Raw genomic sequence first — 51,989 nt, 5'->3', positions numbered from 1 at the left:
TGGGGAAAGTGATTAAATGGAAAAATAAGTGTGGTGTGTGGATGGAAGTGCTAGCGCTCATATCAGAACACACATTCCCATTTAGAATGTAAAATAACCCCCTCTATCTTCCCTATAATTCAGGTTATATACACCTTAATTTGCCTTAGTGCAACTTATGCAGTTATTCACACTAACCAGGTAATTTCCAATTTAATTTAAAAAAATCACCATTCACCTATATCCTAATTATTTACAATTTAAAATCGATAATAACATGCAGTAAAAACTACATCTCTTTATATTCCTATTTAAGCATATACTTAATTAAGTGTTTAATTAAATGTTCTAATCATAATCAATACTTATCACACTACATAGTCTTACCTTATCAACTCTTATTACTCACTATTTACCTTTTCCACTTAATCACCAGGTAAGTAATCCACACACAAAAACTACACAAATAAACTTAATATATTTTACATAATCCATTGACCACTCACATATAATATAGTATAATAAAGATAAGTTAATAAATGAATAAAACAAAACTCACATAAAGGGGAAATTAAAATGATGAATGTAAACCAACTAACAACAGAGGAATTGTTAATGGAGAAGTCACACATGGAGCAACTTGGATATCCAGGAGAAGTAATGTTACTTGAAATAACAGAAGAGATTCAAAAGCGTTACGCACAAATGAAAGCTGAACAAACTAAGCAAGAAGAATCTAAGCCAGCACAATCAATCCAAGAAGAACAAACAGTTATCAATGTATTCTATGAAGAAGGTTACAAGTGGACTGTTAACATCAATGGCGAAGAATCAATTGATTGTAGCTTAACTAAAAAAGATGCCATGGTCTTAGCTAGAACATTAAAAAAACAATATAACAATGCAGTAATTAACGAACAGAAACTATCTAAGAAAGAACGCAAGCGCAACTTGTCTTGGTTACATGAAAACTCATTCGCATACGATAGATCAATGTAGTATAACAAGACTCCACTGTAATGCCAAGGGGAGTGAGCAAGAGGCTTCCCTTTTAAATGAATTAAACATATAACACAACTTGTAAAATATCACTGTACAAATTCTATATAACAGGTTTACTATAACAGAACGGGCTTTATAAATTAACTAAAGGAGACTGATACCATGATCACATTCACCGAATACATATTAGATAAAATTGAATCAGCAATTCTATGTGACGACAAAGATACGTACACAATCCAAGATATTCACAACTTAGTTAACTCATCAATTGAAGACTATGAACACGAATACAATACAACCATTTCCAATCTATCCAACATTCCATTTACTAAAATCAAGCAGCTACTCAATCAAATGAATATCAAATTAGTTTAATCTATATTCCTGTCATAAGCGACGGGTTATTTCTTTTCATAAACAAATTTAATATATATACACTTTCCTATATACAATCAATCCTATTCATGATACAATAGAAGTAACTCTTCAAAGGGTTGCTTTATTTCACTATATAAACAAACTTATCTAATAGAAAGGAGATTATAAAAAATGTCTTATTGTGATAATTGTGTAGATGGAGGGAACGAACTTTCTTGGCTAGATGATAAAGGGAATATTCAAACTCAATATGCTGTATGCGAAACGTGCAAGGGTACCAGATGGATAGAATTAATAAAGGAGGACAGCACACATGCAATCAACTAATCAAGATAAATTTTTCTTTTGCTACAATCCATCATTAGCTAAGTATTTAAAGTTAAAAGGGTTTGACTACGTAACGAGGGCAAAACACTACAAGTCAAATAAGGAATTCACGCTTTACACTATCAATGATAGCTTAGAAAATTGTATTCAAGAATGGAATAAAAGAAATAAATTTAATTGGAGGTAGTCAGATGAACATATCAAACTTACAACTTAATCATACATACAAGAATTATAAACAACTATGTGAAGTATTAGAGATGCCAATGAAAGGAGGGAACGCAAAGAAAGCACAGTTAAAAGAATTAGAAAGATATTTTAAATATAATAAAGAAGGCAATAAGTTTATTATCACTCATATTTACAAAGTGCCTTTGCCTAAGAATAATAATAAAACTCAATACATATCTGAAATAGCTAAGCTAATACTAGACAAAGCTGTTCATCAAAATAATAGAGGTAAACTATTCATATCTAAAAGTAAATTAATGTCTGAATTAAGAATGGTAAATGAGAATTACGCATACGCAAAATATAAACAATTAAGACTTGCTAAACATATGAATATTACTATTGAGGAAGTAGAAGAGTTTTATTTGACTTCAGATGATTTATTGAAAAGAAACATTGAAGCAGCTCTAAACAGTTTACGCAGTCAATCATTAATATTCTGGTCACATGCTATGACTTTATGTGTAATTGAAACAGAAGCAGAAACTAATATGAATTTTGATATTAAAGTCAATAAGTATGAACATGTTAACGAATTCCAGGAAGAAAGTACAGTATTTGAGGCCTCGCAACCTGTAAGCTATAGAACATACAGAAAGGCTACAGACGAGGAGATAGAGTTAGTTTTACAAGTTGAAAGAGATGTATTATTAAAATACAAATGTGATACTGTAAATGATATTTATAAACGTAAATTAAATAAGAAATTCTACAAAGATGTAAATGATATTCTTATGGAACATTCCAACATTCATAGATACTATAATTCATATGAAATTATCTGCAATGAGAAATATATTTATTCTAAATGGGAAGAGTTGCAGGACTTACAATTGGGAATAGAAGAACGTGAAACGTCAATGAACAATCTTAATAAAGGTGTAATGGATAGAATTAATACAAATGTAGAGAATAGGCATAATAAAGCAATAGACATGATAAATAATGATGATGTTGATAATAAACAAAGAGTAGAAAGAAGATCAAATAAAAAATATAAGACAAATGGATTTCAATTAACTGATACACTTATAAATAAAGATGCTTTATCATTGGAAGAACCATTTGAGAAAATGCTAATTAAGAAATAAAAATAAATTTAATAAAAGTTGACCACTTCTTCCAATAAGGTTTATATATACTAAATACATATTGGAGGATACGGTCAACTTTTAAAACTATACATACACAACTAAATAACCTTTTCAAGCCTTTCATCCTAAACAAGTGGAAGGCCTTTTATTTTACTCACACTTCACATTCAAAACCTTGGGGAAAGCGACAGTTTCTAAAGAAACTTTACGCATTGCATTTCCCCAAACCCCATTGCACATAGTCTTTTTTCTCCTTATTGTAACAAATGTTCAACTTTCCATCCTATAAACTTTTTACAAATAAACTTAATATATTTTAATAAAAACTATTGAATTCTTTCTCATCATCCTGTATAATGTAATTAAAGGTAAGGTAATCAAAAATACATATTCACAAAGGGGATAATAAAATGAAAAAATTTCAATGTGACAAATGCGAAAACGGTAAAATTACAAAATACTTACACATTGACAATGGGTTTTGTTATAAATGCAAAGGAACTGGAAAACTAAATTATGATCCTGATACAAAAGGACACAACGCACAAGAAAATATTAATCCTGAAATTGAATGGTTGGAAATCCAATCAGAACAAGAAATGATTGCTCAAGCAGAACTTGAAAACTGGATGCACGCCAATAATATTGAATACGATTACCATTAAAAAGGGAAGGAGATAGCACTCCTTTCTTACCTTTCTTAAATTAAATCTATTCACAAAGGAGCCAACCAAAATGTTAAACATGACTATTGAAAATTTACAAGTTGAAAAAGTATTTAATTCAACACTTGACGAAAATGTATTTAGACTGATCGCAACTATTGACGGATCTAAAAGAATTGTCGGAGATTATGAGACAATAAAAGAAGCTAACACGGCCAAAAGAACAATTGAAAGACTGTACGAATTACAAACAGTTGCTAATTTATTTAAATAAACTTATCAAACTATAATTAAATTAACTGGAGGTTTTACCATGAAAAAAGTAACTTTATCAATCCCATTAAGAGATACTGAACCAGTAGAAGTAAAAGGGTATGAGTTCACACTTCCTAATGGTCATCAAGTAGTAGTTCACAAATCAATTAATGGTTATGGTTGGAGCGTATCAACTAAAGTTAAAGGTTTATTAATGGTATATGGGAAGAAGACGAAAAAAGAAGCTGTTCAAGCTTCAATTGAAATATCCGAAAAGCATGTAGATGGGCATTATTGGAATAAATTAAAGGAGGTAAACTAGTCATGACTAAATTAATCAAACTTTTATCAATCATTTCATTAATCCTAACTATTACAGCATGCTCAAACAATCAAACTGTATCTAATCCTGGATCACCTGCAAGCGAATCACAACAAACAGAAACACCTCAACAAAAAGAATTAGTCAAATTCACATACACAGTCACACAAATAAACGGTTCGGAATACTACGGAGAAGCATCAGACGGCACGGGAATCTATTTCACATCTGAAAACATACAATCATCTGAAATCAACGTAAATGATCAAATTATAGCTTTCTTTGAGCCTGAAAATATTGTAGATGGATTAGTGAAAGTTGAAAAGGGTATTAAAGTAGAAGACGGTTCAATTGTTCCTGAATCATTTTATAAATAAATTAATCAATTTTTATAAATTTATTATTGATTATCATTGTATTATATGGTAGAATTTAAATATAGAAACGGCAAACAAATTAACTAAATGATAGGAGTGTTACTCATGATCACGATTAAAAATTGTAAGCAATATCTTTCACAAAACTACTTCACTAATATTCAATTCACACACCAAAAAGAAGATAATCTATATTTCACCGCATATGACACCGAAGAGGAGCAGAACGCACAATTAGAATTTGAATTAGAAGAAGGCACACTGTATATAAATGTTAAATATGAATCTGATGAAGATTGGTTAATCTTAGAACGTTTATCACTAGAAGACTGGAGGCTTTCACAATGATTAATTTTCTAATTGGTGTAATTGTGTACGCAATTCTAGTATATATAATTATCGGATTTATTCACGTTGGAAACAGAAAACAATATAAATCATAAAGGAGCTGTTACAGTGTTAACTTTAAAAACCTATGCACTACTCATACGAAAATGGATGGACGACTTACAAACTGGTGCTTATGAAGGTTCAAGCGAGTATTTCACCAACTATGATTTGAAACAGCAGGAATACACTAACAATATGAACAAATTATATAAACGTCTTCAAAGAGAGTACAATTTTACCAAGGAAAAGTTTTACGCTCTCCAAGATCAAGCAGTAATGTTTTAGGTCAACTATGCAGCCTTTTTATTTAATCAAAATTAGCTTATAATAGTATTAATATCAATTGTTAGGAGTTGATACAATTGGCCATGTTAGAAGAAAAGAGAAAATTGTTACATGATCTTATTAAATCGGCACCAGATAATAAACTATCTGAAATTGAAAAATTGATTAAATTTGCACTTATTCCAGAAGTAGAGCCAAGCGAAGAAGAAAAAAGGATCATTGAACAAGCTGAAAAAGAATTTAAGAACGGAGAAACAAAAAGATACACCATTGAAGAATTAAGGAAGGAATTTTTAGGGGATGAGTAGTTCTAGGCTTCTTCATTCTTGGTGTACTTATGTATCATAAAATGGGTAGTGGTAAAGATCCATACACAGAATTATTAAAAATATTGATAGTTATCCTTATTGCTGTGCCAGCAGCATTTGTTGTTAGAGATGCTTTACACGATGATAAACCTGAAGAAAATATACAAGACATTGTTAAAGAAGAATCCCAAATAGAACTTTAATTTTAAAAAGTTTTATAAATAAATTAATCAATTATAAGATACTTATTGCATATAATAAACCATAAGAAAGAAACAAAAAATAAAATCAAATTATAAAGGAGAAATGTAAAATGAGTTATTTTAAATCAATTCGCACAGGGAGATATCTTAAGGCAGAAACGGATTTACACTTTGATGACGATTCTTTTATCAAAGCAGGAACTATGGTGGAAGTTGTAACGCCTAATAGGCAGTATGAGGGCTTTGTGAGTGTATTGTTCAACGGAAATGTGGAGTACTATAGTCATGGAACATTCGCTGAAGTTTGATTAAAATCGTTATTTTAATTAAATAAATTAAATACGAATTAGACGTAAAAAGCGTCGTAAGGGAGGAAATAAAAATGTTAAAACAAGAACATTATGAAGTTATGAAAGCTGTGAAAGATGGTGCAACAATTTATGGTTATGTTGATGCAAAGAGATTAAGAGAAGTTCAAAAATTTGATTCAGAATTGATTGAAATTATTGGTTTGAAAGACTTAGAAGAAATAACTGGAGAGGAATATAACGGTGCAGAACAGCTACCATATTTCGGAGCGATCCTTACTGGAAAAGGAAAAGAAGTATTGAACAATTCTAATTCCGAGTTTGGCCAGTAGGAATTAAACTTTGCTGAACAATACGCTTAAAATGTGACTTAACTAATATTGCAATGTTATAACATTTATGTTAATATGATTGGTAATCTACCGAATACAGGTAGACCCAATTAGTTATAAATTGAGGCTGAGATACTATTATCTTGGCTTCTTTTTATTTTTTAAAAAAATTCAAAAAAAGTATTGCAGTGTTATACTTTTTGTTATAACATAGAAAACGTGGTAAAGATAACCACAAAAAAATAACTAATTGGGGAGTGTTGTAAAATGGGTTTATTTACTTCAAAGATCGCTGTAGGTGTATTAGCTGGTGGGTTTACATTAGCAGGAGCCGGACTACTCTTTTCTGGAACTGAGACATTGCAGAAGGCTACCGACTTTGTGAACGGTGCAGGAGAAAGATTAACTCAGTATGAGCAAAACGAAGGTAGCTTACTAGAGAAAATTGGATTAATTAAAGAAGATGCTACTAGCAAACTAGCGAGCGCAAATTCAACTATTACAGATTTAGAAGGTCAAATTGTTACTTTAAATGGGGAAATTACAACTTTAACAAACGAAAAAGCAGAACTACAATCAACTGTAGATGAATTAAATACACAAATTGAAGGACTACAAGCAGACATTTCTGGATTACAAGCAAGCTTAGATACAGAACAGGCTAATCACGCAGAAACTCAAGCACAATTAGAAGCTAAAACGGCAGCATATGATGCAAAAGTGGCAGAACTTGAAACTGCTCAAGCTAATTTAACTGCTGCTAATCAAAAAATTGAAGACTTAGAAGGTACGATTAGATGGGCAGAAGAAAAAATGGCTGAGGCAGACGGACATGTAGCTCAATTAGAATTAGAGCTAGAACGTGCAAATCAAGAAGTTGAAGCTCACGGTGAAGTAGTCGAAACTGTAGAAGCTGAAACAGAAGATGCTCAACCGATGACTCAAGAGGAAATTGATGCTGTAGAAACTACTGTTGAATAAAAAAGAGATGCCGTAAACATCCCTTTTCACAATAAACCTTTTTCTTTAAGATATTGATCAATGACCCTTTTTATCACTTGCTCAAGGTGATTATCATTAAGGGTCATTGATTTATTTTTTATTTTAATCATATTTAAGGCTTTGTCAAACTCCATATCAATAATGTCATTATAAGTAACACCTAAATCCTCAAGGTATTTAGATGGAATAATAACGCCTAAACTGTTACCAATCTTAACAATTTTGCGATCCAATTAAATCACCTACCCTTAATATAATTGTATCACACTCTAAGGATGATTATGAGTAAGGTATTAATTCACAATAAAGTATCCATATCATTGACCCTTATTATATCTACATGCTACACTTAAATTGCTATCGCAAAGTGAGCGATTGGCTTTATGAGGTTTTCTCTAAAGAGTAGCCAACACCCAACGTCGCCAAACAGCCGGGTGAGCTACTCTTTAAATTTTTATAAATAAATTTAACACTCATTGTTTTTAAAAAAGTTGGATTATTTTTCATTTAGGTATTTACACAAGTAAATTAATAATTTATAATATAGTTATAAGTTAAGTGATTACATAAAACTAATTGGAGAGTGAATGAAATGCATCCTTTAAAATATTTGGCTGAAGTAAATGATCTATCTATGAATCAAATTGCTAAGAGTTTGGGTATTACTAGGCAAACAGTTAATGAATGGGTGGGAAAGCGAAATAAACCTGTTCCAGATAAGCAAGTTAAAAAGTTATCTCAATTGTACAATGTTAAAGAAGGATTTATCAAGGGAGATATTGAATTTACAGATGAAATGATTTTGAACATGTATGAAACCAGGATTTCAAAGAAGTTAGGAAGAAAAGTAAAAATAACTTTTAAATAAAACAACTCATTTATCCAAAAATGGAGGGAAATAATATGAACCAAAAAGAAAGAGTAGAGGCATTTTTAAAAGATTTAAATACATTAACAGATAAATACGGTTTAGAAATAACAGCAGAAGGTACTTCACCATTACTGCTTGATATTGAAGAAGGTGGATATGCAGGAGAGTTCGGAAGATCATTTTTTGGTGGCGATTATAAGATTTACGAAGATTAGATAAATGAAGTAATTTATTGAAAAATGCATGATGAAAAGAAGAGGAAATTGAAGTATTAAGTAGAAAAAACGGAGGATGGAATATTGATTGTATTAGAATATTTAATTAAACAGAAAAAAATGAAGAAAAAAGAGGTTGCTGAAATAGCCGGTGCTTTTCCTCAAGCATTGAATGATTGGCTAAAACAGAAAAGACCTATTCCGAAAGATAAATTGTATATTCTTTCAAAATATTTCAATGTACCACCTCAATACATGGAATTAGAGCTTACGTCTATTGTTAGAGATCAGATAGAAGAATATTTAACTGATGTAGTTGATGAACCTGATTTTATAGATGAATTTACAGATGACTATGCTTTGTTAGCTAAATGGAAAAACACTCTGCATGTATTAGAAAATATAGGAGTTGATCCAGATAAAGCAATTAAACTATTAAAACTTGCTAATGAAATAAATCAAATAAAATGACAATCCTATCTATACTTTAAACCTTCCCAATGTTCATTAACTTTTCTCACATCATACATAAAAAAGGTTAGTGGGCATTATGGAACGTTTAAAATAAATTAAATACTAGGAGGAACTTCATGAAGGAATTAATTGTGAAAAATGAATTCTCTTACATTGAAGACAATCGAGAATGGTTTGTAAAAAAAGGAAGTAAGGTTCAAATCTTAGAAGAGCATGAAAATCATCAAGTACTAAGAATGCCTGAAGGACATGAATTATCTGTTGGTTGGTGGGATTGTGGCGAAGAAACGTTATTCGAATATGAAAATGACAATGAAAAGGATGATTATCATGAAAATATTGACGATTTCAAAACTCTACCGGAAGCAATTGCATATTATGCTAGATTAGTAAATGAAAATTTTAATAGCAACAAACATACGAAACAAGAATTGTTAAAGGTTAAAAAACAATTAGGCGACAGAATTAAAAAGGAATATATTGAAAACAAATAAAATAAAAGGAGAGGTTTAAAAATGGATATATTTTTCGGACTTGTTGGATTTGTTGGCATGGTTGTTTATGGGATTATTGCGATTGTAGGGGCGATTAGGAAGTCAGATAAAATGAAAAAGAATTTTATTATTTCCTTTGTATGCTTCATCTTCTTTGTAATTGGATTATCATTACCTTCATCACAAACTACAACTGAGACTGATGCAGAACCTATTGAACAAGTAGAAAATGTAACAGAAGAAGTAATAGAAGAACCGGAAGAAACTGTAGAAGAGCCGACACAAGAGGAAATAGATGCAGAGGAACAAGCAAAGATAGAAGCAGAAGCACAGGCTAAAAAAGAGGCTGAAGAGCAAGCGAAGTTAGAAGAGGAAAGGGCTAAATTAGAAGCAGAACAGAAAGCAAAAGAGGAAGCCGAAGCTAAGAAAAAATCAGAAGAGCCAGAATTATCAGCCTCACAACAAAACGCTATTCGCCATGCTGAAAACTATGTTTCAACAATGCCATTCTCAAAATCTGGACTGATTAAACAATTGGAATATGAAGGGTACTCAACAGAAGAAGCTACTTTTGCTGTTAACAATATCGAAGTTGATTGGAGAGAACAGGCAGTAAAACATGCCGTGAACTACAATGATACAATGCCTATGTCTAGACAAGGTTTAATTGACCAACTAATGTATGAAGGACATAGTAAAGAGGATTCAGCATATGCCGTTGATGAACTAGGACTTTAATACAAGCTAACAATTCAAAGGTGTAGTAAGTAAATCTTATTGCACCTTATACATAAAAGCTAAGGGGGAATTGAAATGTATTTTATCGAATGGTTTGATCATGAGGGGAATAGGAAATCAATAGTCGCTGAATCTTGGATTGAGCGTGATTCAATTGTCGATGAACTTTTAATGTATAAAATGGATCATAAAGTTACGGTTCTATAAAAGACGAATTTTATTCAAAAAAATAGGTTTAAAAGTAAATTAATCATATACAAACAATAATAAATTTGGTATAATTAGATTATAAAGAAGAGAGGGAGATGATGAAATGTGCTATGCAAGCAAACACCTAAAAGAATTGAAGAAAAACTTAGAGAACATACAAAATCTTAAAGAAGAATTAAGTAAAAAGCAAAGCCAATATGATCAACTCTTATCAGAAAAGTATCATGAGCTAGAAGTGAAAAACTTTAATGCTGCTGAGGGATATTATCTGGCGAAAGGTTTACAAGCAATTGTTCAAGAGAGAAGAATTATAAAGAATGAGCTTGCTAAATTAAACTCATTAAGTAATACATTAAACATTGATCAACTTTTAACCAAAGTGGAAAAGTCAGATAAGAATATATGCAGACTAAGAAATAGAAATACTACATATATTAAGAATTTCAGCAAAGAGTCATTGTCTCTTGTACAATAAAATCTAAGGAAGTATTTTTCATTAAATGGAGAGAAGAAGAATGATAATTACACAATAGATTTTTCAGAAGAAATTTTTGAAGTAGTACATTAAATAAGGAGTGTAGAAAATGGAACAAAAATTTGAGGTGGGTCAGATTGTTTACGGAAAACCAGGAACCAATAAGTCGAGATACAGTAAAGAAATAAAAGAAGGTAGGATTGAAAAAGTAGGAAGAAAATATATACAAGTAAGCTTCGGAGGGTTTCAAACTTATAAATATTATAAAGACAGTTTAGAGCAAGTTAGCGATTATGCAGCAGATTTTTACTTGTATTTATCTAAACAAGAAATATTAGATGAGCAAGAAATTTCTAATTTAGTTTCTGAAATTAGAAGTAAGTTTGATAGATGGGGTTCTGTGAATTTAACTTTAGATCAACTAAGAAGAATCAGCAAAATTATTTCTGAGTAAAAAAAATATCTTTTAAGGAGTTTTACTATAATGATGGGATTAGAATATTTAATATTTTTAAGAGGAATGAGCAGACAGGATTTTTCAAAAAAACTAGGAATAACTAGGCAACAATTAAATTCTTGGCTAAATAAAGGTAAAGCAGCTAGACCTATACCATATAAGCATATTAAATCATGTTCTGAATTCTTCAATGTCCCAGGCGTGTTTATAAGTAAATTACTCACAAATGAAGATAAAGTTAAGATTCTTAATTTGGAAATACAGAGATTAGAGGCTATATAAATACTATATTGTATCTAGTTCTTAAAAGAAAGGAGAAGTGACTATTGAAAATCTGTTCAATAGAAGGATGTAATGAAAAACACGAGGCTAAGGGCTACTGTAAAAGACATTACAGAAGTTTTCATAAATACGGAGATCCGTTACAAGTTGAAAAGAACAAACAAAAGGAAACTAGACCTTACAATTTAAAAGCAGTAAAAATTCCCTATGAGGAAAATCATAAAACTATAGACGGTATAGAACATAAACTTTGTAGGCATTGCGAAGAATGGATTCCTATGAACGAAGAGTATTTTTATAAAAAGAAAGCAAATAAAACTGATGGATTTGATAGCTACTGTAAAGAATGTGTTAAAGAAAAATCTTCAAAATGGGTTGACGAGAATAGAGATAGACATAATGAAAATCAGTTAAAGTATTTTATGACAGATAAAGGGAGGGAAGCTAAAAACAGAGAGCTTGCTACGTGGAGGGCAAACGGTGGACAAAAAAGATATTATAAAAAGAATAAAGTAAAACTAAGGAAAAATGCTGAATTAAGGAAAATGAATAAAGAGCATACTATTTCTAAAAATGAGTGGGAAAATTGTAAAAATTACTTTCACTACCGATGTGCATATTGTAATTTACCAATCGAAGATCATTTTATTAAACAGAATGAAAACATTATGATTGGTGACTTTCATAAAGAACACGTTAATCATAATGGAGCAAATGACTTATCTAATTGTGTTCCAAGTTGTAAGGTTTGCAATACTACAAAACATGATACAGAATTTGAAGAGTGGTATAATGAAGACAACAAGAATTTCTCTCAGGGTAGATTAGATAAGATTATAAAATGGCTGCACGAGGATCACAAGCAATACATAGAACCACAAAAACCAAAAAGAAAGTACACAAAAAGGTCTGAAAAGTGGTTCAGTGTAAATTAAAAGTAAATTTAACTTAATGTAAAATGCACGATTTAATTAAATTGAAAAGGAGTGAGATATAATGAATCCAGAATATAAAAAAATCAGTCGATCTTATAAGTGGAAAATTACACATCAAATAACTAAAGAAAAAGTAGAAAATGTAGATACTTTGCTCGATGAATACAATGATTATATGACGCTATTCAAAAATTTTGGAGACATGGAGTATAAAACAAAAGCTGAAAAATTAATGCTGAAAATAAAGATAATGGCAATTGTCTAGTTTAAATAAATTCTAGGTTTTATTTAAAAAATTAATTAAATACGAATTAGAAGAAAAAAGCGAAATAACAAGGAGGATTTTTAAAATGAGTAAATTAAGTGAAGTACTAAACAGATTAAAGCGTCAGTACCACGCCTATGAAAAAGAGAGAAACAATGAAAACGAGGATGGGATTATTGATATTTCATTAGCTTGTAGTCTAGCTGACTCAATCCCTTACCTTATTAAGCAAGCTGAAAAGATAGATAAAATTAATCAACTTTCTAATGCGGATGAATTAACACTTTCAGACTTTGCAAAAGAAACTTTACTGATAATCGAGGAAAGAGAAAATATGACTAGAAAAGCAAGTAGTTAATGCGTAATTCGCGTAAAATCTAAATCAAATTAAAGTTTTAAAATAAATTAAATAATAATATTTGCATCCTATACATAAAATATAGGAGGTGTCATATTTCCCCATTACAAATAATACAGAATTGTAACAATTAATTGACACAAACGTAGAAAATTGTGGTAAAATCCAAAATGGAACTAAAATACTAGGAGGAATTATTCATGAAAAAACTATTAATCTTATTATCTGCTTTACTACTATTAATTCTTGGTGCGTGTGGATCGTCTGATGTTTCAACTGGAGGAGAAGGAAATTCAACTGAGGCTAAAAAAGAGGGACAAAAGGAAGAAAAGAAAGTTGAAGAAGGAACGAAAACAATTGATGCTACATCTCAAACTGTAGAAGCTGCTGGAATGAAAGTTGGATTAGGAGAAATCAAAATTTCAAAGGATAAAATTGAAGTTGGAGTAAACTTAGAAAATACAAGTGATGGAGTTTTACATTTCTATCCTGACCAAGGAAGTGCTGTTATTGGAGACATGCAAATTGATTCTAATATGTTCATGACTGACGGTGATCTAGGTGGAGAAGTTCAGCCATCTGTAAAACAAGACGGTGTACTCCAATATCTCGCTCCTGACGGTAAAGAAATTGATGTTAATGCCATTTCAGAAATTAAATTAATTTTTGGTGAAGTAAACACAGATGACTACATGACAAATGAAAAAGTTGAATTCACAGTTCCGGTGAAATAACATGAAAAGAACAACTGAGTTTGTACTAGGTCTGATTGGTGGCATCTTTGGTCTTATAGGTGCAGTTATGGCAATTTTAATCGGTGCCGTAGATGAAGCATTTACAGGTAGTATGGAAATTAGTGGGCTAGGTTGGTCAGCAGTATTGTTTTCTATAGTAGGAATAATTGGTTCAATTGTTGTGAAAAGAAAACCTAAGCTTGGTGGTACATTTATGACAGTAGCAGGGCTTGGTGGCACAATATCAATTTTCATTTTCTACATTCTACCTGGAGTCCTGTTAATTATCGGTGGGCTGATGGGATTGATTAAAAAAGAGAAAATAAAAAGTATCGAAGTGTAGAAATATTCAAAGGTAACTGGTATAATAAAGTTACCTTTGAAATACATATAAAAATAAATTAATCATTTTACTTAGAAAGGATGTGAAGATTTTGGTTATTTATAGAGTATATAGTGACTTTTCAGATGCTTACAATCAAGCATTTAAAGAATATGATTATTATTTAGATAAAGATAAAGCTCTAATTGCATTAGAAAAAGTAATTAGAGTAGAAATAAAGAGTGTCGATGAGGAACAAATTAGTAAATTATCAGAAGAATGGATTTATGAAATAGAATACGTGGGGTATTATGGGGTTGGTGAAATTGAAGTAATTGAATAAAAGAAATGTCTTATACAGAAAGGTGGTTTATATGTTTAGCATTGTGATTCGTTTTAAAGATAAAAACTGGATTGATTTAGACGGTGTTCCTGATACAATTCTTATTGAAGCATTGAATATTTGGTCAAGTGCCAAAGAGGAATCCATTAAAATAAACGGAATGACATTTGATGTGGCACAAATTAGAGATATTGTAATTTCTAAATAAAGTCTTAATTTCATCTATATTAATAAACCTCAAAAGGAGAGAAGTGATTCCAATTGTCTAATAAAAGCAAGCGAAAGTCAGAACTTCTAAAATTGCATACGAACAATGAATTAAATTCTGAGGATTTAATTGATAAAATTGTTGAATTAGAAGAAAAAGTTGATCAATATGAGGCAATTCTAGAGAAAATTAACAATGATGCTAAAAAGTCAAAAAGCATTATTGCTGAGAGATTTTTTGAAGTAGCTAAGCATAATGCTCTCCCAAAGATGATAGAAGAGCATAGAAAAAGCAAATCTTCTGGATAAACTTTTAGTTCGAAGCAGAATAGAGGTGTTAAATTTGGTAGACATTGAGTTTTCTAAAGTTTTGAAGAAGTATAATAAACATATTTGTCCAAATTGTAAAAGGGGTATTGATCGTGGAGATGTACAATGGAATAATGCTACAACTGAATATGGAACAGGTTATAGTGTACTAGAAATTATATGTGAGAAATGCTACACGGAAATTGTTTATCTGCATTCATGGTATCCAACCATTGACACATTCGATGAATTTGTTGAAGTATTGGACAATGAATTAAAATAAAAGTTTGCATTTATTTAAACTGGAGGAATTAATGGCTAAGAAGTTAATTACATTTTTATTATTACTATCCGTTATGGGTTGTGGTCAACTTGTAGAACCAGTATCAGAGACAACTATCTCACCAACTAATATACTAAAAGAAGATTATGATGCCATACTTAATTTCCCTTCTGAAAAATATCCAGAAACAGCCCAACATATTGAGCATGCCATGGAAAAACAACTTTCAAATATCTGTACGATTGATCGTGATGGGGCAGATCAGAGAAGAGAAGAATCATTAGAGGGCATCCCTACGAAACCGGGGTATGACCGTGATGAATGGCCGATGGCGATGTGTGAAGAAGGAGGCGCAGGAGCATCTGTAAGATATGTAACTCCTTCTGACAATCGCGGTGCGGGAGCATGGGTAGGCAATCAGGTGGAGGATTATCCAGACGGTACACGGGTATTGTTTATTGTAGAATAAATGATTGAATTTATTGAGAGGCGAATTAAATGAAATTAGATTATAAAGCTGACTATATTAAAGTTTATGCAGATTGGCATAGTAGTGGTGTTCCAGGTAAAACATTCTACGAAAAAGCTCTTTATGAAGTTAATAAGGGTTATGCAGAAATTATAGCACCGGATGCTATTAAGCTTACAAAAAAATTACCTCCTTTAAAAGAAAGAGTGCTTAAACGAGATAAAAATGTATGTCAATATTGTGGTGAATATGGCAACACAATTGACCATATTATTCCTCAATCAGAGTATAAAATATTTACAACTGAAGAAATGACGGTTTGTGCTTGTAGAAGATGTAATCAATTAAAGTCCAATAAACCTATGCACGTATTCATTAAAGAGTTGATGAAAGAACAAATGATTAAATTTATTAATGAAAAACTATAGAAAAGTCTAATTTTAAGGAGTTTTAAAATGAAAAAGAAAGAAAGCCCTCTAAGAGTTGGGAAAGAAACATATGGAACTATGAAGATTGAGGAAGCTTTCAAAAAAGCTCTGGAGCCTTATTTTAAAGGAGAATTAAAAGTTTCTGTCAAAGATTCTAAGGAGTTAGGTAAATGAAAAAATTGATCGAATTGAAAGAGCATATTCAAGGAGTGCTATTAATTGATCATTTTAATGGCGCGAAATTTCTTGTCACGAAAGAAACTCCAGTAGATGATAAGTTGCTATGGATTGATTGTGAGCCAGAAAATTATTTTCAGGATCATATAATAAACAGATTAAAAGTAGAAAAGAGTATCTTGCTTTAAAAGGAACTGCTGTATACAATTAATACTCATAAGTTTTTGAAGGAGATTTAAAATTGACTCATTTAGAGAAACTGGGTAAGCGTCTGAGAGAAATTAGAATAAAAAGAGGTTTGACTTTGCGAGAGGTCGCAGATGTATTATTATGTGATGTTAGCAATCTATCAAAGGTAGAACGAGGACTTTTTGACATATCAACTGAGAATTTAGTTATACTTAGCAAATTCTATAATGTGTCTCCATCTTATCTACTTGGGATGACAGAAAAAGAAACCAATATTGATGATAAACTCAATGAATTTGATAAATGGAGACTATTCATTAACTATTGTAAAAGAAATCGATTAGATCCAGAAGAAGCGTTAAGAATCTTGAATAATAACAAGTGAAGTGGATTTCTAACTTTCTTTAAAACACGGATTTTAATCAAAAATTTCATAAATAAATTTATTAAAAATACTTGTATTTAAAATACATGTATAGTATACTAAAAATATACCAAGTGGGAGGAAAAACAAATGGGACTGCATACGATAGCAGGATCGATTCCATTTAAAACAATTAAAGAAACTGGTCAAATTATCCAAAAGTTAAAAAAGGATTTTGAAAATAGAGTAAAGATTGATATTCTACAAGAGCAAAATATTGTTTATTATCAGAGTACATTTAAAGTAGAAAATGATTTTTCATAAATAAATAAATCAAAAAGGTATTTACATACATATGGAAATAGTGTTAAAATAAGAATAAAATAACAAGGAGGTTGTACTCAATGTCAGATTTAAAACAAATGCTAAAAAACAAATTTGATGAAAACAGAGGCTTGCTTAAAGAAGTATCAATTGAAGCTGGACTAAGTAGTTCATCAGCTTTGACAAAATTCTTAGATAAGCCCGAAAAAGAATTAGAAGATTTCAGTGTACTGGTTTTCATTGTAAAGCGTTTGTTTCCTGACAGAGAGTATCAACTAATTACAGAGTATAGCTTAACACTTGATCCAAAAAAACAGTGTTCCAGACAGGCATTAGAATATGCAGATGTGAATAATTTGAACGATTTAACAGATGAACTTATTATTAAATTAGCTAAGAGTAAAAATAGTACAAGTAACGAATGGGCAGCCGTTTATAAGTTACATAGACAAATGACAAAAGGTGAAATAAGTGTCCTTCAAGCAAATGATAGTCTTTCTGATATTTCAATTAAGTCTGCTGAAATGAAAATATTTAGCAAAGTAATGTTCCTATATCAATATTTAAACAAAAGAGAGTTTAAAAGACATGAAGAAACTATAAACTATATTGATACGGAATTAATTAATAACTTTTCAAGTTCATTTATTAAAAATTCATTCAATTGTAGAATATTAATAATGAAAGGCAATGCCAGATTATTTGAAAATGATGTAATTGAAACAAGAGATTGTATTGAAAAATGCCTAAAAATTACTAATACAGTTAGATTTATTGCATTAGGATACATGAACTTGGGCAATACTTATATGTTTGAAAATTATGATAAGGCTAGAAGTTATTTTCTTAAAGGAGTTGATGCTTGCGAATATAACCCTATATACAAGCCACTGTTGGAGAGAAGTTTATCATTTTTGGCGAACTATTGGTCAAAAGAAAACAGCTATCTAGTAGAAGAATCAGAGGATATTGACGACATTCAAGAAATTATATTTCATAAAATTAGCATAGGTCAATCTGAGGAAGCACTGGAAATGTTAAATAGCTTAAACAAACACGAACTTACAGATTATGATCTAGCTTATGATAATTACTTTAGAGGATTAATTAGCAAAGAAAAATCTTATTTATATGAATCAATTAAGTATTTTAAATTAACCGGTGATAAATTCTATAGGAATGCACCGTTAATTGAATTAAAAAAACTAGGGGAGAGTGATCATATATTAGAATTATTTGCCCTATGATTATTCACTTCCTTTTGAAAGGAGGTGAAACACATGAAAAAATTAGTTGTATTATTAGTTGCTTTAGGTTTAGTTGCTGCTCTAGGAGCTGGCGCATTCGTTGTCTCTAACGAAAAATCTGATATCGAAATGGCTTATAAGCCAGGTATTGGAGGTTAATAAAACAAATTATACATAATTTATGAATGGCGTTTGACCCTCTGGGTTAAGCGTCATTTGTATTTTATAGAAAAAATTCCAAGATTTCAAAAATAAAAAATTGGAATAAATGGCGAAGGGATGAGAGAGTATGAAAAAGAAAAGTGTATTAGTTACATTACAAATGGCTTATTTAGAGTCCAGTTTAAATAAAGAGAAAAATGATCAAGATATCTGCATGTACTGTTGGAAATCAAACTGTGGCTGTAGTTCAGGAGGAAGTGTAAAGAATGATGTGTTTATAAACAACACTTACGCTTCAGAGTTTGCCGTTTGATGTGTAGGCAAGAACATAATACTGCTTAGGATTAGTACAATACTCCCAAAAGAGTGTCGAAATCTAATCCTATTTGTCTATGATTTTTTAAATAAATTTATTAAAAAGTGTTGTGTTTTTTATAAATGAATTATATAATAAGGATGTGAAATGAAATAAATGAAATGAGGTAGAGGATTATGGGATTGCAACAAGTAGCAATTAACGAACAGGTAACACACATCTTTGAGGCAAAGTACAAGAATTATAATGGAGTAAATTTACAGCAAGATACAGTACATACGAAAAGACCACCTAAAAGAGATATACGTAAAGAAATGATTAGGAGTTATATGAAGTTGTTGAGTAAATAAAAATAACATAATCCTTATCTATGATTATATTTCATTTATCAACAAAATGAAAGGGGTGAACAAGGATGAGTACAGTTTATTGTGAGTATCAAGAAGAGGATTTATGGGAAGTTGCAACACTGCTTGATTTAGAGAACCAGTCAGAAGAAGTGTTATTTGACACAATGAAAGAACATAAGAATATTGAGCTACAGAACATGAAGAAAGTCTTACATAATAATTTACATAATTTGAGCAATGAGGATATTGAATATTATTTACATACTGCGATGGGAAGAATAGATGAGGAAATAAATGAATTAGAGTTCGATGGTAGAATGATAGAAAATAGTTACCATGAAAATAAATATATTATATATTTAAATGAGTATAAAGATAGGGTCAAGGGAATGTTTGATGAGTTTATTTAAAATTAGGAGGAATAGTAATTGAAAAAATTTAATGAAGTTATTAATAATTGGGAATCACACAACAATCAAAAAGGCGTATATGTTTTTAATATCCAGATTGATAAAGATGATTTTAATGAAATGATCAGAGAAATTAAAGAATTACAGCAAGAAAATAAGGATTATAAAGAATGTACAGATTGGCTATTAAAAATTCGTGAAGATCTATCTGACGTTGACTTCCAACCAGGAACACCTGAATTAGCAATTGCTAGTCCAGAAGGTATTTATCAAATGGTTATGGAGTTAAAGCAGTTACTGAAAGAGACTGAGGCTAATCTAATAACTAGTTATAATCAATTATCGCTACTTTGTCCAATTGGAGATTTACCAGTAATTGAGACATTGAAAGATGAGAAGCTAATGTACATGGAGCATGTAAGTGAACTAGAAATGGAAAACCAAAAACTAAAAGAAACCCAAGATAAACTTATTGAACAACTGAAAAAGGCTGACGAATATTCTGATAAAATTGAATGGAAGTTATTTTGGGAAACAAAGGATAAGATAGTTAATGATATTATTAAAAGAAAATAAAATAAAACTATGTAAAACAGAAATTTTAAAGAGAGGGGAGACAAATAATGAATATAGAAGCGTCTAACTACGGTTATTGGGGATTCATTGTAGCCCTAGCTCAGTTTACCCTAATATTCTTGATTATCGCACGTATCGACATATGGCTTATGAAACATGAAGCCCGAAAGGATAAAAAGCATTGAAACTTGAGTTTTAAATAAAAAGATCAGTTCCAAACAGACTTTGAGGTGAGGTAGTGGAAACTTATTACATTGATAATGTACATAGATGTTGTATAAAGGTTGAAGTATCCAGTTACACATGGATTAGTGCAGAAGTTAGAGAAGTTCGTGAAAATGGAAGAAGTGTTTATAGGACTTCTACATCTAAAATAATATATAAGCCAAATTTTTTAGAGGGGTTATTCGGTATTACATATGAAAAGAAAATAAATAACGGTGTCCAAAATATCAAGGAGCAGATTGAGAAAGATCTTGTCAAGGTATTACAGTACAAAGAAATTGAATCAAAGTTTCAATGAAACATATATTTTATTACCTATGAGGAGGAGAAACATATGGCGCACTGGGTTGATACGTATCCACATGAAGTATATGCAAGTGTTTTATTGTTGGATAATAAAATTTATAACTATAAGATTGGCCAACATTATTGGGAATATCCATTTCAAGTTAAAATGAGATATAGTGATTTTGATAAATTAGACAAAATGGAAGCAAAGTATACTAGTTTTACAGTTGAAAATGATGAAGAACATGAAAATGCTTTTAGAATACACGCAAGAGAATGGTTTAAACAATGGGAAATTCACAAGGAAAACATAGGAAGTAAGCCATATTAAGTTAAAATGAAGTTTTTATTCGAAAAAAAGGAGTGATATCAATGAAAGATATTATTGACAGTATTCAATTTAAAGACAAGGAAGCACAATTTATTTCTGATTTTTATCGTAAGAGTATGGAGGGGTTGTCAAATAAGAGTGAATACGAAATATTAATAGAAACATCTAACGCTCATCATAACGCATTTTATGATTACTTAGAGAAGTATGGAATGGATAATAAATTAGAAGTGTGTTTGGTTGGAAAGTATAGATTGCTTAAAATGATTGCTGAAAAACATGGTATAGAATTATAAGTCAATGAAATGGAATTTTTATCGAGAAGGAGAGATATTATGAATATAAAGTGTCCAGTATGTAGTTCACACGACATAGGAAAGTGTAAAAATTTAACGATCCCTAATACTATTTACAACCGCGAATTAGGGAAACATGAGAGAACGTTTGAAATAAAGAAGTGTAATAATTGCAACTACATGATGTTTTTCAATTTATTAACTAACAAATAAATTATACATATCGGGAGTTGATATAAATGTATATAATCAAAACAGAAAAAGGATATATCAAAGGTAGTGTTAGAAGTGGATTTTCATTCACTACAATAGCTCACGCAAGACATTTCGACCGTATTGAATTATTGAGTAAGTTTGATTCTATTGCTGTGGATTTAAAGGATCATTATGGATGTGAGGATGTTGAAGCAGTGAAACATGGGGAAGAGGTGAGAGTGTAATGACCAATTTAGAAAAAATGAATGAGCTAGTTGGTACAATAAACTCAGCCAAAGAACAGGTTATAAATTGGGCTTATATGAATAGGATTCCATTATGCTGCCTATGTGACGAGCAAGAATTTGAGGAAATGGAAAATTCAGTAGAGGCTTTTATGGACACAGTTTTTTATATGAATAGTGATGATGAAAATGAGATTTGGGATAAATTCTTAGATGCTAATTACATTGACTGAATAAAAAACTAAATAAAAGCACAATTTTAAATTGATAAGGAGGAAATTAATGATGGCGGCTAAATATCATGTAGGTGAATTTGTAAAACTTACTCATGAATATCTTACCTTTAAAAAAGGGGAAATTGTTGTAATAGCTGAAATTCGGAATCAGGGTAATTATGACTATAAAGTGAATAAAACAAATGTAGACAGTTATGGATATTTAAATGAAGGAGCATTGGAAATCGCATCTGATGAAGAAATACTTAAAGCACTTAAGGATCTTAGAGAGATGCAAAAGGCAAAAGCTATAAGGCAAAATAAAAAAGGATTTAATACTCATGTAGCGAGAAGTGTTGGGCAATATGAAGGAAATAGAAATGTTTCAAATGTTAGTAGGAGCCATAATAATAGCAACAATTTATTTGAAACTGCAATTCAATTAGGGAGCATTACAAATTTTAGCGAATAAAACTCACATTTTACGTAAAATTTTCAGAAAGCTATCCCCATAAAATCCCATAAATGGACGAATTTTATCATAGACAGAAAATTCGCAAATCACTTATTATTAAGTTATCTATGTGAATTGGGAGTGATGCTTAATGGGGAGATGTAAGTTAGACAAAGTATTGGATTGTAAGGATATTGAATTAGAAGAGTTATCATCATTAACAGGAATCTCAGTATACAATTTAAAACAATACATAAATAATGATACAAAGATGTCTTTAAAAACTGCTAAAAGAATTGCCTATGTTTTAGACGTTCATATTGAAGAATTGTATGAAAAGTACAAATAGGAATTAATTTAATAAAAATGAATTATATATAAAAATACAGATGGAGACACTTACTTTAAAGAGGTAGGTGTCTTTTTTATTGAGTTGGAATACTTTAAGTAGTAAATGACTATATATAAAATAGGAAAAAGGTTTTAAAATTAAATAAAAAGCTTTACAAATAAATTAAATTAATATATAATAAATATATATAAAGATGAATAAGTATATAATGGCGAGTATTCTTTATGAAAGGAGTGACTTTATCTATGTTGCAAGATATCCTGGGCTATTTTAAGAGAAACAAATCCACTATGAAACCTTATCAAATAAAGAAAATGATCAAAGAGCTTGAGATGACAATTGAATTTTTAGCGAAATAGAGTATAAGGGGATGAGGAGTATGAAAACAACGGTTGAATATTTAAAAATGCCAAAAGAACTATTAAGCGACTTGAGCTTGGTTGATCAATCAGAAATTTGCAACGAAGTGATCATGGTTAATAATAAAATCGGATGTCTAGTCGGTGTAAGCGACTCATGGTATACCTGGTGTAGCACTTGGGATGAATTTGATAAATACCTATTGAATAAAATTATCAATAGTGGGGATGATGAGAATGTTAGCGAATAATGTTGTTAGGTTAAATAATAATAACTATATCTATGAACACATTCAGATGTTTCTAAGGAAAAAGGGGTTAAAAAGTGACAAAACAAGTACTTCCTATTCCAAAGGAATCAAAGACTTTTTTAGTGTAATTAAGCCAAATAAGAGTATTGAACATTTGACCATTGAAGACATGGAATTGGACTTAGATGACTTCGATAAGTTTATTCTAGAATCTGTGGATTCTGAAAAATACTCTAACAAAACAATTAATGCGAAAGTAATGGCAGTTAAAAGTTTGCTTAATTATCTTCATGCCAAGAAAATCGATGGAAAAAATATTGTTTCAGATATTAGTTATTTTTCTGCGATTGAAAAGCTACCTGAAAATAATGATGGATGGGGAATTCTCACTATTGAGGAAGTTTTAGAAATGGCGAGGATAGCTAGAGTAACGGAATATCGTTCACAAGAAATTAAGTATTACTTCATTCTTTTTGCACTTGACACATGCTTAAGAAAATCTGCAATTTTAAAATTAAATTGGAGCGACTTTGAAGAAAAAGATACTTATGTACTTGTTAAAGCTGTAGATAAAGGAAATAAAGAATTTAGACCCAAGATATCAAAAGAATTTTATAATAAATTATTATCACTTAAAAATGGAAATGAAAAAGTATTTCAACTCACTGGCAAGTCAATTAATGCAATGATGTTTAGACTCCGTGAAAAAATGAATTTTCCAAAAGAAAGAAGAATTGTGTTTCATAGTATAAGAAAAGCGGGCATAACATTCCATTATCGAGTTACATCAGACCCCTTGTCTACAATGAAGGCAGCAAATCACAAAGACTTTAACACAACAGTTCGTTACTTGGATAATAACGATTATGGGGCAATTGGTGCAGTTTCATCTAGTAATGAATTAGACTTGGAATTATATAAAAATGTCCCTCATGAAGTTTTATTGGATGTTATAGGTAAAATGAAAAAAGATTATTTGATTATATTGAATATGGAATTAAATAAAATACAAAAATAAATTTAGTATCAGTTTTCATCTTTACTTAAACGTGAAAACTTGTTAATATTAATACTAACAATGGATAATTGTGAGATAGGAGTGTAAATAATGGCTACCGTAATTTTTGATGAAAGAGAATTAGACAATCTTAGAAAAAACATTATAGATGTAGTTGAGAGTATAAAACATGATAAAAATGTATTAAACAAACTAAAAAGAGGTCTGAAAGAGTATAACATTCTACCTGGTCGAGTACAACAAATTGTAAATGAGATTAATACTCAAGCGTACGATCTAGATGTAAGTGAATTATATTTGTTTGCTAATGAATTGTATAAGTCAACTGGTAAAAGTGCAGCAGACCCGTCTAGTTATTATCCTTCTAGAATGTCAAAGGAAATTAAGACAAACTTTGAAGCAGATTTACCTGATAGAGTCGAATTTCCTTATACATTTGAAAATGTCATTAAGGGTGAAGATGACGATTATATGGCTTACGTAAAGGCAAGTGAAATAAAAAAACTTTTTGAAAATGGACTTTTACAATATAACAAAGAGGTTCAACGTGAAACAAGAAAATTAAATACGAAACATATTGAAGATATTATACATGTTCCAAAAGTTGTGGAAAAAAGTGTCGAAGCAATGATTAATCTTCATAAAACGGGAGAATGGGCTAGTACAGTCATAACACTCAATGCTAGACTAGACTCTTCTGATGAATATGAAGAATTGATTTATGATGAAGAAAATAAGACATTGACAGTTACAAAAGGAACTTTATTAGATATATTGGATGGATTCCATAGGATTAATGCTATTGCAAGAGTGTTTAGAGATCCTTCCTCATCAGACAAATTTTTTAAAGTAAATATTCTTAATTTTAATATCGGTAAAGCAAAGCAACAATTTGCTCAAATTAATACGATTAATCCTGTTAGTAAAAGCAGAGTTGAAGAAATAGCTCAAAGTAAATGGTCGTCTAATGTTGTGGAAAGATTAAAATATAATAGTGAACTTAAAGGTAGAATTTCTGATCAGACTATCGGTAGAAATTCAGGATTACTTGTATCCTTCTTAACCTTATCTAATGCGATTGATGATTGTTTTGAAATTAAAGATAAGGCTGATGCAGCAAAATTATCTAAATATTTAATTGAATTTTTTAATGAATTGGTATTAAATTTCCCCGATGAGTTTCTAGGCGATGTAGCAGCAGTAAGAAAGAAAAGCTTAATAAATAACAACTTAATGTTCGAAGGATATGTTATGCTTGCTAAGAAAATGAAAGATGAGTCAATCCCTGTTAATAAGTTATCAGAGATACTAAATAAAATTGATTTTAATAAAGAAAATCCCTTATGGAGAGATATAAATATTCTCGATGAAACATTGCATGTTAAAGGTAAAACTAAAAAACATATTTACAACTTTTTCGAGAAATTAACAATTAAATAGGTGGTGAACGCAATGGCGAAAATCTATAATGAAGATATTAAAAATAAATTTTTAGAAACTTTTCCTGAAACAACAAGTGATATCTATAAGTACTTGTTCTATAGGAGTTATGATACTGAGGATATATTAGGAAGGGATCTTTACACTTTTACATCGGATGAAATAAAAGATGTTCTGATAAATGCTAATCATACGACATTGAACGCAGTTAGATTAAGCCATCAAGTCATTTCTACGTATTTGCAGTGGGCTGCTGAAAATGGACTTAGTGAAACAAATATTAATTTAGCTAAAACAATTAAAACTGATGAATTAAGAAACTTCATTGATAAGAGTAGAAAGCTTTATTTGTCGGAAGAAGAAATAATTGATATAGAAGATCATTTGGTTAATTATCAAGATAAGGCATTGATAAGATTAATTTTCGAGGGTGTAAACGGCTTCCAACATTCTGAGATATTAAATTTGGTACCTGAAAATTTCAATGAGGATACAAATGAATTAAAGCTCAAAGATGACAAATACGGTAAAAGAACTATTAAAGTTAGTGATAGATGTATAAATATAGTGAAAAAAGCAGCAAATGAAACTGAATACCACATGAAAAATGGGGAAGCACAAGGAAGAAGAAGTACAGTTAAGTTAGCTGAAAATTATCATGTAATAAAAACAAAAGTAACGAGAGTGGAAAATTTTAAAAGAGCAGATAGACATTTAGTATACAGGGCTTTAACTTCAATCAGTGAATTCTTTAAATTACCTTACTTATCACCAAAAAATATTGAAAAATCAGGTATGCTTAAAATGGCTCATGACATTAATCCATCTGGAGATTTGACAAATGAGGAATTAACCAAAATAGCAGACCATTTTAATGTAAGAACAGTGAAAATAAATGGTCGTGAGATATACAATTATTCACTTCTCAGAGAATTCATTAATAAGGAAAATATAGATTCACTTTATAACCAATAATGGCAATATTTAATCCTAGAAAAGCTAGGGTTAAATATTTATACATAAGTAAATTTAATAAAAATTTGTGTCTGAATTCGTGTAATTTGTGGCAAATTATAGGACTTGAGAAACAAATTAGCAAAAATATCAGAATTCGACAAAAAACGCTAGTGACATAAGTCTTATTGTGTAGTAAAATTGGATTATGTTCACGAAAACGTGAACTAGGAGGCAAAGTAGGACTAAGATCCTACTCCCAGAGCCAATGCTTATCTTGATACTTTCCATTCATATAAATCATCGATATGACAATTTAAAGCTACAGCAATCAACATGGCATTATGAAGTGACATTTTTCTTTTGTTTCTTCTATATTCACTTATCTGACTTTTTGAAATTCCGGTCATGTCTGCCAATTGCTGTTGAGTCATACCTTTCCTGTGAATGAGATCTTCTAATAAGCATTGTCCGATTTCTATTCTGATCATCGGACAACCTCCTATAAATCCTACTTCTATCTTCAAATGTTCCAGTTCTAATCATACCAACTTTGCCCTACATATTAAAGAAAATTTTTTGCTACTAGTAATCAAAGACGAATGAAGGTATAATGAAAGTAAGAAATACGAACGAATGTTCTGTTTTGATGTTGAGGCTTTTGTCTTAATATATATTATAATTTTTCAAAGGAGAGGGAATAATGGAGCAGTTAATCCAGGGGAGCATTACATTAGATTTTTTTACTAGAGTAGTAGGAGATGAAGGAGTAGATTCATTTATTAAGATGATTCTGACCCTATCAGATAATAATATTAGAGAGTTAAATTTTACGGATTTAACTGGAGAAACCCGTACTCTACATATACAAGGACATACAGTAGATAATGATGACTTGTTTGTATCAGAAATTGATGAGTTTACTCCAGAAGAATATAAAAAGTAGTCGCCATATGCAACCAGACGACTACTTAATGCAGTGTATATGTGGGCATATACTACTAACAACTTAATAATACCATAGAGATATGTTTTATCCTATTACAGGTTTGTTACAACATATGAAAAAGTCATCGATTGCGAAAAATTATTGCGGTGACTTTTTATTTTCCCTCTTTACAAATAATTGATTTATATGTATAATTTACTTATAAAAAGAAATTAGGGGATAGAATTATGGAGATAACTATAGTAGCAAGTGATTTCAAAATTGTATCTAATAAAATTGTTGCCAAGAACCTGCTTAGAATTCCAGACGACATTAAAGTAAGTTTTGCTACTGGGAAAACCACATTAAATGTATTGTTTGATTCAAAGAGTTTAACAAGAGCAATCAAGGATTTAGAAAAAGCTGCGAATGATTTGAAATCTATGCAACAATTAACCATTCATAAAAACCAATTAACAGCAAAGAAAGATTTCTTAAATCTTATGGATCAGTTTTATTCGATGGCTAAAGTATATGGATTTACACATGATGAAATTATGAATTATGCCTATGAATCTTATTTGGGACTATCTGGTGAGAGTAGTAACAAAAGAAAAATCAGAAAGGCTGAGGAATTTCTATAAAACAGTCGTTTCAATGAAAGGGGGTGGGGAGTTGATTACTAGGACAGATGTTGGCTTAGTTGAATGTAAAGGATGTCGTGGGAAAGGAAGTCAAGTTACACTCTATAGCATACACAGAGGAATACCCAATCCGGTTAGAAAATGCAGAAGCTGTGAGGGAACTGGCAAAGTCCAGGGAATGGTTGTAACATATTTTGAAGATGAAGATTATGCTACTTTATGCATAAATGATTGTTATAATAAATAAATTAAACATATATAATAAAGAAGGGGAATATCCCCTCCCAATCAATGTAACTGATGTTGGTGCTCAGTCTGACTAACAATTGATGTTACAGGTTGATTATTCATTTCTAATAACTTTTGTTGTCCTAGTTGGATAAGTCGCTTTGTCATTTCTCCACCAACTGAACCGTTAGCGCGGGAAGTAGTTTCAGCTCCTAAGTTAACACCAAATTCAGTAGCGATTTCTAGTTTTAATTGATCGAGTAATTGTTGGTTTTGAATTAGCATTTAGCAACAACTCCTAGAGGTTTATTCAAGCCATATCTGACTTGTTAATCTAATTATAAGTGAATTTAATATAAGTGTATATGTATAAAATAAGGTATGAAAGGAAGTTGATTATGGAACAAGTTCAAAAAACTATAATCGAAAAGGCTACTTATTCTTATGATACAGAGGAGGAAAAAATATCTCATTCAGCAGTTATGGGAGCAAGAAACTATAAAGAGATAGATACTTGGATTGGTATAGAATTATGCGGTCAGGCAAAGTTCTATAGTTACTTATGAACGTAAAATTTAAATGAAAACTCAGTTTTATGGGGTGATTGAATGCTTACGCCTACACATTTTATAATAATGCTCATAGTGTTTTTGGCAAGTATAGGTACAGGTTGGATTTTAAAGAAGTTGTATAAAAACTAAATCTTATCGAATTAAGGATGTGAACACATGAAGCATGTTTATTATGGGGAGAGATATATAACCTGTAAAGTTGTTGATATAGGTAGAATTATGAATTTAAATAGCGATTTTATATGGGGTTATGGTAGTAATCGCTATAAGGAAATCATTGAAAATGAAATAGATAATTTCAAAAAAGGACAACCGAAGGAATTTGTAAAGTATATCTCTAATCTCAGGGTTAGTGGGATATTTATTAAAGAAGAGTCGCATGAACATATTCTGAATACTGGTGAAAGTATTAAGGTTAATAACCGAATAGGTCAGATATTATATAGGACATATGACTCTACAAATAATACAATGTATTATTATACAGATATGCCTTTCGAACATGATATATATGACAAAATTGACGTATCTGATGTAGGATATGAAGATGCGTTAGAAATGCTAGAGAATATGCATAAAAAATACTTTACTGATAAAACAGAGCTTAACGTTAATGCATGTGAGAAGAAAGGATTCTGGAGTAGAATTTTTGGATAAAATCTGATTTTTAAAGAGAAATAAATTAATTATTAGGAGGTAAAAACATGGTAGCATTAGATAATATGTATGACGGAGTCCAATTTGGTAAATTTGATAATGGAAAAGATTTAACTAAAGCAATTAGCAAATATGTTAAATGTAGTTTAGATGATGTTTTGTTTTTATGCATTGGTACTGATAGATCGACAGGTGATAGTTATGCTCCTTTAATTGGAACAATGTTAAAAGAAAAAGGATATAGGAATGTTATCGGTACAATTGATGATCCGTGTCATGCTAAGAACCTAGATGAAAAAATAAAAGAAATTCCTGAAGAGAAAACAGTGATTGCAATTGATGCTGCTCTAGGAAAATTCAAAAATATTGGGAAAATTTCTTTTAATAAAGGTAAATTGTCTCCTGGTGCTGGAGTAGGGAAGGAATTAACAAAAGTTGGTGATTACAGTATTTATGGAACAGTAAATGTTGGAGGATACATGGAGTTTCAAGTATTGCAGAATACTAGATTGAGTTTAGTAATGAAAATGGCAAAAGAAACTACGTTAGCAATAACAAAAGCATTTCCACTAATTAAAGAAGAAAGCAGATATACATATAACATGAAAAATAAGCATGCTTTTAAATTAAAAAGATTGTCTGTTTAAAATGAGAATTTTTTTAAATAAATTAAACTTAAGGGGATGGGTTAAATGAATAAACTAGAACAAAGTTATAATATTTTAGAAAGTTTAAGATTACCTCATGGATTGTATTACGCAAGTCCTTCATCAGATTATTCATACGTCTGGATACGTGATTCCTGCTATGAAGTAATGCCTTATCTTGATAAACAGTGTAACAGATACGAAAAAACTTATCATAGACTTCTAGATCTATTCCTTGAATACGAATGGAAAATCGAGATACATACAAAACAAAAGCCTCATGCGCAATGGGAATATATACACGCAAGATTTTCAGCACAAGATGTTAAGGAAATTGACACACCTTGGGGGCACGCACAACACGATGCAGTGGGAGCATTTCTGTTTGGTGTAGGAGAAGGTGTTAAGAAAGGTAAGAAAATTATTAGGAATGAAGCCGATCACAGGATCATTCAAAAGTTAGTTTGGTACTTAGATACATGCCAGTATTGGATCGATTCCGATAATGGGATGTGGGAAGAATGGCGAGAAGTACATAGTTCATCGGTTGGCGCATGTATAGCCGGATTACAGAATGTTAGAGAAATCGTATTTGTACCAAGAGAACTGGTATTAAAAGGTTATTATTCATTGTCAAATCTATTCCCTAATGAAAGTGCAGATAGACCAATTGACTTGGCGCAAATGAGTTTAATTTATCCATATAAAGTGTTATTTAGTGATGATGCAGTTAAGATTGTTAATGAGGTTGAAAGTAAGTTATTGAGGTCAAGGGGCGTAATTAGATACCAAGGCGACTCATACTACTCCACAATTGAACATGAAGGAAGGCATCATCCATTAAGTCATTATTATGGAACTGAGGCAGAATGGTGCTTTGGATTACCTTGGTTAGCACTTTGTCACATGGAATTAGGTAATTATAATAAAGCAAAAGATTATATAGAGTGGACTGAAAGTGTAATGTTGGAAGATGGAAGTTTACCAGAATTGTATTTATCAGGCACAAATCAATACAATATCAACACGCCTTTGGGATGGTCAAATGCAATGTACATACAAGCAAAAGAAAAATACATAAATAAAACTGTTGACAAAAATAAACTTATCAATGTAATATAAGATTATAAATAAATTAATCATATTTTAAGAGGTGAGGATGTGGAAAGTAAATTCGAAGATTTAGTAAAAAAGAAAGCTCATCAGGGAATCGACAAGTTAACCGGAAACAGATTGCTTAAAGTCGCATCGCTAATAGATGAATTAATTAAAGAAGATGAATACATAAATGAATATATTAATCTAGGAATGAAAATGGGAGAATAGAATGATTTCGCAGGAGAAGATAATAAATGCTGTAAATGCCGGATTAAAAGCTTTGAAGTGTAATGCAGATGGAGATAAGAGAAAGGCATTGTATTACGCTGATCATGTAAAGGATGATATACAAGCTGCTATACATCTATTGTTAGCTGAGATTGAAGAAGATGAAAGTGAGGATGATACTACGTTAAGGAGTGAAAGAAATGCTAAGGATCATTAAGATGGAATTTTATTTTCGCATAGCAATGTACCATTTTAAGAAATCGAACAAACATGCTGATAAATTTATTAAACATAGAAAAATAGCTGAGGTATACGAAAAGAAACACAATATAGTTTAGTTAAAAGTAAAATTTTATTTAGAATAGGAGGGAATTAAATGAAAAGGTATTTTACTGGAATAGCGCAAGAAACATTGGGTAATAATTCTATTTGTGTAAAAGAAGGAGAGTATATCAGAAAGATAATAGATGACGAAGATATTGAACGTGAACTTCTAGTCTATATAAATAATATTGGAGAGGTTACGATTAATCCTAATCGACCTGTAAGATATACAGTATTAAATGTTAGTTTTAGATAAAATTGAAGTTTTATATAAATAGGAGGAATCTATGAATGAGAAATGTTGCTTGGTTAAATGGGATTCGAAAAGCATTCGATCTTACTTGTGAAACAGTTAAAGTTGTAGAGGATGATCAGCATATAATTGTAAATCGATTTATAAATGGAGATAAGAATGATTATACAGGATGGGATATCGAGGATGTTATAAATAACCTAAACGAAAATGGATATTTTATAACCTCGGTTGAAAAGGATGGAGATGTAAGAATATACTATCTTACCAATTTAACTATATTTTCTGATTAACATAAAAGTTATGATTTATATAAATAAATTAAATTGGAGGAATGAAAAATGAATCTCAATTGGTTATATAAGAAAGAAGATCATATGACAAGGTTTTTCGGAACTAAATGGAATAGTCGTGTTTCATTAAAACGTTGGCATAAAGCTAATTTAGGTAAAAGAGGGGTTTATTTTTATCAAGGATATATGGAAATTCAGTTCGGTAATTGGGTACTTAGATATAAAAATAATAAATGACACTACATATGGTTATTAGGAAAAACATAAACACAATATATAGATATTGAATTCAAATGAAATGAATATTCTAAATAGGAGATGATATTATGAAAAAGATGATTTTAACAGGTTTAGTAGCTATTATGGCAGTAATAGGTTTGGTAGGATGTACAGAAGCAGATACAGACAGTATCACAAAATTTATCGAAGTCGGCAGATTCATTTGAGGTACAGAGAAGGGTTGTTTTCTTTAACGGTATAACCGACAAATATCTGCTTACCGTTGAAGGACTTTGTTCTTTGGGGAATGGAGACACTGACCTGAGAATGACAGTAACTTGTAAGGTTGGTGAGGATGAATATAAAAAACATTATCTTGGCTTGAGTGACAACGTGAGTTTCTTTGCGGAACAGCTTGAACCAAATAAGGAAGACCCTTTCCACTACAAAATTTTATTCCGTCCAGAAGCAATCATTCCAGATATAGACTTGCAAACAAGTAAAAAATAAAGAGGTGATAATGTGGAAAAAGAACAGATTATAAGAACATTAGAATCATTGTTGTCAGATTTAGAAAGTGCTTATTATGGTGGATTCAGAGCTACTACGAATGAAGAAGAACATAGAGCAATTAGAGAAGCAATTAAATTGATAAAGTAATTTAATTAGTTAAATTAAGGAGTGTGAAAATGAGCAAATTTTGGAGAGAAAAGTACATAGGTAATTACACAGTATACTGTGGTCTATTCCGAAAAGGAGATATTAGAATAGGAATTACTTTAGGTAATCAAGAATCATGTGTCGATTTATTCTTTGTAACTTTCGGTTTTATGAGAACTTAATAGGGAGGTGTAATAAATTGAATTGTATTGTTACGAGTGATATTACAAAAGCAAGTCACTGGTTAGCTAAAGAGGATGAAAATAATGAATTTTCAAATGTCACAGTAGGTAATCTTTATGCTTTAAAATATGACGAGAGAGAACACGAGTATTACATAATTGATGACGAAGACAGGTATTCACTTATCTTTTTATGTCACGAAGGGGATTTTGTAATTGTTAATTAAACCAACTTAAAAGGGAGGTTAAAAACATTGAAAGAAATTGAAATTTCAATTGATACTGAAGAAATTGCTGAGTTTCTATTCGATAACCTAATTAGAAATGGATATTCTCCAACAGAAGATGAATTAGATGTCGTAGCAGATATTGTGTTTGACTTCTTTATCCATAAAGGAATTGTTCAAGAGGAATTTTAATCTAGGCTAAAACCCATTTTACATAAACAGCAACACCACAACCACCACATGCTCATAAGATACACTATCAAAGACAACAGGGAGAGATAGTGTAAATGAAAAACTTCGAGAGCATTATAAATAAACTTATTAATAATGATCAAAATAAATTGAAATGTCCATATTGCTGGTGTAAGATTACATTAGAAGGAAATAAAAAAATATGCAAAGATTGCAATGTAGAGGTGAACAAACATGAACTTATCTAAAACAAAAGCCAAATACATCTGCGAACATAATGAACTAGGGAATAAAGAATATTATAAACAAGTATATTTATCTGATCTGCAAATGTGGGGAGCTAAGAGAAAAATAACTAAGAGTACATTCAAGAAGAAAGAAAAAGAAGGATTCAAAGTTGAATATCGGAAAGTCATCATTAACTTTAAAATAATTGAAGAAATGGTTTTGGATATTGATAGTTTAATTGACTTGTCCTTGATGACCAAAGATAAAGCTTGGTTTAAGCAGCTTATTTCAAAAAGAAATTTATTAAATAAAATATTAAATTAAAGGAAATTAAACAACCACCACAACATATAATTAATAAAGACTCAATTTAGAGGTGGTTGAATTGAACATAAAAGAAAGATTGCAGCAGTGGAAAAATGAAAATCCAATACGGAAATATAGGAAGGAGAGTGGATTGAGTCAACCAGATATAGCTGGGTTAATAGGAGTAAGCACATATACTGTGCAACGTTGGGAAGATGGATCTGTTAGTCCTTCGGGAGAGAACTTGAAGAAGATGAGTAAATTGATTGATGAGATTGAGGAAAGTTTAAGTGAATGGAAGAATAATAGGCCGACATTATGAGGGGCTGTTGCTCCTCTGAGTACATAATTGACGCAAAAACTGTGAAGTAAGAAAGGGTGCAGAAGGTGAGATTTTTTAAAGAATTAATTAAAATTATTTGGGAAAGCACGGTATTGTTTTATTATTACAGCACTGTTGAAATCATTCATAGGTTGAAAACAGGAGAAGATAAGTTTTATTGGGAGATAAAAGAAATGAAAAATAAAAAGTAATTATGTGCAGTACGCTAAGATTGCGAACCAAAGGGGGAAGTATTTTGAAAATAGAAATTTGGTTTTCGGACACAAGTCAACCAAGAACCTACGAGAATGTGGTGAACACATTTCAAGAAGGTCAACTGTTTTGTATACAACTTGCAGATAAAATCTACAAGTACCCAATAATTAAATTATTTAGAGTAGTTGAATATCTCTAATACGCAATACTCTAAAAAATACGAATTAGACAAAAATACCGACATAGGGAGATGGAGAATTTGAAAAGAACCATTACCGATAAAATTAGAAACAGACATATGATTCATGGAAATAGGTATACAGAGGATTTAGAGTGGACTGTCAGAAAATTCGAGAAAGCGTTAAAAGAAATAAACGAAAAATGCGTCCAATGTGATAGTAAAGGACAAAAGATAAACGGGGATGAAATAGGAGAAATCGTGATTAAAGCATTGGATATTTAATGCACTATCCAAGGAAAGAACAGACAAAAAAATGAGAAGTAAGAGGTGAGTTGACTTGAAACCATATCAACCCAACAAAAAGAACTCTGAACTATTTGAAATGGTGGATAGGATTAATGAATGTAACGAAGAATTGAACTACTTTGCTACAAGGGATAAGTCAAAACGATTAGACCATATTGAAAGTAATGCAAAGCAAATTGAGAAAATAGCAATTGAAATACAGAAACAAGTGAAATCAATGAGAAGAAAGTAAGTCGTAGTTCGCATAAAATGTGAATAAAACAAATATTTTATCGTAAATATATGCTTGAAAAACATAGTATGAGCGAGTAAAACAGAGAATACAGGAGGTTGAAAATGGACATTCAGCAGAAACCGAAGGATAATAAGAGTGATAATTATATAGACCAGGTTAAAAAAAGTGATTTAAAGGGTGGACAAATGATATAAATAAATTTAATATTATATATTGATTTACACAAGTAAATTAATTATAATTTAATCAAGGAGGTAATAAAGTTGTTAAGAAAATAAAAGTTTGGTCGGAATTGGCATGATGTTATTGAATAAAAACGATATTATGAGGAGTAAAGGGGTTGTTAAAAATGGAATGTAGTAACTACCATTGTTTGTGGAACGCATTTAGTCAATGCTGTCATGAAAGCGAAGAAGGATATGACCGTGCAACACCTAACGAATTGGATTGTCCTTCATCTTTAAGAAAAGACTTTCAAGAACAGTTATTTCTTTTGGCTTCAGAATGTGGGGATTTGCTTGATAAGAGAAACATGAAAGAATTAATCAAGATAAAAAAGTTTATAGAATCACAAAGAAATTAATTTAAAAGTAGTTTTTTATGGAAAAAAGGAGAGATAAACATGCTAGAAAAATTAATGAATGAGTTTAATAAAGATCAAAAAATTGAATTTATCCGTTCTGTGCAAGGTTTATATTGGACTATGACTTCTACTGAAACACTTAAACAATTAACAGATGGAGAGATTGATGACCTGTTTGAATTTCAATATAGTAATTTGCCATCAGAATTAATGAATAAAACAATAGAAAATGTTAAGGAAAGAACTAAGTAAAAGGAACATTTCTTACAGAAAAGGAGTGAAAAAATGGAAATTAAAGTTAAATTAAATAAGCGTGAAATAGAAGAAATTGTTGCTTATTATTTTTCCAATAATAAGGATGCTCATGAACCAATCGTTAATCAATTGAAGAATGGTGAAGTAGAAGTGATTTATGAAGATTGTAGTATAGAAGATGGAATTCTTTAAAAGACACATTTTAGTAAAAATAAATTAAATTAAAGGAGTAAATATGAACAAGAAAACATATTATGCTGATACAAAAAGTATAGATGTTACGGTTAATGATGGAAAGAAAGATCTGCTCGATAAAGTATTTAAACTTCTTGAATCTAGAGGCTTTATAATTCAAACAGACCAAAGGATTTTAAATGAATATCCAATTTTAGCAGATACGCATTGGGAAGGTATAAAAGGAGATTTACAATTTAAGTCCCATATCTATCCGGCAGGATTTGATATCAAATTTTATCAAGAAGTAAAAACTAAAAATAAAAATGGCGGATATTACGACTCTGATAAACTTGAAAAGATGCCGTATTTAGTCAAGTGTGAATTCCTAATCACACGGAACCTTATTTGCGAACTAATTGAGTCAGAAGGATTTTCTAATCGTGCAGAGCCAGAGTTTAAAAGTTCATTTGACAAAGTAATGTACAAAATTAAAAGCTGTTGGCATTACAAAGAGGGTAAGGAACTTCCTGATTATGAATTTCCTTCCTATAATTCTAAAGATAGAGATGATAAACAATTATATAACGGTCAAACGAAGTATTTTCGTGATAGGAAAGGCCGTTTAAAACGTGGAGTTATCTATCATAATATCAACAATATGTGGTGGACTATTTTAAATAAGAATGATTACACTAACGTTGCAGCATTTGAATTATTTGATTTAACAACAGAAGAGGATCACATTCCTAAAATTTATAGTCGAGCAATACCACAAAGAGTGAGAGCAGAGAAAGCTAGAAAACGTTTTAACGAAGAGTTTAGTTATTCGATGTTAAGAGAAATACATATCGACCATTTAAGGTCATTTATTTCACAGGAATTAGCTAATCACGATCATGATAAAGAGATGAAATTATCGTTAAGAGCACCTCGTAAAAAAGATATTGACATTCTGAAGACTAAAGGTTTAAGATACGTCCAGATTACAGTTAAAGGGTCATATTTTGATAGAAGAGAAGGCATCACATTTAATCAAGTTGGTTTTATTGGTTTTGCAGGATGGACTTCAAGTTATAATGTAAAACCATTCGTAGATGCATTTGAAAAGTGGATGGATTGGTTAAGTGGAGTAGTCAAACAAGTTGCTTAAATTAAGATAAATTCAAGTTTTTAATTAAAGGAGGAAATTAAATGATTTGGATTGTTTTTGCTACAGCAGTATTTAATATATTATTTGCTCTAATTAATAAAACAAAAAATTTTACTAGCTCTATGTTGTATAAGGTGATTCCGTTCTTTTTAGGATTAGGATGTCTATATTATTCATTGAAAATTTTGGGATTGATTTAAAACTTACTTTTTATAGAAAGATAGGAGGTCAAGACGTGATTAATATGATAGGAAATGAACAATTTATCATCCTTGATTATGGATTTAAAAATGGTAAAAGAGATTTTCAACTCCAGGTTAGAAATAATTGCCACGAACCAGAGGAGATGTTTAATTTTGATGGAACGCATTTAGAGGATCTTATAGAGTTATTAAAGACAGCGAATGATTTATACAATAAAATCTAATTAAAAAGAAGGTGACTTTAATGAAATGGCAGTTCAAAAAACTTTTATTAAAGGTCGCAATAATTACCCTAGCTTTAACCATAGCAGCAGTTACTATACAAAAAGCATATTTTAAAAATGAACAAAATGTAAATTCAGTCAAAATTATCGAACTCGATAAACAGATTTCAAATAGTGAGTTTATAATTTCGGAAGAAATGATTCTAGGTAAATTACAATCTAAAAGTGAAATTGTTTCAGTTGAGCAGGAAATCAATAAAACAGATACAAAAGTAGATGATGGCTTTCTCGGAAAGAGGGAGACTGAAATGAATGTTCATGGTTCTTACAAAATGGGCATTAGTACAAAGAATATACATATTGCAAATGTTGACAATGAGAATGGAACTGTTTATATCTCATTGGGAAATCCAGAATTGGTTAGCTTGGAGATTCCATTCAATGAAGTTGAGATTGAAAAAACAAGCGGATGGTTGAGACTTAGTATGTCAGAAGATGAAACCAAATCCTTTTACAAAAGTGTACATAAGAATATTGAGAATGAAATACTTAATGACAAAGAAATTATGTCACAAGCCAACTTAAACAATCAGCGTGTTATTAAAGAATTGTTAATTGGATTACCTGGAGTCAATGATATTATATTCTCAGAGGAGAGTGTGAAATGAGCTATAAAGAGCAAGTGATACAAACATATGTGGATTCAATGAAAGCTTATGGGATGAGTGAATTGAATATTAAGATTGCTAAGATGGCATTTGAAACTGGGTACGCAGCAGGTGTATTGGAAGGAAACAGCGAGGACAGACAGGATAGAATGGTTAAGTGTTTAATGTATGATAATAAAGTAAATTAATGATTTACATACTATATATAGTATGATTTGATCAATAGTACCACTACATATAGATTTATTTCTGAATAAAAACAACCTTTTATTGAGATTAATTTTTTATAAATAAATTTATTAAAAACACTTTACATAAATAAATTAATCATATATACTAAAAGTACCCCATAAAGAAAGGAGTTGAAATAATGAAAATACTAAAGCTCAGTAAGAAGGCATATAAACAGTATACCACTACAGTAAAGGGCAATGAAGATACTGATATGGATCAGGTAGCCAGGAAATTAACAAGAAATATCCAGATTGTCAAAGAAAAGGTTGAGCGACATAAATGGATGAAAGAAAAACTGATTCATGAATCAATGTTTTGGACTACATACTGTTATGGTGACTTACATATAAAAGTTTGGAATGGTAAAGTTATAAGAGTGAAAAACTTCCAAGGTGATAACGAGTTCGAGTTCTTTGTGCCAAAAAGAAGATATGAGCAGATTAGTAAGCAACTTAGAATAGAAGGTTACGAGAAGAAGTTTAGTAGAAAAAAGAATAATAGAAAATTTGTTTAAAAGGTGGTGAGAGTTATAGATTATATGAACAAGAGTTCACCGTAGGTTAAAGCAAATCTTTTATTGAAAATAACATATAAAAGTAAATTAATTATAAAATATAATGGAATATTAGGAGGAAATACATATATGGCAAATACTTTCGAAATCATTGGTAAATTATCTATCTCAAAAGAGAGTGAGAAATTTAAACCATATGAAGTAACATCTTATCCTAGTGGATGGGCTAAATCAAGATTGTTATTCAACGTACAATCTGCTGAAAATCGACACATGTTAACTAGTGAAGGAATGTATAAAGAAGATGGAACAGGATTTGTTTATTCTTTCACTAAAGGAGAAGTTGATCCAACAACTCATGAGCGTAAAAAAGGTGAAAAGATTCAAATTCCTTGGAAAGATCGAAATAAACCGGAAGTAATTGAAAATATTGCTGAATTTAAAAAGTTAGTAGTTGATTTAGAAAAGTACGGCAGACGATATGAATTAGAAAATGCATTAGAGAAACAAGAAAAAGGTATTCTTACAGAAGAAGAGTTATCTAAATTAGGTGTAGCAGATATTAAAGCTGCTTTAGAAGAAAGTAAAAAGAAACGTAAAGTATTCCTAGCTGAATATGATTACACTGAGTTTTTACAAAAATTAATTTCTTCTGGTAAAGTTGATAATAAATTATTTAAAGTCAGTGGAGATATTGTATGGAGCGAATACAACGGTAAAATTTACAAAAAGTTAGTTCCATCAAGAATTTATCTTGTAGATGACAATGAACCACAAACATCAACCGGACTAATTGAAATTTACTACAACAAAGATAGTTTAGATACTGCTAGCTTTGAAACTACTAAAAAACACTACGTAAATGGTTTTATCAGAAACTATGATAATCAACGTAAAGAAAATATTGCTTGCCCTGTACAGTTGGTAATTGACGGTTCAAAAGAAGGTGAAAAAGTAGAAAAATTTGTGAAAATTATGGAAAATCAATTCACTGTTGAGGATGATTCTTGGAAAGAGTTCGGTGTAAAAGTAAAGATTCTAGATGGAGCACAAAAAGCTGAAATTACTGAAGACATGCTAACTGATTTCCAAAAAGAAATGCTTGAATTAGAAGTAATCACAATGGATGATATTAGAAAAGAACTTGGCGGAGATGTTTATGGTGAAAAAGTCCAAGAAATGATCATTGTCAATGTATCTAGAGGATTTACAAAAGGACGTAAAGATACAGTTTATATCGATAGTGACTTTGAGATTAAATCAATTGTAAATACTCCAGAAGAAACTTCGAATGCGAATGATGAAGAAATTGGAGATGTCCTAGACGATTTAGATGATTTAGACATTATGTAAGTAATACATATAAAGACGTTAAAAATAAATTAATTATAAAAAAGGTGGTACTTAATAATATGGCGTTAAAAAAACCCTCGATTAATAAAATCTCTACAGATATCAAGGATTTAAGCATTTACTTGCGTTCACAAAAGAAATTTGGTAAATCTACTCTTGCTCGTGATGTAATTATTGAAAAATACGGTGATCCAGAAAAAGGATTACTTGTGGCATTAGGTGCTGAAATTGGTTTCAAATTACTCGATAACTTAAATGTTATACATATTGAAACTTATCAAGAGTTAATTGAATTGAAAAATTGGTTAATTAAAGAAAAAGGAAAAGAACATAATATCGAAATGGTTGTTTTCGATGTAGCCGAGGAAATAATTCCAATGTTTGAAAAAGAGGTCATTCGTTTATCGGTAATTGATACTAAAAAGCCTTGTAAATCTATTAATTCGGCATATGGAGGATACGGAGCCGGTCAATCGCAGGTTGTTGAACTAATTAAAAAGTACTTCTTGGAATTACAAAAAGCTTCATTTGGAGTATGGATGATTGGTCATACAAAATTTAGAACAATTAAAGAAAAAGGGAATATCGAGGAAGAAGGTTATATGCAATTAACTTCCAACTTACAATCAAACTATGAAGCTGCCTTCGGAGATGTATTCGATGTTACTCTAACTGGATATATTGACCGTGAAGTCGAAGAAGAAACTATTGGCGAAGGTGACAACGAAAAGAAAAGACGCAAAGCAACCGGTGAAGTTAGAAAACTATATTTACGCTCTACCACATTAATTGATGCGGGAGGTAGATTTGCAATGGGAGCAGTACCTGAATATATCGTCTTTGATAAACCAAATATGGCAAAAGAATTCATTGATATTGTAGAAAAAGGAATGGCTCTTTCTAAAACGGGAGCGTTGAATAATAAAGATGTTAAGGTAGTAGAACCCAAAAAAGAAATTGAAGAAGATTTGATTGATGGGGAAGAAGTAATCGTAGATGAAACTACAATTGAACCAGCGATTGATGTTGAACATAACAAAGAACTAAAGAAGCAAGTAGCTGGTAAATATAAAACAGCAACTACAGAGCAAAAACAACAAGTTAAAGAGATTTTAGGAAGATATGACGCTACAAAGTTAGATGAAACTAAACCTACTCAAATGTTTGAAGACATTTTAGCAATTCTTTAATAAGTAATATTAATAATTTAATAGGGAGATTCTTCTCCCTATATTCTTTAGGGAGGAGAATTTATGTTAGTTAAATGTAGAATTTGTAAAAATAAAATTGAACGAAATGAAGCTTATAAGGTTGTAGTAAAAAATAAAAATCAATATTACTGTAATGCTGAAGAATACTCCGATTGGAATAAAGAAAATGAAAGTAGAATGAAAGTTATAGATTTTGCTTTTGAAGTGTTAGGAGAGACAACTAACACTAGCTTGATGAAAGAACTGCAAGGTATTGCTAAAATACACACCTATAAAAAAATGATAAATTATTTGGAATCTGATGTTGAAAATATTGTGAATGCAATGGATAAACATTTTGAAAAAGAATATGCGAAAATAAGATATTTCACAGCGATTATTAAAAATTCAATTGGTGATTTTAGAGATAAAATAGAAGAGACGGATGAAGAGTTTATGGTAGAGTTGGATATCGTTGAAGAAGTAAAGTATACGCCAACTAAGAAGAAATCATTTTCTGACTTAATTGACGAATACTAGTATGGAGGAATATTATGAGTGTTTTTATAAGTGGAGTTACTGAGAAATACCCAAAAGAGCTTCTTGAAGGGAGAATTGGAGTCGAAGGAAATACAGTTTTTGGGTTCTGGAAAGATCCTAATTTATATAAAGAATATAAGGAAATAACTTCAGAAAACTTTTTAACAGAAGACGCAAGGTTTTACTTTACATTAGGACAACAAATGAGTAAATTGTACAATGTTTTTGATGAAGTATCTGTACTATCGTACTTAGGTGAAAATGAAATTTTAATGTCTGGGTTTAATGAAAGAGGAGGATATGATGTTATATTCAATACTATGGAGATGTTAAATTCCAATAACATTGAACAATATATAGACGTATTGAATAGGGAGAATATCCTTTTGAAGTTACATGAAGATGGTTTTAATTTATTAAATGAAATATACATAAACAATAAAGTAATCATACCAATTAAGTTATTGAGAAAAATGAGTGCTGCTGAAACATTACAATTTTATGAATCTAGAATTTCTAATATTGGGATCAGAGTTCGTTCTAATGATATGGAAATTAGTGATCTAGACATTGAGGATGATTTTGAAGAAAAATTAGAAGGTGGAATTTTAACAGGAATTCCTTTTGATATCGGTGGTTATTCTCAAAAGGATAATAAAGAAATATGGGCATCTCCAATTCTTTCAAACATTTCAATGGGAGTAAATAAAGGTGAGTTAACGCTCGTAGGTGGTTTTTCAGGTACAGGAAAAACGAGTATGGCTTTTTCAAACTTCGTCATGCCAATGGTTTATAGAGGGGAACAAGTTTGTATTACAGCAAATGAACAACGTAAATTAGCATGGCAAATTCTAATATTGGTGTATACATTGGTACATCATTTTAAATATTTCAACTTAACAAGAAAGAAAATTAAAGCTGGTAAATTCTCAAACGAAGATAAAAAAATGATTAAATTAGCAAAACAATATGTTAATAAAAACTATAAAAACAATATTAAATTCATTAAAACGTTTGATTACAATGTAAGGGATATTGTAAGAGAACAAAAAAGACTTCACCTGAATCATGGATATTCCGCATTTCTTTATGATACTTTTAAAGCCGAAGATTCTTCTGATATGGGATTGGCCAGAGGTTCTATGGTTGAAGATTCAAAAGCATTGTTTCAATTTGCATCTAAATATAATGTACCACAAATCATTACAGCGCAATTAGCGACATATCTGGAAAAAACTTCATGGGTAACTTCTCAGTGTTTATCAAGTAGTAAACAAACAAAAGAAGTATGTTCCGAGATATTCTTAATGAGAAAAGTAGTCAATGAAATTGAATTAAATCCAGAAAACAAGTATTACATGCGACCTTATAGATTAAAGAAAGATAATGGTAAATGGAAAAAGGATTTCTTTGAAATCGACCATACATTAGGTGGACAATTTAGAATAGTATTTGTAGATAAAACACGTAATGATGAAGATTCGAAAGCAATTCTTTACAAATACGATGGACATATAAATGTTTGGCATGAATTAGGATTCTGTTCTCCCTCAAGAATTGACTTTTTAAGATAGGGATGAAATATGCATGATTGAGTTGAAGAAAAGATTAATGAATAATCCACATCATATAGAATCCATATTGGAAGAATATGATTTTCATAACGTTAAAGTTGGAACAAGAGAAATAAGATGTTCTATTGATGAAGAAGGAAATGCCACTTCAATTAGAATTAAATTAAATGAAAACTTAACAAGTAACGATTTTGCTAGAGATATATACGGTGATCTTTTCAGTTTAATCATGAAATGTAAGAAAGTTGAATTAAAAGAAATAATTAGGACAGTAAAAAAAGAACTTGGAATATCTTACATAGATTTTAATAAAAACAAAAAAATATTCGGTGGATTTTATGACAATATAAGAAAAAGAAATAATAGTAGGATTGAACTTAAGCCTTATGAAGAAGATGTGTTAAATGAATACATAAACAAATATAACACTTTGTTCTTGAAAGATGGAATTAATTTATTAACACAAAAGAAATTTAAACTGGGTATCTGCCATTCAACATCAAGAATCGTAGTTCCCTGGTATTCTTATGAAGGATCTCTTATTGGGATTGAAGGTAGGTACATGGGAAATCATGAAAAAGATGAAGTTCCTAAATGGTTCCCACTAATAGCCTTTCCAAAGAGTCAAGCTTTGTTTGGTTACTATAATAACTACGAATATTTACAAAGCACTGAAGACATATACGTTGGAGAATCGTCTAAATTTGTAATGCAGCTTGATTCATGGGGAATTCATAAAGGAGTAGCTTTAGGTGGAAAAGCAATACATAATGAACAAATTAAACAATTATCTTGGTTAAATCCAAAAAGAATAATTTTATGTTTTGATGAAGGATTGGAAGAAGAATTGATAATCAATCAAGTTAATAAGGCAAAGGTTCTTCTTAAATTCTTCAATATGGAGGTCGGTTATGTGTCTGACAAAGAAAATAAAATACTTTCAAAAGGTAGTAAAAATTCACCAACCGATGTCGGGTTAGATAAATTCAAAGAATTAATTGAAAATTATGTCGTATGGGGTTGATTTAATGGAAGAAGAAAAGTATTCGTTTTCTCGTCTAGAAACATTTCACAATTGTAGAAGATTATATTATCACAACTATGTACAAAAAAACAGATCAGGAGATAACATTTATTCATTTCTTGGCACTGTAACGCATGAGTTAACACAAGGAATGGAGCAAGGTCATGAGACTAATGAATCTGCTACTAAAAAATTCATAGAAGCAGTTGATGATGCTGAGATGTTAGATTTACCTTGGATGAGTGAAAATGTTAAAAATAAATATGTGGATTGTATTGTCCATTTCTTAGAAAATTATAAACCCACAAACAATAACACTATTAGAATTGAGGATTATTTCGAGATTGATATTAACGGAATTATACTTAGGGGATACATAGATTTATGGTACAGAATCGGAATGGATATTTATGTAGTTGATTTAAAAACAAGTACAAAGTTTGCTAAAAAGGACTTACCGAAGAAATCAAGACAACTATTATTGTACGGTATACATTTGAGTGAGAAATATCCAGATTACAATATTATTCTTCAATTTAACATGCTCAAATATGTGTTAAGAAATGGAAAATTAGTTGAAAGGACTAAAATTGACCTCTTTGATGAATATGAAGATGGGATCGTTGACGTTGATTATTCTGAAGAAGCTGCAAATGAAGCAAAAGAATATGTTACTAATACAGTTAAGGAAATTAATCAAATTGACACGAGTAATATCGGAAATTGGCATATGGATAACGATCCTAATAAAGATTTCTTTTGTAGGAACCTTTGTAGCTATAGGGAAACATGTTTAGGAATGCTTAATAAGTAAATTTAATATAAAATTTAGAGGTGGTTTAATGGGTGAGATTTGGAAAGATGTAAGTGGATATGAAGGTAAATGCATGGTAAGTAATTTAGGTAATATTAAAAGTATTAAAAAAGATAAGATTCTTTCTCCTAAAAACAATCACGATGGATATTTAAGAATTCAATTATGGGAAAAATGTAAGGTGAAATTTGTTTCTATACATAGGTTAGTTGCTGAAGCATTTATTCCAAATCCAGAAAATAAACCTTTTGTTAATCATGTTAATGGAGTAAAGAATTGCAATACTGTAGAAAATTTAGAATGGGTGACACAACGTGAAAATATAAATCACGCTTGGGAAAATGGATTAAGTAAACCACAGATAAATGGTAAACATTCCAAATCAGTAGATCAGTTAGATTTAGGCGGTAATTATATAAAGACATTTCCTTCTACTATGGAAGTTGAAAGACAATTAGGAATTAATCATGTAAATATAAGTTCGGTGTGTAGGGGTAAGAAACATTGTAAAACAGCAGGTGGTTATAAATGGAGATATTCTTCAGGTGATACATATGAATAATCAACCAAAATTAATGTTTTATGATTTTGAAGTCCTGTCAAATTGTAAAGATGAAATTACCGGAAGAAGTTATTGGTGTGTAGTATTTATAGATTATGATAGTAAGAAAGGTAAAATAATTAAAAATAATGAAGATGAGTTAAGGAGATTCTATAATCTCACTAAGGAATATATATACGTAGGATATAATTGTCGCAGTTACGATCAACATATTTTCAAAGGTCTATTATTAGGAATGGACGCAGGATATGTCAATGATAAATTAATTGTAGAAGGAAAGAAAGGTTTTGAAATTGTTAGAGATGGTTTTAAAATACCATTTAACAATTTCGACATAATGCCTAACCCTCCAATTGGTTTAAAAACTCTTGAGGGATTCATGGGATCTAACATTAAAGAATCAAGCGTTCCTTTTAACATTGATAGACCTTTGACAGACGAAGAAGAAAAAGACTTAATTAGGTATTGTGCACATGATGTAAAAGAAACTGTAAAAGTATTCGATATTAGACGAGCAGAATTTGACAGTCAATTAGCTATCATAGATACTTTTGATTTAAGTATGAATCAATTTAACAAAACAAAAGCACAATTAGCTGGATTTACTTTAGGTGCTGAAAAACACCCTCATCGTGGGGATGAATTTGATATGATTGTTCCAGATACATTGGTATTGAATAAGTATAAACATGTGATTGATTGGTACATGAATCCTGAAAATCATAATTATAAAGCGAAGTTGAAATTTCATGTTAAAGATAGTGAATTAATACTTGGTTATGGTGGAGCACACGCTGCAATACCTAAATATAATGCCGAAGGTATCATTTTGTGTGCAGATGTGGCGAGTCTTTATCCATCATTGATGATTGAATATGGTTTCATGAGTAGAAATGTAAAAGATAAAGATAAATACAAACTGATTAGAGATGAGCGTTTAAGATTAAAAGCTTTGAAAGATCCTCGCCAACAACCCATGAAAATTATCCTTAACAGTACCTATGGTGCACTTAAGGATAAGTTTAATCCATTATATGATCCTTTACAGGCCAATAATGTGTGTTTAGCAGGACAATTACTCTTATTGGATTTAGTTGAAAAGGTTGAAGATCTCTGTGTTGTCAATAACATAAATACTGATGGACTATTCATGACAGTTAAGGATAGAGAAACTGTAGATAAGATAAAAGAAATAGCTGCTGAATGGGAAAAGAGAACAAGATTAGATTTAGAATGGGAAGAGTTTTCTAAAATTTATCAAAAGGATGTGAATAATTACATCATAATTAATGATAAAGGAAAATACAAAAGTAAAGGGGCTTGGCTTAAGTCACTTGATGATTTAGATTATGATCTACCAATTGTGAACAAAGCTTTGGTGAATTATTTTACTAAGAATGTTCCTTTAGAAGAAACAATAAATAATTGTAATGAACTTAGAGAATTTCAAAAGTTAGTCAAAGTTTCAAGTAAATATCTTTATGGTTTACATGGGGAAGAAAGATTATATGAAAAAGTATTAAGAGTATTTGCGGATAATCGTGAAAATGCTAAAGGAGTTTTTAAAGTAAAGTTAAAAATGAAAGATGGGTTAGAACAAGAAGTTCCAGAAAAAATAGGCAATACTCCAGATAAATGCTTCATTGACAATGACGATATCAAAGGTGTTAAAGTTCCTACTTATTTGGATAAAAATTATTATGTTGAGTTAGCGAAAGAACGACTAAATAATATTCTCGGAATTCCAAATAGAAAGAAAAAGAAGTCGAAAAAAGACGAACAGAAAAATGAGAAATAAGTTTACTAAATCTTAATAATAAAATATAATATAAATAAATTAATTACATAAATAAGGAGAGAAGAGAATGAGAATAGATGTAATGACAGATATTGAAACTTTAGGTACAAATTCAGATTCAACTATTATTCAAATTTCAGCTATTGCCTTTAACATTAACACAGGAGAATACATATCAGAATTTAATAAGATCGCAGATATAGCACTTAACAAGACTAATAATATCACAGGTGGTACATTAATTTGGTGGTTAAATACAAATAAAGAATTATTAACTGAACTCCTTAACGAAGGAGAGGGTTCCAGTGAAGAATTGTTGCAAAGTTTTAATGAATGGCTGTTAGAGTTAAGTTTAGATGGAGAAATTCATTTATGGGGTAATGGTATTTTATTTGACAACAAAATGATACAACATCAACTTGAGTCAATTGGTCTCAGATACCCTATTCACTATAAGAATGACAGAGATGTGCGCACAATAGTAGATCTTGCAAGTGCAAAACTTGGAATCACTGAAAAAGAATTGAAAGATAGATATATAGATGATTCATTGGTTCATCATAACGCATTTGATGATGTTAAGTATCAAATTAATTTAGTCGTTGGTTGCTATAATGAATTAATCAAACTCAATAAAAGATAAAATTTATTTAGATTATGAGTTTGAAAAACGGAGAATAAGAGAGTTTTAATTTAACAAAAAATTTAGGCGTAAGGAGGGATGAATTTGTTAAAGAATTTGATCTGGTTTTTTAAGTCAGACATACAACTTAAAACAGATACTTGTTGGTATGGAAAAGATGAAAAAATTGAAGGGTTTTATTTTTACTCTAAACGGCCATTTTCAAAATCATACCAATATCACAGTGTTATCGGTTTAAATTACACTTACGATTTACTCTTCCTTATACAAGATGCTATTAAAAATAAACGTAAAGCGGTATTGATTGAGGTTAGCTCAGGTTACGGTATAGAAAAAGTTTATATGTATAAAAGCAGTCTGAAGAAAGCGGAAAAACAAATGCTTAAATTGATCAAGGAAATACAAGAACAGTATTAATATTACATAGTAATACGCTTAAAAAAAGTAAATTAATTATACATAAAAAGGTAGGTGGTGAAGCCTCACTCGCAAAGAGGCTTACATTATGATTAAAAAACAACATCGGGTAACAACAGGTATTATTGCTGCACTATTGATTTCAAATGGTGTAATTGCTTGGCAATATAATCAAGAGACTGATTCATTACATAAGAAGTTAGAAAGTAAAACTGAGCAATATGAGAAGTTACAAATAAATTATACAAATAAAATTGAATTGTTAGAAAGAAAAGAAACTGAGATTAAGAGTCAAACAGGAAAGATTAATCAGTTGAAAGATGAGAATGAGAGTTTAAATGAAACTGTTACTAAGCAAAAAGAGGATATCAGTAAGCTAAAAGAACAGTTGGAGCAGGCTAGAGATAGGGAGTCATCCTCACCCTAACGATAATAAGAGAGTTTTAAATGTGGAAGCTACATATTATACTGCATTTTGTAATGAAGGTTGTATAGGTATAACTGCTACAGGTCACGATGTATCTAATACTATTTACAGAGATGGGTATAGAATTATTGCTGTAGATACCGATCTGATAAAACTGCATTCAATAGTTAAAGTTGAAACTGAGACAGAAACATTTACTGCAATAGCGTCTGACACTGGTGGAGCTATTCAGGGAAAAATTGTTGATGTACTAGTTGCTAGTAAATCAGAAGCCATTAAACTAGGAAGGCAAAAAGCAAAATTAACTATTTTAAGAGAAGGGAAGTGAAATTAATGCCAAAATATTTTACATTTGAAATTGGCGACATGGTTATTGTAAACGACCATTCTAAAAATCAAATTCCTTACGAAGTGGGGAAGAAAGGACAAATTATATCCACTCTAGAGGTTTCACAGTATGACTACGAAGTATTATTAGAAAACGGGACACTATGTAGGTTCCGTGAAATCGAATTAAATAAACTGTATAAATAAATTAAACAAAATAAAGGCGGTGGATTAATTGTTTGAAGTAGGTGAGCAAATTCAACTAATACATACAGGGGAACCAGGAAAAGTATTAATGATCGATCATCAACATGAGCAAGTGGAGATTGAGTTTAGAGATAAGAGTGCAGCAGTACATAATTTTAAGCAAATTGAGAAGGTGGAACATTGTCAAAATTAATAATCTTCATGGGAGCTAGTGGATCAGGAAAATCGGAAATTCAACATTCATTACCTATTGATTTTATGACTAATTGTACTACAAGAGCATTAAGAGATGGAGAAATTGACGGTTATCACATTAAACAGGTGAGTGAAGAAGAGTTTTTAAAATTAGAAATTGAAGGATTCTTTTTTGAAACAAATAAATATGCAGGGAACTATTATGGGACACCAAAACATAAAATTGATGAATTAATTAATGGAAAACCTTATCATTGCACAAAAGATATAAATGGCATGAGAGCGTTAAAGGGTAAATTAGGTGATAAGGCAGTTTCAATATATATAAAACCTCCGTCTATTGATGAATTAAAAAGACGTATGCTTATTCGTGGTGATAAGGAAATTGATATTGCTAGAAGAATTAAACACTTAGAAGAAACCGATGAATTTGAAAATGAGAAATTTGCGGATTATGTGATTGTTAATGATGATTTAAAAGAAGCACAACTAGAAGCACATAAAATTGTTATTAAAGAATTATTGAAATCAATATCAAATGGAGAGTGACTGAATGAAAACAAATTTCTTCGAAGAGTTAAAAAAGTTTGTAATAGATGAACATAAAGATGATAAATATTTTCTTCAGTATATAAGGTACTATGAAACACTGCTTCAAAACAAAGATGTATTACAACCTTTATTGAGTGATTTAGA

102 protein-coding genes (1 of these 102 cut by a window edge) are annotated in these 51,989 nt (G+C 30.5%); 99 read left to right on the top strand and 3 right to left on the bottom strand.

The window, feature by feature from the left end:
• Positions 1-555: 555 nt before the first annotated feature.
• The 15 genes from IC621_RS02945 to IC621_RS02875 all read left to right on the top strand — a co-directional run bounded on the left by IC621_RS02945 (position 556) and on the right by IC621_RS02875 (position 7,440).
• Positions 556-978 (top strand): hypothetical protein, encoded by a 423-nt coding sequence (locus IC621_RS02945; RefSeq protein WP_191155545.1) that lies wholly within the window; start codon positions 556-558, stop codon positions 976-978.
• A 165-nt stretch (positions 979-1,143) separates the two neighbouring features.
• Positions 1,144-1,359, top strand: coding sequence for a hypothetical protein (locus tag IC621_RS02940; RefSeq protein WP_191155543.1), 216 nt, complete (start codon positions 1,144-1,146; stop codon positions 1,357-1,359).
• 174 nt (positions 1,360-1,533) lie between these two features.
• Complete coding sequence (locus IC621_RS02935; RefSeq protein ID WP_191155541.1) at positions 1,534-1,689, top strand: hypothetical protein; 156 nt, start codon at positions 1,534-1,536, stop codon at positions 1,687-1,689.
• A 191-nt stretch (positions 1,690-1,880) separates the two neighbouring features.
• The gene (locus IC621_RS02930) at positions 1,881-3,011 is read left to right on the top strand and encodes a hypothetical protein (RefSeq protein ID WP_191155539.1); all 1,131 of its coding nucleotides are present in this window, start codon (positions 1,881-1,883) and stop codon (positions 3,009-3,011) included.
• Positions 3,012-3,424: 413 nt separating this feature from the next.
• Positions 3,425-3,679, top strand: a complete 255-nt coding sequence (locus tag IC621_RS02925) for a hypothetical protein (RefSeq protein WP_191155740.1) — start codon at positions 3,425-3,427, stop codon at positions 3,677-3,679.
• Positions 3,680-3,749: 70 nt separating this feature from the next.
• The gene (locus IC621_RS02920; protein WP_191155537.1) at positions 3,750-3,953 is read left to right on the top strand and encodes a hypothetical protein; all 204 of its coding nucleotides are present in this window, start codon (positions 3,750-3,752) and stop codon (positions 3,951-3,953) included.
• Positions 3,954-3,992: 39 nt separating this feature from the next.
• Positions 3,993-4,256, top strand: a complete 264-nt coding sequence (locus IC621_RS02915) for a hypothetical protein (RefSeq protein WP_191155535.1) — start codon at positions 3,993-3,995, stop codon at positions 4,254-4,256.
• Between the two features lie 2 nt (positions 4,257-4,258).
• A complete protein-coding gene (locus tag IC621_RS02910) occupies positions 4,259-4,633 on the top strand; it encodes a hypothetical protein (protein WP_191155533.1) in 375 nt (124 codons plus the stop codon).
• Positions 4,634-4,738: 105 nt separating this feature from the next.
• On the top strand, positions 4,739-4,981 hold the full coding sequence (locus IC621_RS02905) for a hypothetical protein (protein ID WP_191155531.1): 243 nt from the start codon (positions 4,739-4,741) through the stop codon (positions 4,979-4,981).
• A 108-nt stretch (positions 4,982-5,089) separates the two neighbouring features.
• Positions 5,090-5,308: a hypothetical protein gene (locus IC621_RS02900; protein ID WP_191155529.1), complete on the top strand. Its 219-nt coding sequence runs from the start codon at positions 5,090-5,092 to the stop codon at positions 5,306-5,308.
• 77 nt (positions 5,309-5,385) lie between these two features.
• Positions 5,386-5,616 (top strand): hypothetical protein, encoded by a 231-nt coding sequence (locus tag IC621_RS02895; protein WP_191155527.1) that lies wholly within the window; start codon positions 5,386-5,388, stop codon positions 5,614-5,616.
• Positions 5,617-5,645: 29 nt separating this feature from the next.
• Positions 5,646-5,819: a hypothetical protein gene (locus tag IC621_RS02890; protein WP_191155525.1), complete on the top strand. Its 174-nt coding sequence runs from the start codon at positions 5,646-5,648 to the stop codon at positions 5,817-5,819.
• A 110-nt stretch (positions 5,820-5,929) separates the two neighbouring features.
• Complete coding sequence (locus IC621_RS02885; RefSeq protein ID WP_191155523.1) at positions 5,930-6,127, top strand: hypothetical protein; 198 nt, start codon at positions 5,930-5,932, stop codon at positions 6,125-6,127.
• A 74-nt stretch (positions 6,128-6,201) separates the two neighbouring features.
• The gene (locus tag IC621_RS02880) at positions 6,202-6,459 is read left to right on the top strand and encodes a hypothetical protein (RefSeq protein WP_191155522.1); all 258 of its coding nucleotides are present in this window, start codon (positions 6,202-6,204) and stop codon (positions 6,457-6,459) included.
• A 267-nt stretch (positions 6,460-6,726) separates the two neighbouring features.
• Positions 6,727-7,440, top strand: a complete 714-nt coding sequence (locus IC621_RS02875) for a hypothetical protein (protein WP_191155520.1) — start codon at positions 6,727-6,729, stop codon at positions 7,438-7,440.
• A 26-nt stretch (positions 7,441-7,466) separates the two neighbouring features.
• Here the strand turns inward: IC621_RS02875 and IC621_RS02870 are convergent, their stop codons facing one another.
• On the bottom strand, positions 7,467-7,694 hold the full coding sequence (locus IC621_RS02870; RefSeq protein WP_191155518.1) for an AbrB/MazE/SpoVT family DNA-binding domain-containing protein: 228 nt from the start codon (positions 7,692-7,694) through the stop codon (positions 7,467-7,469).
• A 359-nt stretch (positions 7,695-8,053) separates the two neighbouring features.
• On the opposite strand from IC621_RS02870, the gene IC621_RS02865 reads away from it, so the two are divergent.
• The 40 genes from IC621_RS02865 to IC621_RS02680 all read left to right on the top strand — a co-directional run bounded on the left by IC621_RS02865 (position 8,054) and on the right by IC621_RS02680 (position 27,089).
• Positions 8,054-8,329, top strand: coding sequence for a helix-turn-helix domain-containing protein (locus IC621_RS02865; RefSeq protein WP_191155516.1), 276 nt, complete (start codon positions 8,054-8,056; stop codon positions 8,327-8,329).
• 35 nt (positions 8,330-8,364) lie between these two features.
• A complete protein-coding gene (locus IC621_RS02860; RefSeq protein ID WP_191155514.1) occupies positions 8,365-8,547 on the top strand; it encodes a hypothetical protein in 183 nt (60 codons plus the stop codon).
• An 84-nt stretch (positions 8,548-8,631) separates the two neighbouring features.
• Complete coding sequence (locus tag IC621_RS02855; RefSeq protein ID WP_191155512.1) at positions 8,632-9,018, top strand: helix-turn-helix domain-containing protein; 387 nt, start codon at positions 8,632-8,634, stop codon at positions 9,016-9,018.
• Between the two features lie 119 nt (positions 9,019-9,137).
• Entirely contained in the window at positions 9,138-9,515 is a 378-nt protein-coding gene (locus IC621_RS02850; RefSeq protein ID WP_191155510.1) for a hypothetical protein, read from the top strand.
• A 21-nt stretch (positions 9,516-9,536) separates the two neighbouring features.
• A complete protein-coding gene (locus IC621_RS02845) occupies positions 9,537-10,253 on the top strand; it encodes an Ltp family lipoprotein (protein ID WP_191155508.1) in 717 nt (238 codons plus the stop codon).
• 75 nt (positions 10,254-10,328) lie between these two features.
• Positions 10,329-10,460 (top strand): hypothetical protein, encoded by a 132-nt coding sequence (locus IC621_RS26820; protein WP_263575979.1) that lies wholly within the window; start codon positions 10,329-10,331, stop codon positions 10,458-10,460.
• 106 nt (positions 10,461-10,566) lie between these two features.
• Positions 10,567-10,938 (top strand): hypothetical protein, encoded by a 372-nt coding sequence (locus IC621_RS02840; RefSeq protein ID WP_191155506.1) that lies wholly within the window; start codon positions 10,567-10,569, stop codon positions 10,936-10,938.
• A gap of 109 nt (positions 10,939-11,047) precedes the next feature.
• Entirely contained in the window at positions 11,048-11,392 is a 345-nt protein-coding gene (locus IC621_RS02835; RefSeq protein WP_224752276.1) for a beta barrel domain-containing protein, read from the top strand.
• 30 nt (positions 11,393-11,422) lie between these two features.
• Positions 11,423-11,677, top strand: coding sequence for a helix-turn-helix domain-containing protein (locus IC621_RS02830; RefSeq protein WP_191155504.1), 255 nt, complete (start codon positions 11,423-11,425; stop codon positions 11,675-11,677).
• A gap of 44 nt (positions 11,678-11,721) precedes the next feature.
• Positions 11,722-12,612 carry an HNH endonuclease gene (locus IC621_RS02825; RefSeq protein WP_191155502.1) on the top strand — a complete coding sequence of 297 codons (891 nt, stop codon included), beginning with the start codon at positions 11,722-11,724 and terminating at the stop codon, positions 12,610-12,612.
• 61 nt (positions 12,613-12,673) lie between these two features.
• Positions 12,674-12,877 carry a hypothetical protein gene (locus IC621_RS02820; protein WP_191155500.1) on the top strand — a complete coding sequence of 68 codons (204 nt, stop codon included), beginning with the start codon at positions 12,674-12,676 and terminating at the stop codon, positions 12,875-12,877.
• Positions 12,878-12,962: 85 nt separating this feature from the next.
• Entirely contained in the window at positions 12,963-13,235 is a 273-nt protein-coding gene (locus IC621_RS02815) for a hypothetical protein (protein WP_191155499.1), read from the top strand.
• A gap of 200 nt (positions 13,236-13,435) precedes the next feature.
• The gene (locus IC621_RS02810) at positions 13,436-13,969 is read left to right on the top strand and encodes a hypothetical protein (protein ID WP_191155498.1); all 534 of its coding nucleotides are present in this window, start codon (positions 13,436-13,438) and stop codon (positions 13,967-13,969) included.
• A gap of 1 nt (position 13,970) precedes the next feature.
• Positions 13,971-14,312, top strand: a complete 342-nt coding sequence (locus IC621_RS02805) for a DUF4064 domain-containing protein (RefSeq protein ID WP_191155497.1) — start codon at positions 13,971-13,973, stop codon at positions 14,310-14,312.
• A 91-nt stretch (positions 14,313-14,403) separates the two neighbouring features.
• Positions 14,404-14,634 carry a hypothetical protein gene (locus IC621_RS02800; RefSeq protein ID WP_191155496.1) on the top strand — a complete coding sequence of 77 codons (231 nt, stop codon included), beginning with the start codon at positions 14,404-14,406 and terminating at the stop codon, positions 14,632-14,634.
• 31 nt (positions 14,635-14,665) lie between these two features.
• Complete coding sequence (locus tag IC621_RS02795; RefSeq protein WP_191155495.1) at positions 14,666-14,842, top strand: hypothetical protein; 177 nt, start codon at positions 14,666-14,668, stop codon at positions 14,840-14,842.
• A gap of 53 nt (positions 14,843-14,895) precedes the next feature.
• Positions 14,896-15,150 (top strand): hypothetical protein, encoded by a 255-nt coding sequence (locus IC621_RS02790; RefSeq protein ID WP_191155494.1) that lies wholly within the window; start codon positions 14,896-14,898, stop codon positions 15,148-15,150.
• 34 nt (positions 15,151-15,184) lie between these two features.
• Entirely contained in the window at positions 15,185-15,433 is a 249-nt protein-coding gene (locus IC621_RS02785; protein WP_191155493.1) for a hypothetical protein, read from the top strand.
• A 31-nt stretch (positions 15,434-15,464) separates the two neighbouring features.
• A complete protein-coding gene (locus IC621_RS02780) occupies positions 15,465-15,902 on the top strand; it encodes a NucA/NucB deoxyribonuclease domain-containing protein (RefSeq protein WP_318152997.1) in 438 nt (145 codons plus the stop codon).
• A gap of 29 nt (positions 15,903-15,931) precedes the next feature.
• On the top strand, positions 15,932-16,330 hold the full coding sequence (locus IC621_RS02775) for an HNH endonuclease (RefSeq protein WP_191155491.1): 399 nt from the start codon (positions 15,932-15,934) through the stop codon (positions 16,328-16,330).
• 27 nt (positions 16,331-16,357) lie between these two features.
• Entirely contained in the window at positions 16,358-16,504 is a 147-nt protein-coding gene (locus IC621_RS02770; protein ID WP_191155490.1) for a hypothetical protein, read from the top strand.
• The gene (locus IC621_RS02765; RefSeq protein WP_191155488.1) at positions 16,501-16,695 is read left to right on the top strand and encodes a hypothetical protein; all 195 of its coding nucleotides are present in this window, start codon (positions 16,501-16,503) and stop codon (positions 16,693-16,695) included. Before IC621_RS02770 ends, IC621_RS02765 begins: the two co-directional genes overlap by 4 nt.
• A gap of 53 nt (positions 16,696-16,748) precedes the next feature.
• Positions 16,749-17,081: a helix-turn-helix domain-containing protein gene (locus IC621_RS02760; RefSeq protein WP_191155486.1), complete on the top strand. Its 333-nt coding sequence runs from the start codon at positions 16,749-16,751 to the stop codon at positions 17,079-17,081.
• A 129-nt stretch (positions 17,082-17,210) separates the two neighbouring features.
• The gene (locus IC621_RS02755; RefSeq protein ID WP_191155484.1) at positions 17,211-17,384 is read left to right on the top strand and encodes a hypothetical protein; all 174 of its coding nucleotides are present in this window, start codon (positions 17,211-17,213) and stop codon (positions 17,382-17,384) included.
• 80 nt (positions 17,385-17,464) lie between these two features.
• Entirely contained in the window at positions 17,465-18,631 is a 1,167-nt protein-coding gene (locus IC621_RS02750; RefSeq protein ID WP_191155482.1) for an AimR family lysis-lysogeny pheromone receptor, read from the top strand.
• Positions 18,632-18,664: 33 nt separating this feature from the next.
• On the top strand, positions 18,665-18,790 hold the full coding sequence (locus tag IC621_RS26815; protein ID WP_263575978.1) for a hypothetical protein: 126 nt from the start codon (positions 18,665-18,667) through the stop codon (positions 18,788-18,790).
• A 130-nt stretch (positions 18,791-18,920) separates the two neighbouring features.
• Positions 18,921-19,106 carry a hypothetical protein gene (locus IC621_RS02745; protein ID WP_191155480.1) on the top strand — a complete coding sequence of 62 codons (186 nt, stop codon included), beginning with the start codon at positions 18,921-18,923 and terminating at the stop codon, positions 19,104-19,106.
• 418 nt (positions 19,107-19,524) lie between these two features.
• Positions 19,525-19,869, top strand: coding sequence for a hypothetical protein (locus tag IC621_RS02740; protein ID WP_191155478.1), 345 nt, complete (start codon positions 19,525-19,527; stop codon positions 19,867-19,869).
• A gap of 18 nt (positions 19,870-19,887) precedes the next feature.
• A complete protein-coding gene (locus IC621_RS02735) occupies positions 19,888-20,445 on the top strand; it encodes a hypothetical protein (protein ID WP_191155476.1) in 558 nt (185 codons plus the stop codon).
• A gap of 238 nt (positions 20,446-20,683) precedes the next feature.
• Complete coding sequence (locus IC621_RS02730; RefSeq protein ID WP_191155474.1) at positions 20,684-20,968, top strand: hypothetical protein; 285 nt, start codon at positions 20,684-20,686, stop codon at positions 20,966-20,968.
• Positions 20,969-21,004: 36 nt separating this feature from the next.
• Complete coding sequence (locus IC621_RS02725; RefSeq protein WP_191155472.1) at positions 21,005-21,289, top strand: hypothetical protein; 285 nt, start codon at positions 21,005-21,007, stop codon at positions 21,287-21,289.
• 41 nt (positions 21,290-21,330) lie between these two features.
• Entirely contained in the window at positions 21,331-21,585 is a 255-nt protein-coding gene (locus IC621_RS02720) for a hypothetical protein (protein WP_191155470.1), read from the top strand.
• A gap of 239 nt (positions 21,586-21,824) precedes the next feature.
• Complete coding sequence (locus tag IC621_RS02715; protein WP_191155468.1) at positions 21,825-22,025, top strand: hypothetical protein; 201 nt, start codon at positions 21,825-21,827, stop codon at positions 22,023-22,025.
• Entirely contained in the window at positions 22,025-22,258 is a 234-nt protein-coding gene (locus IC621_RS02710; RefSeq protein ID WP_191155466.1) for a hypothetical protein, read from the top strand. The genes IC621_RS02715 and IC621_RS02710 overlap by 1 nt, the downstream gene beginning before the upstream one ends.
• A gap of 49 nt (positions 22,259-22,307) precedes the next feature.
• Positions 22,308-22,712, top strand: a complete 405-nt coding sequence (locus IC621_RS02705; protein WP_191155464.1) for a hypothetical protein — start codon at positions 22,308-22,310, stop codon at positions 22,710-22,712.
• Positions 22,713-22,845: 133 nt separating this feature from the next.
• Positions 22,846-23,043: a helix-turn-helix domain-containing protein gene (locus IC621_RS02700; protein WP_191155462.1), complete on the top strand. Its 198-nt coding sequence runs from the start codon at positions 22,846-22,848 to the stop codon at positions 23,041-23,043.
• 382 nt (positions 23,044-23,425) lie between these two features.
• On the top strand, positions 23,426-23,656 hold the full coding sequence (locus IC621_RS02695) for a hypothetical protein (protein WP_191155460.1): 231 nt from the start codon (positions 23,426-23,428) through the stop codon (positions 23,654-23,656).
• Positions 23,643-24,674, top strand: a complete 1,032-nt coding sequence (locus tag IC621_RS02690) for a tyrosine-type recombinase/integrase (protein WP_191155458.1) — start codon at positions 23,643-23,645, stop codon at positions 24,672-24,674. Before IC621_RS02695 ends, IC621_RS02690 begins: the two co-directional genes overlap by 14 nt.
• A gap of 90 nt (positions 24,675-24,764) precedes the next feature.
• On the top strand, positions 24,765-26,114 hold the full coding sequence (locus IC621_RS02685) for a DNA sulfur modification protein DndB (protein WP_191155456.1): 1,350 nt from the start codon (positions 24,765-24,767) through the stop codon (positions 26,112-26,114).
• Positions 26,115-26,126: 12 nt separating this feature from the next.
• Positions 26,127-27,089, top strand: a complete 963-nt coding sequence (locus IC621_RS02680) for a phage lytic cycle repressor MrpR family protein (protein ID WP_191155454.1) — start codon at positions 26,127-26,129, stop codon at positions 27,087-27,089.
• 251 nt (positions 27,090-27,340) lie between these two features.
• Here the strand turns inward: IC621_RS02680 and IC621_RS02675 are convergent, their stop codons facing one another.
• Positions 27,341-27,559 (bottom strand): helix-turn-helix domain-containing protein, encoded by a 219-nt coding sequence (locus tag IC621_RS02675; RefSeq protein ID WP_224752275.1) that lies wholly within the window; start codon positions 27,557-27,559, stop codon positions 27,341-27,343.
• Positions 27,560-27,771: 212 nt separating this feature from the next.
• Between IC621_RS02675 and IC621_RS02670 the strand changes: the two genes are divergently transcribed.
• Both IC621_RS02670 and IC621_RS02665 read left to right on the top strand, forming a co-directional pair.
• Positions 27,772-28,014: a hypothetical protein gene (locus tag IC621_RS02670; protein WP_191155452.1), complete on the top strand. Its 243-nt coding sequence runs from the start codon at positions 27,772-27,774 to the stop codon at positions 28,012-28,014.
• A gap of 230 nt (positions 28,015-28,244) precedes the next feature.
• Positions 28,245-28,640 carry a hypothetical protein gene (locus IC621_RS02665; RefSeq protein WP_191155450.1) on the top strand — a complete coding sequence of 132 codons (396 nt, stop codon included), beginning with the start codon at positions 28,245-28,247 and terminating at the stop codon, positions 28,638-28,640.
• A gap of 288 nt (positions 28,641-28,928) precedes the next feature.
• Here IC621_RS02665 and IC621_RS02660 read toward each other — a convergent pair whose 3' ends face one another.
• Complete coding sequence (locus IC621_RS02660) at positions 28,929-29,153, bottom strand: alpha/beta-type small acid-soluble spore protein (protein ID WP_191155448.1); 225 nt, start codon at positions 29,151-29,153, stop codon at positions 28,929-28,931.
• Between the two features lie 113 nt (positions 29,154-29,266).
• Between IC621_RS02660 and IC621_RS02655 the strand changes: the two genes are divergently transcribed.
• The 42 genes from IC621_RS02655 to IC621_RS02450 form a co-directional block, all read left to right on the top strand.
• The gene (locus IC621_RS02655) at positions 29,267-29,434 is read left to right on the top strand and encodes a hypothetical protein (RefSeq protein ID WP_191155446.1); all 168 of its coding nucleotides are present in this window, start codon (positions 29,267-29,269) and stop codon (positions 29,432-29,434) included.
• Positions 29,435-29,596: 162 nt separating this feature from the next.
• Positions 29,597-30,097, top strand: coding sequence for a hypothetical protein (locus IC621_RS02650; RefSeq protein ID WP_191155444.1), 501 nt, complete (start codon positions 29,597-29,599; stop codon positions 30,095-30,097).
• Positions 30,098-30,144: 47 nt separating this feature from the next.
• Positions 30,145-30,744 carry a spore protease YyaC gene (gene yyaC / locus IC621_RS02645; protein ID WP_224752274.1) on the top strand — a complete coding sequence of 200 codons (600 nt, stop codon included), beginning with the start codon at positions 30,145-30,147 and terminating at the stop codon, positions 30,742-30,744.
• A gap of 45 nt (positions 30,745-30,789) precedes the next feature.
• Entirely contained in the window at positions 30,790-31,866 is a 1,077-nt protein-coding gene (locus IC621_RS02640) for a glycoside hydrolase family 15 protein (RefSeq protein ID WP_191155442.1), read from the top strand.
• 39 nt (positions 31,867-31,905) lie between these two features.
• The gene (locus IC621_RS02635) at positions 31,906-32,070 is read left to right on the top strand and encodes a hypothetical protein (protein WP_191155440.1); all 165 of its coding nucleotides are present in this window, start codon (positions 31,906-31,908) and stop codon (positions 32,068-32,070) included.
• A gap of 1 nt (position 32,071) precedes the next feature.
• Positions 32,072-32,287: a hypothetical protein gene (locus tag IC621_RS02630; protein ID WP_191155438.1), complete on the top strand. Its 216-nt coding sequence runs from the start codon at positions 32,072-32,074 to the stop codon at positions 32,285-32,287.
• A 159-nt stretch (positions 32,288-32,446) separates the two neighbouring features.
• Entirely contained in the window at positions 32,447-32,650 is a 204-nt protein-coding gene (locus IC621_RS02625; RefSeq protein ID WP_191155436.1) for a hypothetical protein, read from the top strand.
• 35 nt (positions 32,651-32,685) lie between these two features.
• On the top strand, positions 32,686-32,940 hold the full coding sequence (locus tag IC621_RS02620) for a hypothetical protein (RefSeq protein WP_191155434.1): 255 nt from the start codon (positions 32,686-32,688) through the stop codon (positions 32,938-32,940).
• 48 nt (positions 32,941-32,988) lie between these two features.
• Positions 32,989-33,177, top strand: a complete 189-nt coding sequence (locus IC621_RS02615; RefSeq protein ID WP_191155432.1) for a hypothetical protein — start codon at positions 32,989-32,991, stop codon at positions 33,175-33,177.
• 162 nt (positions 33,178-33,339) lie between these two features.
• A complete protein-coding gene (locus IC621_RS27325) occupies positions 33,340-33,669 on the top strand; it encodes a beta-sandwich lipoprotein (RefSeq protein WP_449809036.1) in 330 nt (109 codons plus the stop codon).
• Positions 33,670-33,681: 12 nt separating this feature from the next.
• Positions 33,682-33,819, top strand: a complete 138-nt coding sequence (locus IC621_RS02605; protein WP_191155430.1) for a hypothetical protein — start codon at positions 33,682-33,684, stop codon at positions 33,817-33,819.
• Positions 33,820-34,018: 199 nt separating this feature from the next.
• Positions 34,019-34,228 carry a hypothetical protein gene (locus IC621_RS02600; protein WP_191155428.1) on the top strand — a complete coding sequence of 70 codons (210 nt, stop codon included), beginning with the start codon at positions 34,019-34,021 and terminating at the stop codon, positions 34,226-34,228.
• Between the two features lie 27 nt (positions 34,229-34,255).
• The gene (locus IC621_RS02595) at positions 34,256-34,420 is read left to right on the top strand and encodes a YozD family protein (RefSeq protein ID WP_191155426.1); all 165 of its coding nucleotides are present in this window, start codon (positions 34,256-34,258) and stop codon (positions 34,418-34,420) included.
• A gap of 234 nt (positions 34,421-34,654) precedes the next feature.
• The gene (locus IC621_RS02590; RefSeq protein WP_191155424.1) at positions 34,655-34,972 is read left to right on the top strand and encodes a hypothetical protein; all 318 of its coding nucleotides are present in this window, start codon (positions 34,655-34,657) and stop codon (positions 34,970-34,972) included.
• 52 nt (positions 34,973-35,024) lie between these two features.
• On the top strand, positions 35,025-35,276 hold the full coding sequence (locus tag IC621_RS02585) for a helix-turn-helix domain-containing protein (protein WP_318152996.1): 252 nt from the start codon (positions 35,025-35,027) through the stop codon (positions 35,274-35,276).
• A 475-nt stretch (positions 35,277-35,751) separates the two neighbouring features.
• Positions 35,752-35,955 carry a hypothetical protein gene (locus IC621_RS02580; protein ID WP_191155420.1) on the top strand — a complete coding sequence of 68 codons (204 nt, stop codon included), beginning with the start codon at positions 35,752-35,754 and terminating at the stop codon, positions 35,953-35,955.
• Positions 35,956-36,010: 55 nt separating this feature from the next.
• Complete coding sequence (locus IC621_RS02575; RefSeq protein ID WP_191155418.1) at positions 36,011-36,211, top strand: hypothetical protein; 201 nt, start codon at positions 36,011-36,013, stop codon at positions 36,209-36,211.
• A gap of 352 nt (positions 36,212-36,563) precedes the next feature.
• Positions 36,564-36,797, top strand: coding sequence for a hypothetical protein (locus tag IC621_RS02570; protein WP_191155722.1), 234 nt, complete (start codon positions 36,564-36,566; stop codon positions 36,795-36,797).
• A gap of 39 nt (positions 36,798-36,836) precedes the next feature.
• Positions 36,837-37,049, top strand: coding sequence for a hypothetical protein (locus IC621_RS02565; RefSeq protein ID WP_191155416.1), 213 nt, complete (start codon positions 36,837-36,839; stop codon positions 37,047-37,049).
• A gap of 33 nt (positions 37,050-37,082) precedes the next feature.
• Complete coding sequence (locus IC621_RS02560; protein ID WP_191155414.1) at positions 37,083-37,244, top strand: hypothetical protein; 162 nt, start codon at positions 37,083-37,085, stop codon at positions 37,242-37,244.
• A gap of 43 nt (positions 37,245-37,287) precedes the next feature.
• Entirely contained in the window at positions 37,288-38,379 is a 1,092-nt protein-coding gene (locus IC621_RS26295) for a hypothetical protein (protein WP_224752272.1), read from the top strand.
• Positions 38,380-38,420: 41 nt separating this feature from the next.
• Positions 38,421-38,579: a hypothetical protein gene (locus IC621_RS02550; RefSeq protein ID WP_191155412.1), complete on the top strand. Its 159-nt coding sequence runs from the start codon at positions 38,421-38,423 to the stop codon at positions 38,577-38,579.
• Between the two features lie 35 nt (positions 38,580-38,614).
• Positions 38,615-38,806, top strand: coding sequence for a hypothetical protein (locus tag IC621_RS02545; protein ID WP_191155410.1), 192 nt, complete (start codon positions 38,615-38,617; stop codon positions 38,804-38,806).
• A 20-nt stretch (positions 38,807-38,826) separates the two neighbouring features.
• Positions 38,827-39,474, top strand: coding sequence for a DUF4230 domain-containing protein (locus tag IC621_RS02540; RefSeq protein ID WP_191155408.1), 648 nt, complete (start codon positions 38,827-38,829; stop codon positions 39,472-39,474).
• On the top strand, positions 39,471-39,662 hold the full coding sequence (locus tag IC621_RS02535; protein ID WP_191155406.1) for a hypothetical protein: 192 nt from the start codon (positions 39,471-39,473) through the stop codon (positions 39,660-39,662). Before IC621_RS02540 ends, IC621_RS02535 begins: the two co-directional genes overlap by 4 nt.
• A 182-nt stretch (positions 39,663-39,844) precedes the next feature.
• A complete protein-coding gene (locus IC621_RS02530; RefSeq protein ID WP_191155405.1) occupies positions 39,845-40,222 on the top strand; it encodes a hypothetical protein in 378 nt (125 codons plus the stop codon).
• 129 nt (positions 40,223-40,351) lie between these two features.
• Positions 40,352-41,575, top strand: coding sequence for a hypothetical protein (locus tag IC621_RS02525; RefSeq protein ID WP_191155403.1), 1,224 nt, complete (start codon positions 40,352-40,354; stop codon positions 41,573-41,575).
• Positions 41,576-41,634: 59 nt separating this feature from the next.
• On the top strand, positions 41,635-42,765 hold the full coding sequence (locus IC621_RS02520; protein ID WP_191155401.1) for an AAA family ATPase: 1,131 nt from the start codon (positions 41,635-41,637) through the stop codon (positions 42,763-42,765).
• Positions 42,766-42,828: 63 nt separating this feature from the next.
• On the top strand, positions 42,829-43,305 hold the full coding sequence (locus tag IC621_RS02515; RefSeq protein ID WP_191155399.1) for a hypothetical protein: 477 nt from the start codon (positions 42,829-42,831) through the stop codon (positions 43,303-43,305).
• A 14-nt stretch (positions 43,306-43,319) separates the two neighbouring features.
• Positions 43,320-44,879, top strand: a complete 1,560-nt coding sequence (locus tag IC621_RS02510) for a DnaB-like helicase C-terminal domain-containing protein (protein ID WP_191155397.1) — start codon at positions 43,320-43,322, stop codon at positions 44,877-44,879.
• 13 nt (positions 44,880-44,892) lie between these two features.
• Positions 44,893-45,903, top strand: coding sequence for a hypothetical protein (locus IC621_RS02505; RefSeq protein WP_191155395.1), 1,011 nt, complete (start codon positions 44,893-44,895; stop codon positions 45,901-45,903).
• Positions 45,904-45,907: 4 nt separating this feature from the next.
• Positions 45,908-46,717: a PD-(D/E)XK nuclease family protein gene (locus tag IC621_RS02500; protein ID WP_191155393.1), complete on the top strand. Its 810-nt coding sequence runs from the start codon at positions 45,908-45,910 to the stop codon at positions 46,715-46,717.
• Positions 46,718-46,745: 28 nt separating this feature from the next.
• The gene (locus IC621_RS02495; protein ID WP_191155391.1) at positions 46,746-47,279 is read left to right on the top strand and encodes an NUMOD4 domain-containing protein; all 534 of its coding nucleotides are present in this window, start codon (positions 46,746-46,748) and stop codon (positions 47,277-47,279) included.
• Complete coding sequence (locus IC621_RS02490; RefSeq protein WP_224752271.1) at positions 47,272-49,077, top strand: hypothetical protein; 1,806 nt, start codon at positions 47,272-47,274, stop codon at positions 49,075-49,077. The genes IC621_RS02495 and IC621_RS02490 overlap by 8 nt, the downstream gene beginning before the upstream one ends.
• A gap of 67 nt (positions 49,078-49,144) precedes the next feature.
• The gene (locus IC621_RS02485) at positions 49,145-49,720 is read left to right on the top strand and encodes a 3'-5' exonuclease (protein WP_191155389.1); all 576 of its coding nucleotides are present in this window, start codon (positions 49,145-49,147) and stop codon (positions 49,718-49,720) included.
• Between the two features lie 84 nt (positions 49,721-49,804).
• Positions 49,805-50,137, top strand: coding sequence for a hypothetical protein (locus IC621_RS02480; protein ID WP_191155387.1), 333 nt, complete (start codon positions 49,805-49,807; stop codon positions 50,135-50,137).
• Positions 50,138-50,225: 88 nt separating this feature from the next.
• The gene (locus IC621_RS02475) at positions 50,226-50,564 is read left to right on the top strand and encodes a hypothetical protein (RefSeq protein ID WP_191155385.1); all 339 of its coding nucleotides are present in this window, start codon (positions 50,226-50,228) and stop codon (positions 50,562-50,564) included.
• 22 nt (positions 50,565-50,586) lie between these two features.
• Positions 50,587-50,892 carry a 3D domain-containing protein gene (locus IC621_RS26955; RefSeq protein WP_191155383.1) on the top strand — a complete coding sequence of 102 codons (306 nt, stop codon included), beginning with the start codon at positions 50,587-50,589 and terminating at the stop codon, positions 50,890-50,892.
• A 5-nt stretch (positions 50,893-50,897) separates the two neighbouring features.
• Positions 50,898-51,098, top strand: a complete 201-nt coding sequence (locus IC621_RS02465) for a YorP family protein (RefSeq protein ID WP_191155381.1) — start codon at positions 50,898-50,900, stop codon at positions 51,096-51,098.
• Positions 51,099-51,126: 28 nt separating this feature from the next.
• Positions 51,127-51,291 carry a hypothetical protein gene (locus IC621_RS02460; protein ID WP_191155379.1) on the top strand — a complete coding sequence of 55 codons (165 nt, stop codon included), beginning with the start codon at positions 51,127-51,129 and terminating at the stop codon, positions 51,289-51,291.
• The gene (locus IC621_RS02455) at positions 51,279-51,842 is read left to right on the top strand and encodes a guanylate kinase (RefSeq protein ID WP_191155377.1); all 564 of its coding nucleotides are present in this window, start codon (positions 51,279-51,281) and stop codon (positions 51,840-51,842) included. The genes IC621_RS02460 and IC621_RS02455 overlap by 13 nt, the downstream gene beginning before the upstream one ends.
• Positions 51,843-51,846: 4 nt before the next feature.
• Positions 51,847-51,989: the 5' end (the start) of a hypothetical protein gene (locus IC621_RS02450; RefSeq protein ID WP_191155375.1), read on the top strand. 472 nt of this gene lie beyond the right edge of the window; only the first 143 of its 615 coding nucleotides appear in the window; the start codon lies at positions 51,847-51,849; its stop codon lies beyond the right edge, outside the window.

The sequence above is a fragment of the Metabacillus arenae genome, from assembly GCF_014773385.1.
Lineage (GTDB): Bacteria > Bacillota > Bacilli > Bacillales > Bacillaceae > Metabacillus_D > Metabacillus_D arenae.
The sequence above is the reverse complement of the archived record's forward strand: the minus strand, read 5'-3'. Positions and strand labels throughout refer to the sequence as shown.

Excerpts from the sequence above, each read along its gene's own strand:
- IC621_RS02490 (WP_224752271.1), top strand. The coding sequence starts at position 47,272 with ATGAATAATCAACCAAAATTAATGTTTTATGATTTTGAAGTCCTGTCA.
- IC621_RS02660 (WP_191155448.1), bottom strand. The coding sequence starts at position 29,153 with ATGCTAATTCAAAACCAACAATTACTCGATCAATTAAAACTAGAAATC.
- IC621_RS02780 (WP_318152997.1), top strand. The coding sequence starts at position 15,465 with ATGGCTAAGAAGTTAATTACATTTTTATTATTACTATCCGTTATGGGT.
- IC621_RS02765 (WP_191155488.1), top strand. The coding sequence starts at position 16,501 with ATGAAAAAATTGATCGAATTGAAAGAGCATATTCAAGGAGTGCTATTA.
- IC621_RS02920 (WP_191155537.1), top strand. The coding sequence starts at position 3,750 with ATGTTAAACATGACTATTGAAAATTTACAAGTTGAAAAAGTATTTAAT.
- IC621_RS02495 (WP_191155391.1), top strand. The coding sequence starts at position 46,746 with ATGGGTGAGATTTGGAAAGATGTAAGTGGATATGAAGGTAAATGCATG.
- IC621_RS02565 (WP_191155416.1), top strand. The coding sequence starts at position 36,837 with ATGCTAGAAAAATTAATGAATGAGTTTAATAAAGATCAAAAAATTGAA.
- IC621_RS02850 (WP_191155510.1), top strand. The coding sequence starts at position 9,138 with ATGAAGGAATTAATTGTGAAAAATGAATTCTCTTACATTGAAGACAAT.
- IC621_RS02810 (WP_191155498.1), top strand. The coding sequence starts at position 13,436 with ATGAAAAAACTATTAATCTTATTATCTGCTTTACTACTATTAATTCTT.
- IC621_RS02670 (WP_191155452.1), top strand. The coding sequence starts at position 27,772 with ATGGAGCAGTTAATCCAGGGGAGCATTACATTAGATTTTTTTACTAGA.
- IC621_RS02505 (WP_191155395.1), top strand. The coding sequence starts at position 44,893 with ATGATTGAGTTGAAGAAAAGATTAATGAATAATCCACATCATATAGAA.
- IC621_RS02880 (WP_191155522.1), top strand. The coding sequence starts at position 6,202 with ATGTTAAAACAAGAACATTATGAAGTTATGAAAGCTGTGAAAGATGGT.
- IC621_RS02465 (WP_191155381.1), top strand. The coding sequence starts at position 50,898 with ATGCCAAAATATTTTACATTTGAAATTGGCGACATGGTTATTGTAAAC.
- IC621_RS02525 (WP_191155403.1), top strand. The coding sequence starts at position 40,352 with ATGGCAAATACTTTCGAAATCATTGGTAAATTATCTATCTCAAAAGAG.
- IC621_RS02535 (WP_191155406.1), top strand. The coding sequence starts at position 39,471 with ATGAGCTATAAAGAGCAAGTGATACAAACATATGTGGATTCAATGAAA.
- IC621_RS02590 (WP_191155424.1), top strand. The coding sequence starts at position 34,655 with ATGAACTTATCTAAAACAAAAGCCAAATACATCTGCGAACATAATGAA.
- IC621_RS02690 (WP_191155458.1), top strand. The coding sequence starts at position 23,643 with ATGTTAGCGAATAATGTTGTTAGGTTAAATAATAATAACTATATCTAT.
- IC621_RS02835 (WP_224752276.1), top strand. The coding sequence starts at position 11,048 with ATGGAACAAAAATTTGAGGTGGGTCAGATTGTTTACGGAAAACCAGGA.
- IC621_RS02715 (WP_191155468.1), top strand. The coding sequence starts at position 21,825 with ATGTATATAATCAAAACAGAAAAAGGATATATCAAAGGTAGTGTTAGA.
- IC621_RS02640 (WP_191155442.1), top strand. The coding sequence starts at position 30,790 with ATGAATAAACTAGAACAAAGTTATAATATTTTAGAAAGTTTAAGATTA.
- IC621_RS02550 (WP_191155412.1), top strand. The coding sequence starts at position 38,421 with ATGATTTGGATTGTTTTTGCTACAGCAGTATTTAATATATTATTTGCT.
- IC621_RS02820 (WP_191155500.1), top strand. The coding sequence starts at position 12,674 with ATGAATCCAGAATATAAAAAAATCAGTCGATCTTATAAGTGGAAAATT.
- IC621_RS02930 (WP_191155539.1), top strand. The coding sequence starts at position 1,881 with ATGAACATATCAAACTTACAACTTAATCATACATACAAGAATTATAAA.
- IC621_RS02945 (WP_191155545.1), top strand. The coding sequence starts at position 556 with ATGATGAATGTAAACCAACTAACAACAGAGGAATTGTTAATGGAGAAG.
- IC621_RS02745 (WP_191155480.1), top strand. The coding sequence starts at position 18,921 with ATGAAAAAGAAAAGTGTATTAGTTACATTACAAATGGCTTATTTAGAG.
- IC621_RS02485 (WP_191155389.1), top strand. The coding sequence starts at position 49,145 with ATGAGAATAGATGTAATGACAGATATTGAAACTTTAGGTACAAATTCA.
- IC621_RS02905 (WP_191155531.1), top strand. The coding sequence starts at position 4,739 with ATGATCACGATTAAAAATTGTAAGCAATATCTTTCACAAAACTACTTC.
- IC621_RS02630 (WP_191155438.1), top strand. The coding sequence starts at position 32,072 with ATGATTTCGCAGGAGAAGATAATAAATGCTGTAAATGCCGGATTAAAA.
- IC621_RS02775 (WP_191155491.1), top strand. The coding sequence starts at position 15,932 with ATGAAATTAGATTATAAAGCTGACTATATTAAAGTTTATGCAGATTGG.
- IC621_RS02655 (WP_191155446.1), top strand. The coding sequence starts at position 29,267 with ATGGAACAAGTTCAAAAAACTATAATCGAAAAGGCTACTTATTCTTAT.
- IC621_RS26820 (WP_263575979.1), top strand. The coding sequence starts at position 10,329 with ATGTATTTTATCGAATGGTTTGATCATGAGGGGAATAGGAAATCAATA.
- IC621_RS02530 (WP_191155405.1), top strand. The coding sequence starts at position 39,845 with ATGAAAATACTAAAGCTCAGTAAGAAGGCATATAAACAGTATACCACT.
- IC621_RS02830 (WP_191155504.1), top strand. The coding sequence starts at position 11,423 with ATGATGGGATTAGAATATTTAATATTTTTAAGAGGAATGAGCAGACAG.
- IC621_RS02860 (WP_191155514.1), top strand. The coding sequence starts at position 8,365 with ATGAACCAAAAAGAAAGAGTAGAGGCATTTTTAAAAGATTTAAATACA.
- IC621_RS02845 (WP_191155508.1), top strand. The coding sequence starts at position 9,537 with ATGGATATATTTTTCGGACTTGTTGGATTTGTTGGCATGGTTGTTTAT.
- IC621_RS02570 (WP_191155722.1), top strand. The coding sequence starts at position 36,564 with ATGGAATGTAGTAACTACCATTGTTTGTGGAACGCATTTAGTCAATGC.
- IC621_RS02925 (WP_191155740.1), top strand. The coding sequence starts at position 3,425 with ATGAAAAAATTTCAATGTGACAAATGCGAAAACGGTAAAATTACAAAA.
- IC621_RS02915 (WP_191155535.1), top strand. The coding sequence starts at position 3,993 with ATGAAAAAAGTAACTTTATCAATCCCATTAAGAGATACTGAACCAGTA.
- IC621_RS02890 (WP_191155525.1), top strand. The coding sequence starts at position 5,646 with ATGTATCATAAAATGGGTAGTGGTAAAGATCCATACACAGAATTATTA.
- IC621_RS02750 (WP_191155482.1), top strand. The coding sequence starts at position 17,465 with ATGTCAGATTTAAAACAAATGCTAAAAAACAAATTTGATGAAAACAGA.
- IC621_RS02710 (WP_191155466.1), top strand. The coding sequence starts at position 22,025 with ATGACCAATTTAGAAAAAATGAATGAGCTAGTTGGTACAATAAACTCA.
- IC621_RS02665 (WP_191155450.1), top strand. The coding sequence starts at position 28,245 with ATGGAGATAACTATAGTAGCAAGTGATTTCAAAATTGTATCTAATAAA.
- IC621_RS02940 (WP_191155543.1), top strand. The coding sequence starts at position 1,144 with ATGATCACATTCACCGAATACATATTAGATAAAATTGAATCAGCAATT.
- IC621_RS02725 (WP_191155472.1), top strand. The coding sequence starts at position 21,005 with ATGGCGCACTGGGTTGATACGTATCCACATGAAGTATATGCAAGTGTT.
- IC621_RS02720 (WP_191155470.1), top strand. The coding sequence starts at position 21,331 with ATGAAAGATATTATTGACAGTATTCAATTTAAAGACAAGGAAGCACAA.
- IC621_RS02680 (WP_191155454.1), top strand. The coding sequence starts at position 26,127 with ATGGCGAAAATCTATAATGAAGATATTAAAAATAAATTTTTAGAAACT.
- IC621_RS02700 (WP_191155462.1), top strand. The coding sequence starts at position 22,846 with ATGGGGAGATGTAAGTTAGACAAAGTATTGGATTGTAAGGATATTGAA.
- IC621_RS02840 (WP_191155506.1), top strand. The coding sequence starts at position 10,567 with ATGTGCTATGCAAGCAAACACCTAAAAGAATTGAAGAAAAACTTAGAG.
- IC621_RS02805 (WP_191155497.1), top strand. The coding sequence starts at position 13,971 with ATGAAAAGAACAACTGAGTTTGTACTAGGTCTGATTGGTGGCATCTTT.
- IC621_RS02620 (WP_191155434.1), top strand. The coding sequence starts at position 32,686 with ATGAGAAATGTTGCTTGGTTAAATGGGATTCGAAAAGCATTCGATCTT.
- IC621_RS02910 (WP_191155533.1), top strand. The coding sequence starts at position 4,259 with ATGACTAAATTAATCAAACTTTTATCAATCATTTCATTAATCCTAACT.
- IC621_RS02685 (WP_191155456.1), top strand. The coding sequence starts at position 24,765 with ATGGCTACCGTAATTTTTGATGAAAGAGAATTAGACAATCTTAGAAAA.
- IC621_RS02625 (WP_191155436.1), top strand. The coding sequence starts at position 32,447 with ATGAAAAGGTATTTTACTGGAATAGCGCAAGAAACATTGGGTAATAAT.
- IC621_RS02540 (WP_191155408.1), top strand. The coding sequence starts at position 38,827 with ATGAAATGGCAGTTCAAAAAACTTTTATTAAAGGTCGCAATAATTACC.
- IC621_RS02705 (WP_191155464.1), top strand. The coding sequence starts at position 22,308 with ATGATGGCGGCTAAATATCATGTAGGTGAATTTGTAAAACTTACTCAT.
- yyaC (WP_224752274.1), top strand. The coding sequence starts at position 30,145 with ATGGTAGCATTAGATAATATGTATGACGGAGTCCAATTTGGTAAATTT.
- IC621_RS02865 (WP_191155516.1), top strand. The coding sequence starts at position 8,054 with ATGCATCCTTTAAAATATTTGGCTGAAGTAAATGATCTATCTATGAAT.
- IC621_RS02885 (WP_191155523.1), top strand. The coding sequence starts at position 5,930 with ATGAGTTATTTTAAATCAATTCGCACAGGGAGATATCTTAAGGCAGAA.
- IC621_RS26815 (WP_263575978.1), top strand. The coding sequence starts at position 18,665 with ATGAAAAAATTAGTTGTATTATTAGTTGCTTTAGGTTTAGTTGCTGCT.
- IC621_RS02740 (WP_191155478.1), top strand. The coding sequence starts at position 19,525 with ATGAGTACAGTTTATTGTGAGTATCAAGAAGAGGATTTATGGGAAGTT.
- IC621_RS26295 (WP_224752272.1), top strand. The coding sequence starts at position 37,288 with ATGAACAAGAAAACATATTATGCTGATACAAAAAGTATAGATGTTACG.
- IC621_RS02515 (WP_191155399.1), top strand. The coding sequence starts at position 42,829 with ATGTTAGTTAAATGTAGAATTTGTAAAAATAAAATTGAACGAAATGAA.
- IC621_RS02675 (WP_224752275.1), bottom strand. The coding sequence starts at position 27,559 with ATGATCAGAATAGAAATCGGACAATGCTTATTAGAAGATCTCATTCAC.
- IC621_RS02875 (WP_191155520.1), top strand. The coding sequence starts at position 6,727 with ATGGGTTTATTTACTTCAAAGATCGCTGTAGGTGTATTAGCTGGTGGG.
- IC621_RS02770 (WP_191155490.1), top strand. The coding sequence starts at position 16,358 with ATGAAAAAGAAAGAAAGCCCTCTAAGAGTTGGGAAAGAAACATATGGA.
- IC621_RS02695 (WP_191155460.1), top strand. The coding sequence starts at position 23,426 with ATGAAAACAACGGTTGAATATTTAAAAATGCCAAAAGAACTATTAAGC.
- IC621_RS02560 (WP_191155414.1), top strand. The coding sequence starts at position 37,083 with ATGGAAATTAAAGTTAAATTAAATAAGCGTGAAATAGAAGAAATTGTT.
- IC621_RS02500 (WP_191155393.1), top strand. The coding sequence starts at position 45,908 with ATGGAAGAAGAAAAGTATTCGTTTTCTCGTCTAGAAACATTTCACAAT.
- IC621_RS02755 (WP_191155484.1), top strand. The coding sequence starts at position 17,211 with ATGGGACTGCATACGATAGCAGGATCGATTCCATTTAAAACAATTAAA.
- IC621_RS02615 (WP_191155432.1), top strand. The coding sequence starts at position 32,989 with ATGAATCTCAATTGGTTATATAAGAAAGAAGATCATATGACAAGGTTT.
- IC621_RS02520 (WP_191155401.1), top strand. The coding sequence starts at position 41,635 with ATGGCGTTAAAAAAACCCTCGATTAATAAAATCTCTACAGATATCAAG.
- IC621_RS02935 (WP_191155541.1), top strand. The coding sequence starts at position 1,534 with ATGTCTTATTGTGATAATTGTGTAGATGGAGGGAACGAACTTTCTTGG.
- IC621_RS02475 (WP_191155385.1), top strand. The coding sequence starts at position 50,226 with ATGATTAAAAAACAACATCGGGTAACAACAGGTATTATTGCTGCACTA.
- IC621_RS02795 (WP_191155495.1), top strand. The coding sequence starts at position 14,666 with ATGTTTAGCATTGTGATTCGTTTTAAAGATAAAAACTGGATTGATTTA.
- IC621_RS02815 (WP_191155499.1), top strand. The coding sequence starts at position 12,963 with ATGAGTAAATTAAGTGAAGTACTAAACAGATTAAAGCGTCAGTACCAC.
- IC621_RS02650 (WP_191155444.1), top strand. The coding sequence starts at position 29,597 with ATGAAGCATGTTTATTATGGGGAGAGATATATAACCTGTAAAGTTGTT.
- IC621_RS02510 (WP_191155397.1), top strand. The coding sequence starts at position 43,320 with ATGAGTGTTTTTATAAGTGGAGTTACTGAGAAATACCCAAAAGAGCTT.